This is a genomic window from Thermoactinomyces vulgaris (assembly GCF_003688725.1).
Classification (GTDB): Bacteria; Bacillota; Bacilli; order Thermoactinomycetales; family Thermoactinomycetaceae; genus Thermoactinomyces; species Thermoactinomyces vulgaris.
The window spans coordinates 576929-634599 of sequence record NZ_REFP01000007.1 but is presented as its reverse complement, the minus strand read 5'-3'; the positions used below and the strand labels follow the sequence as shown (position 1 = coordinate 634599).

Here is a 57671-nt window from a genome sequence, read left to right as displayed (position 1 = left end):
CGGTTTTGGTGGCATTGAGATTGGAGAAGCTTTCCACCCATTTCATGGGATGGGACGTGATTTCCGGATACAAAATTTCCAGTCCCAGCCGTCCCAACCGTTCATTGGCCAAAAATTTGATGTACCGGTCAATGAGGTCATTGTTCAATCCCTGAATGTGATTGTTGGTGATATATTGTCCCCAGCGGATTTCATGTTGCACGGCAGTCCGGGTCATTTCCCGCAATTCTTCAATCAATTCCGACGTAAACAGATCCGGGTTTTCCTTACGCAACTCTTTGATCATGTTTTGGAACAACACCACATGGGTCAGTTCATCACGCTGAATGTATTTGATAATCGTTGCCGTGGCGGTCATTTTCCCGTTTCGCGCCAAGGCATAGAAGAAGGAGAATCCGCTGTAGAAGTAGAGAGATTCCAGCAAAAAGTTCGCCATGCAGGTCCGGACAAAGTTTTTGTCATTCCGGTCATCCACAAACTGCTGATATAAATCGGCAATAAATCGGTTCCGTTCCAAAAGCCGCGGATCATTGCGCCATTCATCATAAATGTTTTCCCGTGTTTCCGGCGAACAAACACTGTCCAAAATGTAGCTGTATGACTGGGCGTGAATCTCTTCCTGAAACGCCTGGATATTTAACAAGGAGCAAACTTCCGGCGCCGTCACATACTCATTGATGTTCGGCAGGTTCTCCCCTTGAATCGAGTCCAAAAAGTTGAGAAAGGAAATGGTTTTGTCAAAAGCGCGCCGTTCTTCCGGACTCAATTCCGCGAACATTTTGGCGTCTCCCGCCAACGGAATCTCCTCGGGAATCCAAAAGTTGTTCAGCATGGTCCGGTACAATTTGTGTGCCCAATCGTATTTAATCCGGTTCCACTCTCTCAGGTTGGTGGTGTTTCCGTTAATCATGCGTTGGGTTCCCCGTTGTCCGTGTTCATTAAATATTTTTTTCCGTTGCAGTTTTTCCATTTTCTTCATTTCCCCTTCCCTTTATGATGAACAACTGACGCATTCTTCCACTTCAATGGATTGATTCCGGACATAGTAGATGGTTTTCAGCCCATGCTTCCAGGCATCCATATACAGTGACAAAAATTCTTTTGCCGATGTATCGGGGGTGATATACAGATTAAACGACTGGGATTGGTCGATATGCCACTGTCTTTTCCCCGCAGCCCGGATGCTCCAATGCTGGTCAATCCGATGGGCTTCTTTATAGTACCAAGCCGTTTGGGGCGACAAATTGGGAGCCGTAAGCGGAATGACCGCCCCCCGTTTCTCCTCCACAAAATATTTGGCATAAACCGGATCAATGCCCGCCGTCGATCCGGCAATCAAGGAGGTCGATCCGGTCGGTGCCACGGCGAATAACCACGCATTTCTCAACCCGTGTTTTTGCACGTCCTCGCGCAATTGTTGCCAGCGTGAACTGGTGTAACCGCGCCGCCGGAAATACTCTCCGGTTTGCCATTCGCTTCCCTCAAAGCAAGGATAACTTCCCTTTTCTTTGGCAATTTCCATGGACGCTTTGATCGCTTGATAAGCAATTTCTTCAAAGAGACGGTCCGCTTCTTCCAGATGTTCTTCCGACTCCCAAACAATTTGATGTTGTGCAAGATATTGATGGTATCCGCTCGTTCCCAAGCCGACGGCCCGGTATTTTTTATTGGTCCGTTCCGCTTGTTTGACCGGATAGATATTCAAATCCACCACATTATCCAACATGCGCATTTGAACCGGGATAATCCGCTTGATGTCTTCAAGGGATTGAATCCGACCCAGATTCAGCGATGACAAGTTGCATACGACAAAATCGCCCGGCTTGGTTTTGGTTACGATGACACCGTCTTCCAACTCCTCGCTGATCAATTCCGTCGGGGACATGTTTTGGCAGATTTCGGTACACAGATTGGAAGAATAGATCATCCCTTGATGTTTATTGGGATTGGCCCGGTTGACCGCATCCCGGAAAAACACAAAGGGCGTTCCTGTTTCAAAAGCGCTGACCATGATCCGTTTCATGATCTCAATGGCCGGAACCTTTTGCTTTTTCAAGTCCGGATGGGCTTCACATTCCAAGTAGCGTTTTTCAAACTCGCTTCCCCAGTAATCTTCGATGGAATATCCCATCACTTCCCGGATCTCGTGGGGATCGAACAAATGCCAGTCGCCCCGTTCCTCCACCCGTTTCATAAACAAATCCGGAATGCAAACGCCCGGGAAAATATCATGGGCTTTCAACCGGTCATCCCCGTTATTGGTTTTGAGATTGAGAAAATCAAAAATATCGGCATGCCAGACATCCAAATAAATGGCAAAAGCCCCGCGGCGGACTCCCAACTGGTCGACGGCCACCGCCGTGTTATTGTAATTCCGGATCCAGGGAATCACCCCGCCGGAAGCGCCATGATGCCCGCGGATCTTGGAACCTTTGGCCCGGACTTTCCCCAGATAGATGCCGACCCCGCCGCCGTGCTTGGACACTTGGGCCGTCACCGAATTGGTGTGGTAGATCGACCACAACGAGTCCCCCACCGTGTCGATAAAACAAGAGGACAACTGATGGAGGGGTTTTCCCGCGTTGCTCAACGTCGGGGTGGCAACCGTGATTTCCAATTTGGACAAAACATCATAAAACCGCTTCGCCCACCCCACACGGTCTTCTTCTTTTTGCGCCAGATGCATGGCAATGATCATAAAACGCTCTTGCGGCAATTCCATGATCCGTCCGTCATAATCCTTCACAAGATAACGGTCTTGCAACACTTTTAAACCGATGTAATTAAACAGCAAATCCCGCTCCGGTTTCATGTACGCTTCCAATTCATTAATTTCATTCTCTTCGTATGATTCCAACAAATAAGCACCGTATAACTTTTTCTCCGTCAATGTATGTATCAGTGGATAAAATCCGCCATACTTTCTGGAAGATGGATAACCGCGGTTCTCTGCCGCCTCCATGTACAACTCATGTGCCAACAGATGCGCGGCGACAAATTGCCAATCCGGCTCTTCCGCCGTTGTTTTTTCCACCGTGGTTCGAATAATGGTTTGCAACACTTCTTTGTCCGTCATATTTTCGTGCAATTGCGCTTCCGCTTCCCTCAGCCATTCTTCCCGATCCAAATGCGGAAAGCGCCGGCACGCTTCATTCATCAAATTTCGAAACGGGCTGATCTGATCCAGATTCGTCTTCAACACAACGAACACCTGCCATTCATACTATATATAGTTGCCATCTAAGTATAACCAACACAATATATAGTGCCAAACAGCAAAAAAAAAGCTAACATGACTTCTGTCCGTCCGAGAAGCAAAATTCAACCCGGGATATTCCTTTTTCTCGAAGAAGCTCGGTCCCCCGGGGGTTGACGAAGCCCTGTCCGGATTGATTCCTTGTTTTTCTGCATGTTTTTTTATTTTAATTCATGCAAACACATGAATTTAACATTTATTCATGGCATCCTTCATTTGTTTTGCTTTTTCTTTTTTGAGCACTTTGTTTGTATTGCAAACTGGTTTACGATTTTCGGACCAAAAAAAAGGGCCCGCTTCTCTTCTCGTCCCCCGTTTTCTACACTTTCGTGCAGGAAACTTTGTAGAATTCACATTGCCGGCATTTTGGCAAATAAATGTTCACCCGGGTTTCATTCGTCTGTTCCACTTCCCTCATCTGTTTGATGACGGTCAATAATTGTTCCTTTAATTGCGGAGTCCACTCCACCTCGCACACCCGATTTTGATAGCGGATTTCCCCCCGGATTTTTTTCGCTTGATACGTTTCCTCCACGAGCATGAAATAAGCAGCCAATTGCAACCGGTCGCCGTCATAGGGGCGTGTCCTTTTTAACATTCCTGATTTGTATTCCACCACGAAATAAGTTCCGTCCTTCATTTTCCAGATCTCGTCGGGCTTGCCCCGGATACCCCATTTTCGGTTGACCAGAACTTTCCCCGCACCGGTTGCGTCTGAATACACCAAACTTCTTTTGGATTTTAAGAAAAACCGTAAAAAGATCAACAGGAAAACCAGCAAAACAGAGAGGAACATGGCCATCAAGCATTCATCACCGTCCAAATCACAAACAACAGGATCACGACAAGCAACACCGCCACTGCCCAATCCGTCCCTTTCGTTTTCACCCACACCAAAACGGCTTTCTTCCGGTGGTAACGCTTCCCTTTTTGAAAGAGCCGTTTTTGGGTTTTCAACTTTTGTTCATCGGCTTCGACCAGCCCTTGACGGTGCAATTTGGCCAGCCTCCATTGCTCGGGACAATAACAAAACTGATTAATTTCCTTTGCGGTGATCCACCTCTTTTTCAATCCGGATATCCCCTTCTTTATGCCATTCTTTTTGTTATATTTTACCAAATTTTCTGTATCTTTTAAATAAAAAACACCCCTTCCCCGTCGAAAGTTTCAAGGAAAGGGTAACGAATAAACTTCATTTTTATTTCAGCGACTGGCTCCAGTCTTGTGCGGCATTCCCTTCCAAAAAGCGTTCACAATCAAGTGCTGCCATACAACCGCTTCCGGCCGCCGTGATCGCCTGACGGTAAACCCGGTCCTGCACATCCCCGCAGGCAAAAACGCCGGGGACATTGGTTTGCGTCGTTCCTGGCTTCACTTGGATGTAACCCAACTCATCCAACTCAATTTGCCCTTGAAGGAAGCCGGTGTTGGGTTGGTGCCCGATGGCGACAAAAATTCCGTCTGCTTCCAGAATTTCTTCTTCCCCTGTTTCGTTATTTTTCACTTTTAATCCTTTGACTCCTTGTTCCCCACGGATCACTTCCACCGGTGTCCGGTTCATGGCCCACTTAATCTTGTCGTTTTGCCGTGCCCGGTCCTGCATGATTTTGGATGCCCGCAATTCATTGCGCCGGTGAACAATGGTGACTTCCGATGCAAAACGGGTCAGGAAAGTGGCCTCTTCCATCGCGGAATCGCCGCCGCCTACAACCAGCAATTTTTTGCCGCGGAAGAAGAAGCCGTCGCATGTCGCACAAGTGCTCACGCCCATCCCGATGCTTTCTTTTTCGCCGGGAATTCCCAACAATTTGGCCGTTGCCCCCGTAGAGATAATGAGCGCAGACGTTTCAATCACTTCATCTTCTCCAAGAAACAATTGAAAAGGACGCTTGGACAAGTCGACCTTTTTCACCCAGCCGCGTTTGAAGGTGGCTCCAAAACGTTCGGCCTGCTTTCGCATATTATCCATCAATTCCGGGCCCATGATTCCGTCCGGAAAGCCCGGAAAATTTTCCACTTCCGTCGTGGTCGTCAGTTGTCCGCCCGGTTCAGGCCCTTCAATCACCAACGGTTCCATGTTGGCGCGAGCCAGATAAATGGCTGCGGTCAACCCTGCCGGACCGGTTCCCAATACAATCACTTTTTGCATGTTGTTTACCCCCTGTTCACAATGATGATCTATGTCACATATGTAACCTTCTATGATTACAGCATCCCTTCATCATTGTAACTGAAATTTCGCCATGAAGCCAAACGGATTTCCGGCCTCCTCTTTGAAAACTCTCCTTGTTCAGGATGCTTTCACTTCCTGGAATGCCCGCAAAAAATTATCTTTGGGATGCGCCCCGGCCATGGCCAACCGGCCCTGGATAATAAAAAAAGGAATGCTTTGAATCCCTGAATTCCCGGCCTGTTCCAAATCTTTTTCGACTTCGTGCCGGATGTTCTCGTCCAGAAGCGCCTTCCTCGCCTCATTCGGATCATATCCCACGGATTCAGCGATCCCGGTCAACACATCCATATCACCAATATTATGCCCTTCTTCAAAAAAAGCCTGATACAATTTTTCAGCCATCTGCGTTTTCTTACCGGGATCGGTCCACTTCAGGAGCATATGAGGCGCCATGGTGTTGGGAAGCCACTCAATCCGGTCAAACCTGAATTTCAAACCGACAGGGGCCCCGGCTCTTGAAATCTGTTCCAATGCCTGATAAGCCCTCGACATGTTTCCCATTTTGCGCACCATCATATCCATAAACAAAACGCCACGGGGCGGGATCTCCGGATATAACATATACGAACGGTATTTAATTTCAAACGGTTCGCCGGATTGTTCCGTCCATTCCTGTATGGCATCTTTGAGATTTTTATGGCCGATCCGGCACCAAGGACAGGTCAAATCATGATAAACCTCAATATCCATTTTGTCTCTCCTTTGAAATCACACAACTGCAAACTCCAGTATATCACAAGAAAAAAATATTAGATACGATACCAAAGTAAGCATCAGACTGCATGGAAGCCCTCCCTTGTGCTATTATGTTTTTTGTGAATCAAGAGAAAGAGAGCGTGAATCAGATGAAAAAGAAAAGCCAACGCTTGGATAAAGTCCTGTCCCATGTGGGGATCGGAACCCGCAAAGAAATCAAAAAACTGGTAAAAGCCGGCCGGGTCAGAGTCAATGATGAACCCGCAACCGACCCAGGCATGCATGTGTTCCCCTTTGAAGATCAAATTGAAGTCGATCACCAGCCGATTTTGTACCGGGAACATATCTATTTAATGATGAATAAACCGCAAGGAGTCCTGTCTGCAACCGAAGATGCCTTTCAGGAAGTGGTGACGGATCTGTTGGAACCGGAACACCGCGTTTTCTCGCCGTTTCCGGTCGGACGGTTGGATAAAGACACCGAAGGTTTACTGTTGATGACAAGCGACGGAAAACTGGCACACCAGCTTTTGTCTCCCAAAAAACACATTCCGAAAGTGTACGTTGCTGACATCGAAGGAGAAGTGACAGAAAACGATATCCACGCATTTCAAACGGGAATTACATTGGAAGACGGTTACACAACCATGCCGGGGGATCTTCACATCCTGCATGCCGGCCTCCAATCCACCGTCGAAATCACCATCTATGAAGGAAAATTTCACCAGATCAAAAGAATGTTCCGGGCCCTTGGGAAAAAGGTGCTGAATTTGAAACGAATCCGCATGGGTTCATTGGAACTGGATCCGGATTTGGCTCCCGGAGAATACCGTGAATTAACAACGGGAGAATTGAACAAATTAATCAAATAATAATTGGTCAAAAACAACTTAAGCTTGGTGATCCAATGGATCACCCACCCCCTCGTCAGAAACCCGAGGTCATCGATTCAGTTGAAAACGCTAACAAATTCATTTACAATGTTCTATATCAAACATTCATTATACTAATACAATCATTTATTTCAAGGAGGCAACTTAATGGATAGCAAAAAAAACAATTCAGTCAATGAATTAGAAAGGGGGCTTGGTGACCGGCATATTCAATTGATCGCGATCGGCGGGGCCATCGGTGTCGGGCTTTTCCTCGGTTCAGCCCAGGCGATTCAAACAGCCGGACCTGCAATCATCCTCTCTTATGCACTTGGCGGGCTCATGATCTTTTTGGTAATGAGAGCTTTGGGGGAATTGGCCCTTTTTAAACCTGTTGCCGGATCCTTCAGCACCTACGCGACGGAATTTGTGGGACCCTGGGCCGGATTTGTCACCGGTTGGAATTACTGGTTTATGTGGGTGGTAACAGGAATGGCCGAAATTACCGCGGTGGGTGTTTATTTCCGTTACTGGTTTCCGGAAGTGCCGCAATGGATTCCTGCACTCGGGGCTCTTTTGGCTGTTTATATTGTCAACTTGATTACGGTGAAACTGTTTGGGGAAATCGAATTTTGGTTTGCTTTGATCAAGGTGGCCACCATTGTTGCCCTGATCATCATCGGTTTCATTATGATCACGACCGGTTGGGGCAATGGAGGGGAAGCCGTCGGCTTTTCAAACCTGTGGGCCAATGACGGGTTTATGCCCTTTGGCATCGCAGGTGTCCTGTTGGCCCTGCAAATGGTGATGTTCTCTTTCTTGGGAGTGGAACTGGTCGGAGTGACCGCCGGGGAAGCAAAAAATCCGGAGAAAACCCTTCCAAAAGCCATCAACAGTGTGATCTGGCGGATTTTGATATTCTATATCGGAGCCTTGGCCATCATCTTATCCCTGTATCCTTGGAACCAAATGAGTGGTGAAAACAGTCCTTTTGTGCTGATTTTCACAAAAGTCGGGATTCCCGCTGCCGCCGGCATCATTAACTTTGTTGTCCTCACGGCCGCTCTGTCTTCTTGTAACAGCGGAATCTTCAGCACCGGACGCATGCTTTACACACTGGCAAAAGACAGACATGCCCCACGCGCCTTGGGACAATTGAATTCAAGAAAGGTTCCGGCACGTGGTATCACGTTGTCTGCAGCGATCCTGCTGATCGGGGTACTGTTAAACTATGTCATTCCGGAGAAAGCCTTTTTATATATCACCAGCGTGGCCACTTTCGGTGCGCTTTGGACCTGGGGTATGATTCTTTATGCTCACTTAAAATTCCGTAAAAAAGCAGACCATGCAAAAGTCCATTTCAAAATGCCGGGTTATCCCGTCACCAACTGGATCGCCATTCTCTTCCTGGTCCTTGTGGCTTTCTTACTGTCCTTAAACCCTGAAACCCGGATTGCTTTGATTGTGGGGCCTGTTTGGCTCTTGATCTTGCTCATCAGCTATCAATTTGTGAAAAAAAGTACAGAAAAATAATTATGAATGAGGCTGCCTGTTCAGGCAGTTTTTTTGTCCCTAATTAACATATTTTTCTAAATTATACATCTATTTTTGGTATAATAATAAAGAACAAACGATAAAGGAGTCCCTTTTATGTTGATCGCCTCCCTCCTTTATACCCTTCTTTTTTTGTCTGCAATGTTTTTTTCCCTCATGTCCATTCGGGCAGTGCTTGTAAACCTTCCGGTGATCCCCTGGATTTTGGGCCTTCTGGCGACAGGCAGTCTTTACATGTTCATGGAATCCATCGAGGAGCTTTTTTTTTCGTTTTGACAGGACTGCGACGATCGGGAATCCTTTCTCCGTGCTTTCCATCAAAACGCCGGCGGATTCCCGATTATTCTGTAAATTTTGTCATTCGCCCGCAAACAGAATCCATCGTTCCCCGCTTTCCGGCAAACGTTTTATCCTTCAGGCGGATCACAATTCACTGGCTGACTCTTTTTTCCGGAAGGGAGTCATATTTCCCCAGACCCAACATCCGGATATGCTCTTGAATCATTTCATCGTTGTAACCTTTGGCGCGCAATTCCTTGATTTTATTTTCCCGGCGCCGCAAAATATCTCTCATTTCTTTTTTGTCATATTCCCGGACGAGCTGTAATTGCTCCTCCTCCGTCGGCGGGATAAATTCATATAATTCATCCGGACGAACCCCGAGCAACCGGGCCATATGAAAAATCGTTTCCGGCCTAGGCATCGCCCCGCCCCGGGCCCACAAAGAAACCTGTTGCTTGCGAACCCCCAACGCCCGGGCCAAAGCGGTCTGACTCGGTTTTTTTCCGCAGATCTTCCAACCTTCTTCCCTTCTTCTCATCAACACACTGTCAATGCGGGGAATCAGTTTCATTCATCATCCTCCTCTTCTTGTCAAATCCACTCTTTCCGATCCTTCAACCTTTGAATTTGACCAATATATTCATATTTTTAAGTTTAATATTTCTTGAGAAAATAATCAAAAAACAAACCGTGATTCTCTTGGGAAAATCCTGCACCAAACAGCCCACCAATACAGAAGACGACTGTTTCATTTAAGATTTCGACAAATTGCTGTAAAAAAGGGATATATCATTTTAATATAGAATATATTTCTTTGTATTGTTTTATGAAGGAGGACGCTTTCCATGAACCGGAGATCGATGAATGCCTTGGCACTGACCATCAGCATGGCTTTTTCACCTGCCTGGGCTTATGCCTATCCACAAGTTGCAAAGGCCAGCCAACCGGCCGGCACCTCGGTCCAACAGCTCCAACATTTCAATGAAAAAACGGAGACCGCACAAGTTCTGGGACCTTCATCCCCCCATTACCGGGCCAACCTTTTCTATGACAGCCAAAATCACCACATTCAAGGCAAGCTGTCCGTCACTTTTACCAACCATCTGCAGCAGGAAATGCAAGAGGTGTACTTTCATCTCCGGGGAAATGCCAAAACTTATCAGCAAAAAGGCGGAAAAACAACCATCAACCAAGTCCAAGTCAATGGAAGAAAAGCCGGATTTCAAGTCAAAAACCACACCGCCCTCCATCTCACTGGTTTTCAACTTCCATCCAAACAAAGCGCAACGGTTTCCATGGACTTTGAGGTCAACATTCCTCATGACCAAGGCCGTTTTGGGTGGCATCACACCACAACTTCACTGGAAAATTGGTTGCCGGTGCTGGCTGTTTACGATCATGAGAAATGGAATGTGGACCCGTATTCTTCATATGGAGAAAGTTTTTATAATCTTCCCGGAAACTATGATATTACTCTGACGACCGACAAACATCAAGTGATTGCCGCCACCGGGATCGAAATTGGATCGGCAAAGGTGCAAGGGAACTTGGTGACACACCGTTATCAAGCCAAACATGTCCGTGATTTTTCCATCCATATGGATCCCGGCTTTCAAGTGATTTCGGATCAAGTCCGGCACGTCAGGGTCAATGTATACTATACCAAAAAGCATGAAAAATACGCGGAAACCATGTTAGAAACCGCTGTGAACAATGTGGAATCATACATCAAAAAGCATGGAAACTATCCATGGCCGGAGTTAGATGTTGTCTGTACCGATGGCAGATTTGGAGAATGGGATTCCCCGCAACTGTTGATGGTTTCACAGGTTCACAATAATTCCCGCAAAATATAATCCGTGATCGCCCGTTGAAACGGGCATTCTTGCCCCGTAAAAATTTGGGGCCTTTAAACCGATTATTCCGGTTTCCAATTATGATTTTTCATGGTAATATATTGTACTCATAGGAATGATTTTTTTATCCCAAAAACCAACTATATTAATCGGAAAGGAAGTGATTGGGGATGGCCATGATCTCGACTTCATTGAAATCAACAACCCGTCCGGTCAATCCCTCTCCCTTGCCTTCGGTCCAAACCGGACTGGCATGGGCATCCGGATTGTTGTTTCTTCTTTTGGGATCGGTCATTTTATGGCAACAAGGCTCCCACCAAAGCCTTTTGTATGGAATCGGCTTTTTGTTGGGAATGACCTTGTATCATGCACGATTTGGATTTACTTCGGCATTCCGGCAACTCCTCACCGTCGGGCAAGGGCAAGGAATCCAGGCCCATATGGTGATGCTGTCGGTTGCCAGCATCCTTTTTTCCATCATCTTTGCAACAGGAGTCACTTGGACCGGTGCCGCTCCGCAACCCAACTTGTCTCCCGTCGGCACAGCCATGATTGTCGGCGCCTTTTTGTTCGGAATCGGGATGCAGTTGGGAGGGGCTTGCGCGTCCGGAACCTTATTCCATGTTGCTGGAGGACGATCCTCCTTGTTGCTGACCCTGACCGGATTTATCATCGGATCGGTTTTGGCCGCATGGAATTGGGATTTCTGGCAAGGGCTTCCCAGCTTCGGGGCGTTTTCTTTAGCCACCTCCACCGGTTGGGGATACGGACCGGCGTTGGTGGTCCAGCTGGCGGTTTGTGCGCTGATCTATCTTGCGGTCTCCTGGATTTCGAAAAAGAGAAACGCTCCCTTTCGGAAACCGGTTCCCACCACCCGGGGATGGAAACGGATCATCCGGGGTTCCTGGCCGCTATGGACGGCGGCGGTTCTGTTGGCTGTCTTAAACAGCCTGACTCTTTTCTTCAGCGGAAAACCATGGGGAATCACTTCCGCCTTTGTGCTCTGGGGATCGAAAATTTTGCAAGCAACCGGAATCGATGTGGCTTCATGGAGTTATTGGTCCGGGGCAAACGAACAAGCTTTGAAAGAATCCGTCCTGGCGCACACCACCTCCATCATGGATTTTGGCATTATCTTCGGCGCTTTGTTTTCAGCCGCCATCAGCGGAACCTTTAAACTGCAAAAAATCACCCCCAAAGTGGCGGCCGCTTCTCTGATCGGCGGAATCATCATGGGATATGGCGCCCGTCTGGCATTTGGTTGCAACATTGGCGCTTATTTCAGCGGGATTGCCTCCTTCAGCCTGCACGGCTGGGTTTGGGCTGTCTTTGCATTATTGGGAAGTTATGTCGGCGTCAAATTGCGCCCGCTTTTTACATTAAAAAACCCGAAACCCACCGATCAATTTTGTTGATAAAAAAACGGCTCCCCACTTTTTGCGGGAGCCGTTTTTTCTTCCGGCCGCCCGTTTTTCCGGCGCGGCGATTATTTGGTTTTGCGCAACAGCTTGCGCAAAAAATAATACGGACCGATGATTAAATAAAGCGGATTGGAGAAAAAAGTCGGTTTTTTTCCCTCAAACGCATGACCAATGAACTGAAACATCCATCCCGCCACAAACAACCCCAGTGCCCATTTCCAATGAAAGAAAAACAGGGGCAGCGAAATAATGATCATTGGAATGCCGATCATATGGGTTCCCCGATTGACCGGATGTTGATGATCTCGGCGGTATTTTTCCAACATTTCAGAAACTTTCATCAGTACCTGCCTTCCTTTTTTTCCTGATTACTCTTATTATAACAAAACATCCTGCAATCAATCAGTGATTCTATCGTTTGAGAAAAAGTCATATACATCTTAAAAACAAGAAAGAGGGATTTATATGAAGTGGATCCGTTCCTCACTTTTTCAACCCCTTCTTGCCATGATCGGCATCGCCGCCATGATGACCGGCGGTTTGTGGCTGGGAAAAACTCTCGTCCCGATTGATAAAGCCGTCTCTTCCTCTGCCGAACCCGAAACCGGAAACTTGACCCGGGTTGAATATGTGATGGAAAAAGTGGGATCCAAAAAGGTTGAGGCCGAGCCTGCCCTTTCGGCTCCCACCGGTGCAAACGGTTACTGGATTGTGGAACATTACCGCCAATATGAGTATCATTATGATGCCAACCATCGTTTTCTCTACAAAAACCCCACACAACATGAAACTTATCTGCGCTATTGGCATGCCCGTTAGGAAGAAGCTTTCTTCTTGCGGCCATTTTTTTTCCCTTTCGTGGCATCGATACTGGCTTGCAGCGCTTCCATCAAATCAACCACTTTTTCCGGCCGGCGATGCGGGGATTCGACGATTTCTTCATCGTTTATTTTCTTGTCGATGGCGGATTGGACAGCTGCCCGGAATTCGTCTTTGTATTTTTCGGGATCAAACTTGGTGGTCAATTGTTCAATCAATTGGGTCGCCATTTTTAATTCTTTTTCCGTCACTTTCGCATTGTCGGGCACATACGGGACTTCCTCGATGTTCCGGACTTCATCCGGATAGAAAATGGTCTCCATCACGAGGCAGGACCGGTAAATCCGAATTACGGCCAAGGATTGTTTGGAACGGATCGTCACCTTGGCCACCCCGATTTTCCCGGTTTCTTCCAAGGCTTGCCGAAGCAAGGCATAAGCCTTGTTGTTTTCATCCTGTGCCCCCAAGTAATAGGTTTTGTTAAAATAAATTGGATCAATTTCTTTTAACTCGACAAAATCCAAAATCTCAATGGCCTTGTCCGGATCCGGCGCAATGGCATCCAACTCCTCTTTTTCGAGCATCACAAACTTTCCATCGGCATATTCAAATCCTTTCACCACTTCATCCCAAGGAACCTCCCGCTGGCAATGCGGACAAGTCCGTACGGTTTTGATCGGTGTCCGGCATTCTTTGTGAAGGTAACGGAAACGAATGTCTTTGCTCTCGGTGGCTGCATACATTTTCACCGGAATATTGACAAGACCGAAACTGATCGATCCTTTCCACATGGTATGCATGATTCACACCTCATTTTTTAAGGATAATTGACTCCAGCAATCACGGGTGGCATCCGGATGACCTTCAATCAAATGGCAAATCCCTTCAAAAAACAACGGATCCTTCCAAGATGAAACCAACTTTTGAGCCTGGCGGAAATGTTGAATCGCTTCCTGGAGATCTCTTTTTTCCATCAAAGCCCGTCCTTTGTGATAATGCCCCATCGCCCGAATCGATGAATTCTCTTGTTTTAACAGCTTCTCGGCTAAATCGGCGGCTTCATTCACATTTCCGGTATGAATGGAAAGCCTGGAACGCACCGCCGTCCACACGGGTTCTTCCGCCACCTCATCCGGCAAGGCATTCAACGCTTTTTCCGCCCGGTGATGATCATGGACATCCATACACATCCAAACATAAGCCAACAACAATCCCGAGTGTTTCGGAAACAAGGTCAACCCTTTTTTGATCCAACTGAAAGCCTCATCTGATTTTCCGGTTAAAAAAAGATTCCATGCCATTCCATGATAGGCTCCCGGATGCTTCGGATGTTTCGCGGCCAAACGCCGATACCATTCCAAAGCTTTGTGCGGCAACCCCATTTCTTCATAATCATGAGCAATCGATTCCAACACATGCGGATGTTTGGTTTTTTCATAAGTTGCCAACCGCCAGAAAGAAACACTTCCCCATTCCTTGATCTCACGGTAGCAATGCGAAAGATAATACATGGACTCCCAATCATCCGGATTGGTCGACAAAGCCTGATAAAAACAAGGAATGGCCTCATGGTATTCCTTCAAACGATAGTGGCAAACCCCCATGTTGAACCAAGCGTCGCTGTGGTCCGACATGAGCTCCACCGCTTTTTTAAACTGACGGATTGCCGCGTGGTCATCCCCTTCCTTCACCGCAATACACCCCAGCATGTGGCGGGCAAAACCGGCAAACGCCTCATGCCTTGCCGTGTTGGATACCAATTGGAATTGACGGCTCGCTTCGGTAAACTTTCCTTCATGGAAAAGCGTCAGCCCGTAATAAATCCGGCCCAATAAAAAATCCGGTTCATCATCGATGACCTTTTTAAAAATATTTCCCGCCTCTTGAAACATCGTGAGTCCGTAATATCCCTGTCCCTGGCGAAACTGCCGCACTGCTGATTCGTTTAACCAAAACTCTTCTTCAAACTCCTCGACTGATGACGATAAACCGGGATATTTCTTCGTCAGTTCCGCCAATTGCTCTTCCACTTTTGCCCAAGCTTCCAACATTTCATCGCAAGACCGCTTGATTTCCATGAAACGCCGGCGCCATACCGGCCGCTTGGATGCCGGGCTTTGGGAATAATTTTTTTCAATCTCTTTGATCGCGGACTCCGCCCATTTCAGCCATTGTTGATGAACCATTTTTTCTCCTCCATCCACAACATCGTTTATGTTGTTAGCCTAACTCCGTGCTTCCTTTTCCATACCTTTTTTCACAAAAAAACTCCCGCCTCTTGGGTGCGGGAGTTTCAATTGAAGTTTTTAAAAACGGGATACGGCCCGGTTTACAAAATGACACCGTGAACCTCTTCCCCGATCAATTCCACAATCCGGTTGTTTTCATCCATGATGGCGATTTTCGGCTGATGTTTCCGTGCCTCTTCTTCTTTCAACATCACATAAGACATGATGATCACTTGATCTCCGGGTTGCACTTTGCGGGCAGCCGCTCCGTTTAAACAAATCACTCCGCTGCCTCTTTCTCCAGGAATCACATACGTCTCCAAACGGGCTCCGTTATTGTTGTTGACTACTTGGACTCTTTCATTGGGCAAAATGTCCACTTTCTCCAAAATTTCTTCATCAATCGTGATGCTGCCCACATAATTCAAATTGGCTTCCGTCACCGTGGCGCGGTGAATTTTCCCTTTCATCATGAACCGGAACATGTTTCACTCCCCCTTTCCTTCATACAAAAAGTTATCGATCAAACGCGTTTTTCCAAAGTGAACAGCCACCGCCACCAAGACCGTCGTGCGGTCCAACCGTTCCACCGGTTCCAATTTCGGATAACTCACCGCTTCCACATATTCGATGCGTGCCAGCGGCCGGGTTTCAATTTGTTCCGTAATAAACCGGATGGCATCGCGGGCTTCCACCAGTTTGCCTTTTTCTATCCGCTCTTTGGCTTGCTGTAAGGATTGGGAAATCACCAGCGCTTGTTCTCTTTCCTCCGGAGTCAGATAAACGTTTCGCGAACTCATGGCCAGGCCGTCTTCTTCACGGACGATCGGACAAGGGACAATCGTAACCGGAAAATGGAGATCCCGGACCATTTGTTCGATCACGGCCACTTGCTGGGCATCTTTTAAACCGAAATAAGCACGGTCCGGCTGAATGATATGAAACAGCTTGCTGACCACTGTGGCCACGCCTGCAAAATGACCGGGCCGGCTCTTTCCGCATAACCGTTCCGTAATTTGTTTCACATCCACTTGTGTCAGCGGAGCCTCCGGGTACATTTCCTTGACATCCGGATGAAAGATGAAGTCCACTCCGGCTTTTTCAGCCAGTCCGGCATCCCGGTCAAGATCCCGCGGATACCGGTCATAGTCTTCATTGGGGCCAAACTGCAAAGGGTTGACAAAAATGGACAGGACCACCACATCGTTTTCCTTCCTTGCCCGTTCCACCAGACTGAGATGGCCTTGATGCAAAAAGCCCATGGTCGGCACAAAGCCGATCGTTCCGGTTTGCTTTTTTAATTCCTTTCGCATTTCAGCGACCGTTTGGATGATTTTCATTGGTCTGTTTCTCCTTCACTGGATCCGTATAATTCATGAATCAGTTCATCTTTTAAGTGAGTGACATGGTTCTCCGCCGGGAAGCTTCTCTCTTTCACCTCTTGCACATAGTCTGCAATCCCTTTGCGGATGACTTTCCCGGCATCTTGATAAACCTTGACAAAGGATGGCCGGAAGTCGCCGGCCATGGCCAACAAATCATGATACACCAAAACCTGGCCGTCGCAATGGCGTCCTGCACCGATCCCGATCACGGGAATCCCCACCTTTTTGGTCACCAGTTCCGCCAATTCTTCCGGAACACATTCCAACACGATTGCAAATGCTCCGGCTTCTTCCAACCGTTGCGCCGCATCAAGCAAACGTCTCGCCGCAGGCAAATCTTTTCCCTGGATCAAATACCCGCCCAATTGATTCACGGATTGGGGGGTCAAACCGAGATGCCCCATCACGGGAATCCCTGCCATGGTTAAATTATTGACCTTGTCAACAATTTCGATGCCGCCTTCCATTTTCACCCCGTAAGCCAGTCCTTCCTGCATCAGGCGGGCTGCGCTTTTCAACACTTCCCCTTCCGGCAAATGGGCGGTTGCAAACGGCAAATCAGCAATGACCATTGCTTTTTTGGCTCCCCGGGTCACCGCTTTGGTATGATGCAACATATCATCCAGCGTCACGGGGATGGTCGAATCATAGCCCAAAACGACCATTCCCAAGGAATCGCCCACCAGCAAAATATCGGCTCCCGCTTCCTCCGCCAGACGCGCAGAAGGATAATCATAGGCTGTAATCATGGCGATCGGCTCTTGCTTTTGCTTCATGCCGAGCAACGTTCGTTTGGTCACTTTTTTTCCCGTCATCAAAACTCCCTCCCAAATTTGGGCCCTTGGGCGAGAGAAAAAACGCCTTTTATTCGTCATCCACCCGAGACGAAAAAAGGCGCAGGTATCCGTTACCTTTCTGTCCCCGTCCCAATGGCTCGAAGCAGATTCATAAACTCAAATATTGACCTTTTGAAAAAAAACAGGAAAACGATAGTGCAACTCTTCCACAGATGTTGCCTATCTCTTTTAACGTATCGGATCTTCCTCCTGAATGCAATATTTTCATGAAAAAACCCAGCGAAAAAATCCGCTGGGCAAGGTTTTTCGTTTTAAATAAACAATCCGGTCATTGCCGCCGTCAGGAAGCTGGCCAGGGAGGCGCCGAATAATAATTTCAATCCGAAACCGGCCACCACCGGCATTTGTTTTTCAGAGATCGCTTTAAAGGTTCCGGCAATGATGCCAATGGAACTGAAGTTGGCAAAACTCACCAAATAAGTGGACACCACGGCAACCGTCTTTTCGCTTAATTTGGGAGTCAATTCTTGGAATTGCAACATGGCAACGAATTCGTTCAAAATGATTTTGGTTCCCATCACACCGCCGGCCGTCACCGCTTCAGACACCGGAACACCGGAAATCACGGCAAACGGCATCAGGATATACCCCAAAATGTTTGGCAAGGTCAATCCGGTCAAGTTGGTGGTTACAAAGTTGATTCCTTCCATCAGTGCGATAAATGCGATCAACATCCCGGAGATGATGGCCACCAGCTTTATGCCGTCGGATGCCCCTTCCCCGATCACTTCAAACAACCCGCGGCGCCGGTCGTTGGAAATTTGGATCACATCTTTTTCACTGTCCACCTGCACCGGCATCAATATGCAGGCAATAATCAGCGCACTGAACATATTGAGCGGCAATGCCACCAGTACATAGGTCGGAGGCAAAATGGTCATATACGCTCCGATAATCGTCGAACTGACCGATCCCATCGCAGAGGCACAAAGCATATACAGCCGCTCGCGTTTCAATCCGTCCAGATGAGTGCGGATCGCCAGCAACGCTTCACTTTGTCCAAAAAAGATGGAGCTGACAGCATTAAAACTTTCCAATTTCGGAAGCCCGGTGATTTTGGAAACCACAGCCCCCACAACCCGGATCACCCAGGGCAAAATCCCGATCCAAGTCAGAACGGCCATAAATGCCGAGAAGAAAACAATGGGCAACAACACATCAATGACAAAGACTGTATCCACACCTTCCGGCTTTAATCCGCCCACCACAAAGTCGATCCCGGCATGGGCAAAATCGACCAGCTTTAAAATCCCGGCAGAAACGCCGTTAATGATGATGGCCCCGATCTGAGTGCTCAACATCCCCCAGGTCACAATCACCTGAAGAACCAACATAATACCGATGGCTTTGTAGTTGATTGCTTTTTTGTTTTCTGAAAACAACCATGCCACGCCCATCACGATAAAGATACCTATGATGCCTATATAGTCCATCATCGCGTTCTTCATTCCTTTCGGTTTTATGAAGCCAAAAATAACATTATCATTAAAGCAAATTTAACTAAACAAGTAAACCCTTTCAATAATATTTGAAATGAATGTTTCTTATATAACCATAAAAAAACCCGGATTTTAATAGGAATCCGGGTCCTTTGTGGTTAAAACAACAAACTGATTCCAGTTATTGCAAGATAAATCAGGTTGATGAAAATCAGCCTCCACAACCACTGAATCATCGGACGCTGCCGGATGACAGCATAGATTGCCATCGCTGCACAACCCACGGTTCCCAAAATATCCACCAAATATAGCATACTGAAAAACATGCCGGAAACTCCTTCGTGATCAAGGCAATAAACCAAGCCATGCCAGTTTTTTATTTAATTGATTTAATTCTTGAATCGATTGACGAGTAAGTTTGGATAAGTCCAATAAACTTCGATTCTCACGGTTTGACTGTTCGGAAATGGTTTGGCTCAACTGCTTGATTTCTTTGTTTTGAGAGGAAATTTCCCCTAATCCTTCATATACATTTTTGGTATATTCGTTCAATTCATCCAAGCCGGTGATAATCTTTTGTTCACTGGCATTCACCCGCCCGATTTTCTCATTCATATGATTCAGGCGCTTTTTCGTATCCGACAATTGTTGATTCATCTCTTGCATCACGGCGGCCGTTTGTGAAAGCGGGGCCAAATGCCGGTTTGTCTGTTCTGTCAACGCTCTGGAGCGGGAAATATTTTGGTAAACTTCTTCCATCACCAGGTTCGTATTTTTTTGGTTTACAATTTGTTGATAGGTACCGGCTCCAAATAAGATCAACAATACCACATTAGCGATCAGCCATGGTATCCTCATGTGACTCCCCCCCCTGTCGTCTGACCGGATCCGGAACCACTCAGGCCGATCTTTCTTTTGAGATCATCCAGCCATTCAACAATCCGCCGGATGAAACGCAAATTGTCATACGATTTGTTTAATTCCACCATCAAATCATCCATCAGCGGGTGAAGTTGCTGACTGTTTTTCCCGATGTCTCCGGTGACGGCTGCAACATTGCCCAAATCCCCGATCACTTGCTCCATCTGTCCGGATATTTCGTTTGTTCTTGCGGAAACTTGCCCCGTCAAGGCGGAGGTTTCCTTTTGCCGGATCAAGATTTCCTCCATCTTGTCGCGGGCGGATATATTTCCCTGCAATTGCGATTCAAGCTCCGAACGGATGCCTTGGTTGATCCGGATTTGTTGATCCGCCAATGTCAATTGCCGATCCAACACCCCCAAAGACTGCCCCGCTTGTTTGACCTGATCCTCCAAAGCTTCGGTCTCATCAATCATGCGGTCTGTCAATCCCACCAGATCTTTGGTGATTTGAAAAATGTTATACTTGGATAACGAAGTAAGCAATACATGGTCGCTGAATCCGCTTAAAAACGGCATGCTCAAAAGAACCAACAAAAGTCCGATCAATCCTGTCTTCACATGGTGCCGGTTCCATGATTTTTTCATTGTTCTTTCCCCCTGAGCGGAGGGATGAAATCCGTCTTGTAATTCATTTCTTCCAAATTTTTGTTGATTTCTTTTTGTGTCGATACCATATTGGCAAGTGACTGGCGGATTTTCTGATTGCTTTCTGCCATGGACTGCAAATACCCGGCACTGTTGGCAAGAGATGTCTTGATCCCGTTTAAGCCGGCCGTGGTGGCATTGGTCTCTTTTCCGATCCATTCAACATGATCCGCAATCGACGCCACCACTTGATCTAATTGGATCAACTCCCCCTCCAATTCCCCTGTATTGTTTTGAATTTTCGTGATTTTATGTTGCAACTGATTTGTTTTTTGCTTGATGACAGCAATCGTTTCCAATTGTTTATTCATTTGCTCAGACTTTGCCGCCGATTGATCCAGCGTTTCTTTCAGTTTTTTGGAATCGCTGGCAATGCGATCCTGAAGCCCCAATTGCAGCCAAGTGTTTCCGGCAAGCACAATCAGCAAAACACAAGTTAATGCGGATAAACCCAATGATGATTTACTCATGCTCATTTCACTCCCGGAATTTTCCCGTTTAAGGATTCCGTCGACTCATTCAACCGCTTCATATGCTCCTGATCTTTTTGCGTCGTTTTGGATAATTGGCCCAATAATTGATCCAACTTTTTCAAATGCGGTTCCATCTCTGCCAGCGTTTGATTCACTTTTTCGATCTCTTTGCCGGTGTTGATGGAAGATTGGTAAGTTTGACGGTTCAAATCCAAACTTCCACTGATGTAATGGACCACTTCAGACAAAGAATCTAACGTTTTTCCCGTTTGTTGGATGGTTCCGTTCAAATCACCGTCCAATTGATCCAGCGTTTGAGTCATCCGGGTTAATTCCTCATTCTTTTGAATGATGTTTCCCTGCACCTGATTCAATTGTTGAACCGCTTTCAAATTTTTGTCCAAGCTGCTCTGGATCTTTTTCATCTGTTGGGTCATGGTGACACCGTTGATCAACAAAGCCGTCAGGCACAAGATCCCGAGCACTTGAATAATCCTCAGCATTTTCTCCCTCCTTTAAGGCAGAGAGTTTTTCACTTGTTCGGCCATCTCGGCAGCTTGTCCCAACTTTTTCTCCAATAACTCATTTTGCTGCAAGACTTCATTCAGATTGGCCTCGGTTTGTTCCGTGATTTTCTTCAATTGGCCCGCTTGCGTTGCCTGTTTTCCCCCGCTTTTGGAAATGGTGTCCATCTGCTTGGCCAACCGCTGGCTGAGACTGTGCAAGTTTTGGCTCAACGGGACTTGCTGGCCGGTAACCACCCGGATTTGATTCAGCTGTTCCACCTGGGCGCCGGCCAACTCTCCCACCCGGGCCAACTTTTGATTCACTTCTTTTGTTTTTCCCGATTGCTCTTCCAGCTTTCGGATCCCCTGAATGATCCCTTGATTTACATTGCCGAGTTGCTCTGTTCTTTCATGGATTTTGGCAAGGGTTCCACTTAAATCAAAGTCTTCAAACGATATCTCGGACCACGGGACTTTGATGGCGGCGGCCCAACCTCCCCCGGCAAGGATCACAGCTGCAATCAAGCCGGAAACCACCCGCTTTTTCTGCAACCCTTTTACACCCCCTTTCCCGATTCTTCCCGCAAAATCTTGCTCAGCATTTTTTCCAAAATGGTTGCGATGTGATCCACGTCCGGCTGTTTATCTGACAACAGAGATTGGATCACCACTTGATGAATCGCCCCCACCATGGCATTGGAGATAATCCATTTCTCATTTTCTGTTTTAAGCATCATTAATTCCCTTTGGAAAATACCAGCAAAAAATCGCATCATCTCTTCACGTTTTTCCTGCAACTCCGGGACAAATCCGATGATATCGATCAAAAGCAGCTTGGCCAGCTCCTGATATGTCAGACACATCCCGATATATTCCCTGATCGCCTGATAAGTCCGTTTTGCCGTTGTCGGGGGATAATCACGCAATTTCTTTTCCACGCGCCGGACCACTGCGCCTGAAACCAGATCGAAAAGATGGCTCAACACCGCTTTTTTATTGGGATAATGCTTGTAAAAGGTGGATTTGGATGCATGAGCCAATGCGACAATGTCACTCACCGTCGTGGCAACATAACCCCGTTTCGAAAGCGCTTTCGCAGCTGCCGACAAAATCCGCGCCTGCTGCTCTTTGAGACACACTTCCGTTTGAAAAAAACGGTCAATCGGCGATAATTCCTGCCCTTTGATTTCCGCCAAACGCTCCCCCCTCCAAACAGTACGTTGTCGTACTATTTAGATATATTATAATATAAAGTATATTATTAATAAATATAATAGGCAAACATTATAAAGATTTTATGCCAAAAAATAAAAAACGGACAGACGAGTTTTTTCTCGTCTTGTCCGTTTTTTATTGCCATTCGATCTCCGCGGAATAAACCGGAACAACACCGGAAGAAGTCCGGATCAGCAATGCCCCTTGTTCATTCAAGTGTTCTGCCAAACCGGTGATGGTGCTTTGCGTGGAACGGGCCGTGATCACTTGCCCCAGCATCCCCGCTTTTTCTTCCCATTTTTTTCGAATGGGGGAAAAACCTTGTTGCAAATAAAGGAAATACGTTTGTTCCAGTTCTTTTAACAATGCCGCCACCAAAGAAGCGCGGTGGATTTTGCGACCCGTCTCCATGGCTAGCGACGTTCCGACATTCGCCAGTTCTTCCGGAAAATCTTTGGCTTCTGTGTTGACATTCATTCCAATCCCCATAATGACATAGTGGATCCGGTCGTGTTCCCCCCGGATTTCTGTCAAAATCCCGCACACTTTTTTTCCTTGCACCAAAATATCATTGGGCCATTTTATTTTTGTCGGCAAATTCGTTTCTTTCGAAATGGCCTCCTGAACCCCCACCGACGCCAGCAGGGTTAATTGGGACGCCTCCGCCAACGAAATGGGAGGGCGCAAAATCAGGCTCATCCAGATCCCCGACCTTGGTGGAGAATGCCAGGCTTTTCCCATCCTTCCACGCCCGTTCACCTGTTCCTCCGCGATTACGACGGCCCCTTCGGGAGCCCCGTCTTTTGCCCATTGATGAGCAATGTTTTGCGTGGAAGGCGTGGATTCGACATATCGGATTTCACACCCCAACCGCTCCGTCTGCAAATGGGGATAAATCTCTTCGGGAGCAACCCGGTCGGGGCGGTACCTTAACCGGTAGCCTTGTCGGGGTTTGGCCTCAATTTCATAGCCTTGTTTCCTCAGCTCTTCAATCTGTTTCCAAACGGCTGCGCGACTGCATCCGATCCGGCGGCTCAGTTCTTCACCTGACAAGGATTCGTCCGGATTCTCGACGAATAAGCGAACAATTTCATTTCTGATGGAGCGCTCCAATTTTACACCCTTCCTTCAGCAAAATTTCTTTCTCATTGGGAAGTTTTCCAAGTGCCACTTGTTCCATAAGAACCTGCAGGACTTTACCAATCCACGGGCCTTTTTCCCATCCGCAGTGCCGGACGAAATCCCGGCCGCTTACCTTCAACTCCCGGGCTTGATGAATCTTCAGGCCGTTCCACCACTGTACAAGCTGTGAATCAGAAGGAATCCGCCGTGTGTCGGGGCCGGTCAGTTTGGCCAGATTTGCCGCGTTGGCCACAATCTCCGGCCCTTCTGCCAGCAAGAGACGGCACCAGTCTTCCCGGCTCATGGAATCAACCGGATCTTTCCACTGGGAAGCCAGCGAAAAACAAGCCGATATTTCTTTATTCTCCTTTTTGGAAAGCTTTAACTGGCGGAGCCGTTCCGCCAACTGATCCCGGCGGGTGCCGCATAAATGGAGCAGATACGCCCATCTCACCGTCCGGCTTTTCATCTGATCAATCCGTGGCGTTGCCTTCACCGCCTCATCCGGGAGATCCCACCGGCGAAAAGGAGGGAGGAAATGGATCAGGCGTGTTAGAAACAGAAGACGGAATCCTTGAGACACGGTATCGGCATCAAACATTTTGTTGAGTTCCGAAGTCACCCTTTCGACCGACAAATAGCTTCCCTTGTCCCGGTGCCGGCAGATGCCTTCTTCTGTCGCCGGATCCAAAACAAACCGGAATTGGTTGGCAAAGCGAATCGCCCTCAGCATCCGGAGTGCATCTTCCTGAAAACGTTCCGACGGATCGCCCACCGTGCGTATGATTCCTTCATCCAGATCTTTCCGCCCGCCAAAGTAGTCGATGATGCGGCCGTTTCGGTCCTTGGCCATGGCATTCATCGTAAAGTCCCGGCGTTTCAAATCCTCCTTCAACGATTGCACAAACTCCACTTTTTCCGGTTGCCGGTGATTAGAATATTTTCCATCGGTTCGGAACGTTGTCACCTCAACCGGGACTTTCTGTTCCACCACCATCACCGTTCCATGCCGGATTCCGGTCGGGATCACTTTTTCAAAGATCTCCATCACTTGTTCAGGCCGGGCATCAGTCGTTACATCATAATCTTGGGGAATCTTTCCCAAGCATTCGTCCCTGACGCATCCGCCAACCAAATAAGCTTGATAACCCGCTTGTTCCAGTTTCTCCATCACATGAAGCGCCGCCATTTTTCGATGGTCCATGGAAGATCACCAACTCACCCGTTAATCACCCGACGATAAATTTCTTCATATTGTTCAACGATCTTCATCCCGCTGAACACCGTTCTTGCTCTTTGCAGGCCCGCTTTTGCAAACGAATCATGCATCTCGGGATCCTGCAACAATTGAACGGCATAACCAGCCATTTCATCCACCGCGCCTACCGGGGACAAAAAACCGGTTTTCCCGTGTTCAACAACCTCCGGGATTCCTCCCGCATCAGATGCAACGGCCGGAACCCCGCAAGCCATGGCCTCCAGAATCACCAGACCAAAACTTTCCTTGGCAGAGGGAAGAAGCACCAAATCGGCCAGGGATATCAGCCGGGACACTTCATCCTGTTTTCCCAAAAAGATGACCCTGTCTTCCATCCCCCATTGTTTCACCTGATCAATCACCCGTGGAAGCTCGGGTCCTTCGCCCACCATCAACAACCGGGCCGGCACGGATTCACTCACCTTGCGGAAGATCTCAATCACATCCATCGGCCTTTTGACGGGACGAAAATTGGAGATGTGAAGCAACAGCTTTTCATCCGGATCCACATACTTTTTCCGAAGGTCGGAAACATCCCGCGGATAATACACCCTTGTATCAACAAAGTTGTAAATGCAGTCAATCCTCTTTTCGTAATCCTGACAAAAAAGGGATTTCGTTTGTTTGGCAAGATCCTCCGATACCGCCGTCACCGCATCACTCTGCCGGATTCCGAAACAAATAATGTCCCTCAGCGATGGATCTTCCCCCAACACGGTGATGTCGGTTCCGTGCAGGGTGGTGACGACCTTCAAATTTTCCCCCACCATTTGTTTGGCCAACACGGCGGCTATGGCATGCGGGACGGCATAATGAACATGGAGCAAGTCCAAATCATATGTTTTCGCCACTTGTGCCATCCGGCTGGCGAGCGACAAATCATAGGGCGGATACTTAAAAACCGCATACCGGTTGGCCTCAACCCCGTGATACCGGATATTTTGGTGAAAGTTTCCCAACCGGAAAGGCATGTCATATGTAATAAAGTGAATATCATGCCCTTTTTCGGCCAATAGTTTGCCCAGTTCGGTGGCTACCACGCCAGATCCCCCGTGTGACGGATAACAAGTAATCCCGATTCGCATCCAAATCCTCCTTCATCTTTAAAGAAAATCTTTTTTTACCGGATGAGGACTCACCAATCCTTCCCCATAGCGTGCACCGATTTGTTGCCCCCATAACTGATCCCGGCCTTGAATCATAGCCAAATATGCGGGCTGGTTCAGCGGGGTTTGAACCTGTCCTTCCCCGGGGGAAAACTGGCTGCGGTAGGCAAGCAAGGCTTGCTTTTTTAACTCGTAAACATCCGAAACGTCCACAACCACATCCGCTTCACCCATGTGATTAATAAAATAATAATAAACTTGCTCCACACGATGGGCTCCCTCGCCGCCAGGCGTTTCTTTCTTCCGGATGGCTGCGTCAAACACCGCTTCTGTGACCATTTTGCTGCACTGAACGTGATCCGGATGCCGGTCTTTCCAATAGGGGGCGAGCACCACACGGGGACGGAGCTTGCGGATCACCTGCGTCATTTTTGACAATTGTTCCTTGCTGCCGGTCAGCCCCCGGTCCGGGAAGCCCAGATAAATGCTTTTTTCCACTCCCAGGATCGCCTCGGCTTTCTTCGCTTCTTGTTTGCGAAGCTCCACCGTCCCGTTGGAAGAAAGCTCGGCATCCGTCAAATGACAAAAAGCAACAGAATAGCCGTTTTTTGTATGTTTTGCCACCAAGGCGCCCGCCCCGATTTCAATATCATCAGGATGAGCGCCAAATGCTAAAATATCAACGGTTGTAGTATTCACTTCACACCCTCTTTTCCTGTCTCATTTTTTAAAAGTTCCCTGCTTGGTTTGGTGCTTGAAATCACGCTTCATCCTGTGAAAGGGAAGAAGCGTGGGTAAAGACAGCCGGAGTTCCGCCGGTGTGCCAAAATAACACGTGTTTATCCTTTAACAGCCCCTTCCGGGACCGGTCAATCAATCCCGACAGGGCTTTTCCCGTATAAACCGGATCGGCCATGATGCCTTCCAAACGCGCAAGCAGACGAATGGCTTCATTGCCGTCTTTGGACGGGACCCCGTATTTTTTCCCGATGTATTGATCAAACAATTTCAAAGCATCCATGGAAACCGACTGGTCATGACCCACCCATGACAACAATTGGGAAGTGAAATTCTGAATCTCTTGATATAAAGTCTCTTTCGATTCCCAAACGCTGATTCCCATCAATTTCGTTTTTTGCGGATATAAATGAATCCCGGCCAGCAATCCGGCAATCGTCCCGCCGGAACCGGCTGCCACATAAATTTCATCAAAAGGAGGAAGCTGTTTCTTTTCCCGCTGTTCCTCCAGCTCTCTCCAAGCGCGAAGGTAGCCGTAATCTCCGACCGGAGTCGATCCGCCGACCGGAATGGTGTAAGGTTTTTTCCCTTCTTTTTCGGCTTCGGCCGCTTTCTCTTTCATCGCCTGATACAAATTTTTTGATCCATAAACCCCTGTTGTGAACATGGTCGCTCCCATAATATGATTCAGCAGCAAGTTTCCTTGCCGCATCCCCATATGGCGACCGGCAAAACATAACCAGGTCTCCATGCCGGCCTTATTGGCAACCGCAGCCGTCAGCCGGGCATGATTGGATTGGGGGCTGCCTCCGGTGATCACCAGATCACACCCCTTGGCCAAAGCATCCCCGATCAAATATTCCAATTTCCTGAGTTTATTTCCCCCAAACATCAGTCCCGTCAAATCATCCCGTTTGATCCATAAACTTTTCAACCCCAAGTGCTCTGCGAGACGAGGCAACGGTTCAAGCGGAGTAAAACCATCCAGGATTACAAAATGATTCATCGGATGAGGCACGGTTCCATTCTCCTTTGATCACAACTCCAAGATATTTTCCAAACCGTAGACCAGCTTGTCCAACGTCATCACTTTTTCAATCGCCAATTTCACGCCCGGCATGAACGATTCCCGGTCGAAAGAGTCATGCCTTACCGTCAGCAATTGCCCATCGCCGCCAAACATCACTTCCTGGTGAGCGACCAATCCGGGCAACCGGACACTGTGAATCCGGAAACCGCCGACATAAGCGCCCCGGGCCCCTTCGAGCAACTCTTTTTCTTCCGGATGTCCTTGTTTTAATTCAACCCGGCTTCTCTGAATCATCTCGGCTGTTTTGACCGCCGTTCCCGAGGGGGCGTCCAGTTTCCGGTCATGATGGGATTCCACAATTTCCACATGGGGTAAATATTTCGCCGCTTTTTGCGCAAAAACCATCATCAATACAGCACCAATGGCAAAATTGGGAGCAATGATCGCACCCACCCCGGTTTGTTCACTCATTTCCCGGAGGGATTTTATATCCGATTCAGACAACCCGCTGGTTCCCACCACCGGACGAACGCCCGCCTCCATGGCGAGTTCCATATTTTCTTTCACCACTTCCGGTGTCGTAAAGTCCACCAATACATCCGCCCGGGTTTTACTGATGGCTTCGAGTGTGGAGGAAACAAAGGAGACCCCCAACGGCCCGATTCCAATCACTTCTCCGACATCCTTTCCCGCGTGGGTTCGGGATGTGGCTCCGACCAGTTCCAAGTCTTCGGTTTTTGTTAACATCTTCACAACTTCCCGTCCCATTCTTCCGCTTGCTCCGGCTACGATGACTCGAATCTTCATGGTGTTTCGTCTCCTCTTCTCCCTTGATGTTTTTATTTGTCTTCAATCCGCGTCCAACGGTCGGCATCCCGCGTTTGGTATTTGTCCATCACTTTTTGGTAAGCCTCTTCCAAATCGATGTCCAACGAGTTGGCAAAACAAGTAATGATAAACAAAAGATCCCCCAACTCATTTTCAATCGAATTTTCTTCCTCCTCCGGCTTTTTGGGTTTTTCGCCGTAGCGGTGATTCACTTCCCGCGCCAGCTCCCCCACTTCTTCCGTGAGGCGGGCCAGCATGGATAACGGATGAAAATATCCTTCCTTAAACTGACCGATATATTGATCAACCTCTTTTTGGAGGTCATTGATCGTTTTGCCTGCCATTGCTTCACCCTCCTGCTCCATACTCATGTTAACGTAAAATACTGTACAAACTCAATCTCCTTCATTATACCGATCTTTTTCAAGCATTGAACCTGGAAATCAGGGCATGTATAATATATCGGAAATGATCCTTTGACAAGGAGAATCCAAATGAAAAAAAACAAAATTCTTTTACATATTTCCAAGATCGTGATCCTTTTGACCGGTTCACTGATTTTTGCCATGGGGATCAACTATTTTGCCATCCCCAGCAATTTGGCTGAAGGAGGATTTACCGGGATCAGCCTGCTTCTGTTTTATTTGTTCGGCTTTTCGCCCGGTCTGGTGATCCTGCTTTTAAATATACCTCTTCTCTTTGTCGGATACAAAGTATTTGGAAAACAATCCTTTATTTATACGATCCTTGGGATCGCCTCTTCCTCCTTTTTCTTGGAAATCACCAAAAACATTGTCACATGGTTCGGTCCCCCGCCGGAAGACACCTTATTGTGCACTTTGTATACCGGAGTGTTGGTGGGAATCGGCCTGGGGCTCATTTTCCGGACCGGCGGCACGACCGGCGGCGTGGATATTATCGCCCGGCTTGTAAACAAATTTTACGGCTGGAGCATCGGCCGCACCATGTTGATGTTTGATTTCGGCGTCATTCTCTCATCTGTCTTTATTATCGGGCTGGACATGGCCATGTACACGTTGGTTTCCGTTTTTATCAGCGCACGGGTCATCGACTTTGTCATTGAAGGTTTAAACGCATCCAAAGCCGTCACCATCGTGTCCAACCGCCCTCAGGAATTGGCCGGCACCATTGTCAAAAAGATGGATCGCGGCGTCACCATTTTGACCGGACGCGGCGGATACACCGGGAAAACGCGCGAGGTTTTGTATGTGGTGGTTGGCCGCAACGAACTGCCCAAACTGAAACAAATCGTCCATCAAATCGATCCGCAAGCTTTTGTCGTTGTCGGCGATGCCAGAGATGTTCTGGGCGAAGGATTCAGTTATGAAAAAACCATCGCTTACAGCAATCACCATCGGCCCTGAACCGGAAAGCCCTTGAAACAGGGGTTTTCCGGTTCTTTTTTGTTTTTCCTTTCCCATGCACTCCTGTTTGTCGGTGTTTGGAAGGGTTTGTTTGTTTTACAAACTTGTTTACATTATAATCAACGGGTTTGATCGTTTTCTTTGCCCGCGTCACTAAATCCCATTATCTTGACATCTGTGTTTTTGACAAAAACTGATTGCTTTCTACGAATAAAAATAAGAAGCGCCCAAAACCATGATTCCATTCCCTAAATCAAAAGAGCTGCCCGGTTGGAAGGCAGCTCTTTGATTTACTCAATCGATTTCGATTACCTTTGAAATTTCTAAAATTATTAATAATTTAATTCTCTTACAACCCCAGTAGTCCAAAATAACTCTTTGGAAACTGGATTTTATTTTATTATTGTTAATCTTTTAATTGACCTTGAATATTAATAATACCCCATCTTTCCTTTTCCAATCCATACCCCTCTCGAGGTTAGCAGGTGGGAGCAATCCGCTTCTACCTCTACTTCGTCACTTGCCTTTATTGATAAAAAAGCTGGGAAGTTCCCAGCTTTACGGAAAGAATTATATGATCAGTTAAATTCAAGTTCTTGTTGGACATTTTTTTCTTGATTTTTGGTAGTTGGTTTAATTTGTTTCAGCAGCGTTTCTTTCAGGAGCTCAATAGCACTTTCCTCTCCAGGGTTATTTGTGCCAAGTTCACCACGAAAGGCTTTAAGAAGAATTGATTGTTTTAACTGATTTAATTTCTCTTCTAAACCAATCAACTGCTTGGCTTCATGTTTTTTGTCCAACAGGGATTCGACTCGTCGGACAATTTCTTTTTGTTCTGGGAGAGGTGGTAAAGGAAATGGTAATTTATTTAATTTAGCAACTTGTATCCCTTTTACAGTTGAACCTGTTGACAAAGACTCAATTAATGACATGTTTAAAGTAAAATACATCCATAAGAAGAAAGGCAAAATCTCTATTTTTGGCCTTACTATCTTCAAATCTTGATTTATAGCTGTTTGTATCTGCGTAATGGTACTCTTTCCTGGGGACATTCTCGTGACGAGTAATACTTCACCTGGATTAGCAACTGAAGATGTGCTATTATCTAATCCATCTTTTGTTATAGAATCAAATGTTTTACTTAGATAAATATTTTTTATATCTTTAACAGTTGCCCAAGGAATATTTCCATTCCAAAACCTTTGTTCATTCTTTGATGGTGTACCTCCCCCAATAAAACTAACAACTTTATCCAACCTCACCCACACCCAATTCTCTGGCAATTCATACGGTGGATCAATTAGCGGGAGTTCCTTATCTCTCTTCTTGCCTTTTTTATTTGTTCCCAATTTTTCTCTTTCTTCGCGAATCCGTTCTAACAGTATATCTGCTGGTTCGACATCCGGATTTTCTTCACGCCATTTCTTGGTCAATTCTCCGCGAAAGGCTTTTGCAAGGATAGCAGCCCGCCGATTGGCAAAGGTTTCTTTCGCTTCTTCAATTAACTGCTTGGCTTCATTGATTTTGTCCAACAGGGATTCAACACGTTGGACAATTCTTTTTTGTTCCGGAAGGGGTGGGAGGGGAATAGGATATTCGATAACATCCTTTGATTTAAAAATCTCATCAGCGTATTTACTTGGTTCAATACTTTTTTGACTTAGTTTATTGTCGTTTAAGGATTTCAATCTCACCCACACCCAATTATCCGGCACCGGGTAAGGCTGCTCCTCCTCTGGCACCAACGCTTCCTCCAGCAACTCCTCTAACGTCTTTCCCTTTTTCCCCTGCTTCTTACTCACTTGCATCCCCCCTCGGTCACTTTCAATTCGTGAACGACTTCATTTAAAAGCGCGATGGCCTGTTCCAGCTTGGCGATGGCTTCTTCGGCAGATTCAATGGGATCGGGCAGATTCTCATAGTCGGAAAGAGATTTGTCTGCGATTAAGCCTAAGTCCAGCGTATCTCCTTTGGCGGCGATTTCTTCACGGGTATAGCAGGACCAGCGTGGGTCGTCCACTTGATGGCGGTCTTCGGCGGTGTATGCTTCAATAAAATCTGCAAAATGCTCTTCGGTGAGCGGGTTGCGTTTGCCGAAGCTGGGCATGTTGGTGCGCAAGTCGTAGAACCAGACTTCTTTCGTGTTCCCGTGATCAGTCACACCCCGGGTAAAAAAGAGAACGTTGGTTTTAACACCCTGAGCATAGAAAATCCCCGTAGGCAGACGCAAAATGGTGTGCAGGTTGCATTTGTCCATCAAATCGGCCCGCACTTTGCGGCCATCACCGTCCTGGAAGAGAACATTATCGGGTAAGACGACAGCTGCACGGGCTTTGCCATTGGGTTTTAAGGCCCGGTAAATATGTTGCAAAAAGTTGAGCTGTTTGTTTTTCGTAGGGTAGGTCAGGTCATCCCGGGTGGGGCGCTCCCCCCCTTTTTTGGTTCCGAACGGCGGATTGGACAGGATCACATCCATGTTCATCATTTCTTTTCCCAAGTTGGAAAGGGAGTCCCCCAGTAAAATATTGCTTTTCAGGCCGTGCAACATGGCGTTCATCAAAGCCAGCCGGTGGGTATCCAACACCAGTTCACAACCGCTGAACTGCTCGTTGATGAAAAATTCCGCTTCCTGCTGAGTCATTTCAAACGTGTCTTTAATTTTCTCCACATGTTGGGCAGCAGCGATCATAAAGCCAAAAGTTCCTGCTGCAGGGTCATTGCAACGCTCCATCGGCTGGGGATCGATCAGTTTGACCATTACATTGACCAGCGGTCGAGGGGTAAAGTACTGACCTGCTCCCGATTTTTTCTCGCTGGCGTTTTTCTCTCCTTACCTACTTGACGATCACTTTCGCTAACTCTATTCTCTCCTCGGTATCATAACTTTTTGCCATCTCCTAAAAAAACACTTTTCCATACCCTGTTTTCCCATCAAACCGAAAGTCATAACTGTCAGTATGGCAATCCAAGACAGAAATATCGACCGGAAACTTTTTATGTATCAAAAAGCCAAGAAGCTTAAGACAATCTTAAGCTTCTTCTTTGATCTCATTGATAAAATCAATCCATGAAAAGAAAATATCTGTAATTGAAAGCACATTGATTTTAAAACGTTTTAGTCCGTCACCTTTTGAGTGCGCGGATATCTCCGCCAACTGACATAAGCCAGGACACCGGCAATCAACCCGGAGATCCATCCTCCGATTTTTAATAACACTTCTTTTTCATCCCAAGGGGACACCATGGACAAGACATCTTTTTCGGAACCGAAAAATAACGGGTCCAAAAGCCTTTCCCATTGCCGGATTCCCCGCTCACGTTCGGCCCAATCATTGGTCTTCCGGATCCATGTCATCAATGAGTCCAGTTTTTGTACTGTTGTTTCGCTTTTACTGATCATGACCGCCGGACGGATCAATTGGTAATGCTCATAAAACTGATCAATTTGTTGCTTGTAACCTTTTTCATTTTTCGCTTTGATTTCATTCTTGATCTGCCCGATATCCCGCTTGAACTCGCCGTAATACTGATGCCACATCGGCTGATGGGGATGAGACACAGCATCAAAAGCCATTTGCATGCGAAGCGCGGAACGGTGAATTTCGGCATGATTGGACCGGATTTGGTTCAGATTCCGCTCCACATCCATGATCACCCCCGATAACATATGAATCGCGGGCACCGTTAATTGTTTGTCCACCCAATTGGATTTGGAGAACTTTTGAGACAAGGCGGTCAGTTTTTCCCTTGCTGATAAATAATCTTTCTCCTCAATGCTTTTCATCACTTCATTGGCCAACCCGGACCAGGATTGGCTTTCATCAAAAAAGCCTTCATTGGCTTGTACTCTTTCAATCGGGACGATCCATAACACCATCAACAAAGTCCAGATGATCCATCTCAAAACCACTCCCTCCCGTTCACCACCGATAGTACAAGTTTATTTGCCATCTCATCCGGTTATGTCCACCAAACAAAAAAAGCCGGTATCATTTCCCGGCTGAAAACCAAAGATCATAATTCCATTTTCGGTGAGAACTGTTCAACATGGACAAGGTTGCAAAGAAAAGCAATGTCGTCAAGCTTAACAGCATCGTAAAATAACCGACCAAATGGTCATAAGGCTCCAACGGGGGCGCCAGCCACGGATGGATATCGAGTCCGTAGTCCAGAGCATCATTGAGCAAAGTCCACCCACCGACAATCAAAATTTCCCGGACCCCATATGTATAAAAAGGAGCATACAAAACAGCCTGCAAAGCCATTCCCAGATGAGAGCCGATCAACATCCAATGTTGCCAGGTCAACGCCTCCATAAAAGGACGCGAATCCAACATTCCTCCCAAAATGATCATCACCACGGCCCATATGCCGTATTTCACCAAAGTGATGGAAGCGAATGCCTCCAAAAGCGGGCTTCTGCGATGGCAAAGATAAGAGAGCAGGACCAGGCAGAAAAAAGTACTGGCAGTGGGACTGTCGGGAACAAAAATATTCAGGTATTTCGGCTCTGTCCAAAGGAGTTGATTTTTGTACCAATAAAATCCGTAAATGGATCCCAGCAAATTGATCACAAACAAAACCTGCAAAAAAAACCGTTGTTCCATGATCCACAACCACTTCTGTTTGAGGACAGCAATGCTCATTGATATTCCTCCTTTGAAACAAAAACCTGGTTGCTTTGGCAACCAGGTTTTTTCATCTTATTTTTGCGTCTGTTTTGTCAACCATTCAACCAGTACTTTTTCCTCTGCAGGGCTTCCTTGGAACATTCCGGCAGGCATTGCCCCCCGGCCTTCTTCAACAATTTTGGTGATTTGATCAGCTGATAATTTGTTTCCAACGCCCAGCAAGCTCGGTCCGTTTTTCCCTTCCAGGTTCTCGCCATGGCATTTGATACAAGCATTTTCAGAATAAATTTGATACCCTTGAGAGTCTTTTGCCACGACTTCCGTATTTTCCGGTGCTTCGCCGGGTGCAGACTCCAATTGCTGTTCATGCTCGTATTCCGCTGCCCATGTTAATGCCGAAATCGCAATCAAGGTCGTCACCATAATCCCTGTGGCCACCGGACGTTTCAAAGGGCGGCGATCCTTGCTGCGATCCAGCCACGGGGCAAGCATCAATGCCGTAAAAGCGATCCCCGGCAAGATCACGGTACCCACAACCACAAATTTCCCAGCTGCCCATTTGTACTTCAGCAATTGGTACAAAAACAAGAAGTACCAGTCAGGAACAGGCAAAAAGCTGGTGTTGGTCGGGTCGGCAAGCTCACCGAGCGGGGGTTCTTCCGACATGACCAAGGTCATGAAACCCACCAAAAAGACAACTGCAACCATCCACTCTTTTAAAAGGAAGTCCGGAAAAAAAGCTTCCGTTTTTCCTGGAAACTCAGCGTAGTCCTTCGGATATAACTTCGGACGGTCAGCACGAACGCGTGAGTCTCCCACATAGTGGACTTGTTTGTCGTTTCCTTCTTGATTATGTGCCAAAGTGGATCCCTCCTCACGCGCAGACCTTATAGAGGTCCGGATATGCCCTGACGACGAATCAGGATAAAGTGTGCACCCAACAGCGCAAGCAATGCAGCCGGGAGGAAGAACACATGCAGAGCATAAAAACGTGCAAGAGTCTGAGCACCTACGATGTCTCCCCCTTGCAGGAATGTTGCGATGTAAGGCCCGATCACCGGCACAGAAGCCGCGATTTCAACCCCTACTTTGGTGGCAAAATACGCTTTGTTGTCCCACGGCAACAAATAACCTGTAAATCCAAGGCCCAACATGACAAAAAAGATCAACATTCCGATAATCCAGTTAAATTCACGCGGATGTTTGTAAGATCCTGTGAAAAACACGCGCAGGGTATGTAAAAAAAGCATGACGATCGCCACACTTGCACCCCAGTGATGCATGCCCCGCACAATGACACCCATTGCAACCTCATTTTGCAGATAATCCACGCTCCGGTGAGCGTTTTCAATATCCGGAACATAACTCATTGCCAAAAACATGCCGGATAGGATTTGAATAACGACGACAAAAAAAGTCAATCCACCAAAGCAATAAATAAAAGCAGAAAAGTGGTGAGCCGGGTTCACGTGTTCCGGCACCTCATGGTCCGCAACATCGCGCCACAACGGCGTAATATCCAACCGCTCATCCACCCAATCATAAATGGCGCGCAGCACTTGCTACACCTCCGTTTCAGCAACCATTTACTTCTTGATTAGCGGTCCAATCAATAACTTTCCATCTTGCACTTTCGTTTCATAGCGATCAAGAGGTGCTGATGGGGGGGTACCCGGGACGTTGGTCCCATCCTTCGTGTACCGGCCAAAGTGGCAGGGACAGAAGAACTGGTTTTTAAACTGCGGGTTGCTGTTCCAGTTTACGGTACATCCCAAATGCTTGCAAACAGGGGACAAAGCCACAAATTCACCGTTTAACTTCAGCACCCAAGCAGTCATCTGTTCCCCTTTAGGCGGGTTGTACCAGCCGTCTTTACGGTGAACCGTAAAACGTACTTCCTTTGGTGTATCGGTAATTTCATCCACGCTCAAACCAACGTCGTGGAATTCGCCGCCTTCTCCTTTTCTGAGTAACGGATCAGCAACAAACCGAACCATCGGGAAAAGGACTCCCGAAGCAAGGAAAGCACCGGTCCCACCTAATGTGTACGTTAAAAATTGCCGGCGGGAAACTTTCTTACTCACGTTTTGTCCGACCTCCTTCTATCCGGCTTACCGTCCACTCGGACCGGAATCTATGCTAGGACACTTTCATCTTTTACTAGGACATATACATGATAGCGAAAGCTTTCCATAAAAGTCAAGGAAGGGTTCAGACTTTCAAGGACAATGTTCCCAAAAATCTTGAACATTAAGATTGATGTTGCCAGAGTTCCAACACTTTTTCATAAAGTTTCCGGGTTTCTTCCTCCATTTCTGATTGGGTGGCCTCCGGTGAAAGTTCCATGGCATGGAACAACAAGTTTTGCTCATTTTCCCCGTAACTCTCCTCCACCAACGCTTTCAATCTCCCGTCGTAAACGATGACAAAATAGTTAAAACCAGATTGCCTGATATCTTTTATTATTTCATGAAAATACGATTTAAAAACCTCCGGGTTTTGTCCCGTATATGAAATGGACGGCAAGAGCAACAACCGCCCTGTTAAAGTTTTTTCCAGTTCTTCAGCAAAATATCGAACCATTTTCCCGTTTTTAATATCCAAATCTTTTTCCTTGATCCGGACGGAGGCAACAGGCAGGCACAATGTATCCACAAATGCCGCCACTTCCTTCCAACCGTCCTGATTGATTTGATCCAGTCGCATCTTGTAACCTTCTTTCCAAAAAAAATGCCCAGCTTCTGCTGAGCATTATAACGAATATATCATGTGGACTCCAGTATTTCCTTCCATTGTTTGCTAAGTTGTAAAAATGTTTCAACATCTCGCTTGGCCAAAGCATCATCAATTTGTTCGTACAAACGTTTTTTTTCAAAATCCTTTACCGCCTGATCCAGAAGCATCTCCGCAAACAGACTCAGCAAATGGTCTTGCACCAAGTCATGTTTCTCCATGGAATAAACCTCCAATACCGCGGTAAATTTGGAACACGAGAAACGTTTTTTAAAATACAAACCGATATATAGCTCTTCATGGGGATACGCCCGGATATCGTCTAAAGCCGTCTCCACATTCGTATACACCCGTCTGTTTTTCGTAAAACGAAATGGGACCATTTTACTGCAACGGGTTGATATAATCATGGATTTGGGCAGGTTGCGGACATGATCCACAAAACGGACTTTTTGGAGCAACCGGTCATCGGAAAGCAAATAACCGAGTAACCATGCCGCTTCTTTTTTCTGCAAATCGTAATTTTCCAGGAACCAATGAATGAATGATTTTTTCTTTGCCACAGACACGTTGCTTTTCATATTCCCCCCCACCCCTTGTGCCGTTTGGAAAATTCATTTTATTCCGGCTGCAATCCGGAAACAAGCCGTTTCCGGGTACAACATGTTTTCGGCGCCAAGGACATTGATTCCTGCCTCAGGTCCTTTGGAGGAACCCTTCCTCGATCGCACGCTCCCTGAAGGCCGAAATCCCGTATAACCATTTGACTCCGGATGGTGTAAGGGAAATATATTGTTCCTCTTCTTCCCGGCCGATCTTCAGCACTCCGAGATGCACCATCATTTTCAGCACTTTATGGAAAACGCTTTCTTTTGTTTCGTAATAAAAAGGGTTGAGCCAGGATTCCGTTGCCTGATAAACCGTAACCGTCCGGATCCATCCCGGATAAGCCAACAACGCGATCAAACGAATGACCATCGGCAACTGTGGAACCGCCCGCCGGTAAAGACGTATCCAAAACCGGACCATTTCTTTTCCGTGGTCAATCTGTTGCTTCTCTTGATTATTTAATTTCCCCGAACCTTTCTCCGTTAAACACAAATATCCATCTTTATCCTCTATAAAATATCCTTTGTAATAGGCATAATCATACAATAGTGAAAAACGGTCCGGATACAGATGATAACAACGGCCGAATCCAAACCGGGGGCCTTTTTTGGAAACCGGCTCTTCCGGGACATAAAACGTTTGAAACATTTGCTTTTGTTGATTTTTATAGATCGCTCCGTCCAAGGTCAACCGGACAATTTCCTTTTTTAAGAACAGAAGGAAATGATCCAAGTCGTGAAGCAATTGGTTTTGTTCATCACGATAAACCGCCGGTGGATCCTCCCGGTAACTTCCTTTCAACCGGAAAGGCTTGAGCAAAATCTCACTCACTTTTTTCCGCAAATCGGAAGGAACATGATACAGCGATTGCGTACGATGGGAATAGCCGGGAAAAATCCACCCTCTTTTCAACGACTCCACAATGAACCGGCGCGGCTCGCCTTTCTCTCCGTCCAAGGCTGCCCTCCCTTTGGCCAGAAGTTCTTCCATGGAGTATTGAAGGCTCGGATCCAACATGATCAATTGCAGAAAACGGAATTCATATTTGTCGAGGGAAGCAATTTGCTCCTCCAGCTGGTTTTTTTTGTTCATGCGCTGCAACAACGACCGGATCAGGTCATATTTGGAACTGGAATTTTGATTTTCACACCCGTAGTACCGGTTCATTCGTTTCAGCTGTTCAATGTCCGCATAGGTTAACCATTCTGCCATGTTCACCGTCCATCTTCCTCCTCGAAGACTCGTTATTTTTATTTTGGACGAATCGGGAGAAAGATAGACTCTTTGCCGTCATGGTTTTCAGAGATTCTTCTCATTTAACGGGATGGATGATTTCTGGTTGTCGCGGTGTTCTTCCGTTTTTTCCTCTTTCACCTGAATCCCTCGGCCTGCCAGAAAAAGAATAAAATAGATGATGACCAAATGCCAATCATGAATGGTTTGTTTTGGAAAAAACAAGGCCAATAAATCCCCGATCAAATCTTTCCAATATAAATAAAATTGATCAATCACGGACACCGTTTGAATAAAAAACAAAAGATGAAGCCCCGAAAACACCGCCGTTGCCTGCCACAGCGACAACCCATGGGTTTGCTTTCCGGAAGAGCCCAACCCCAAATAAATAAACATCATCATGACACCAATAATCAGCACGGTCCACTCCATCAAATGATCCGCCACCAACCGGGCTGGAAACCAAAATGAAATCAACAAAGGAAAAAACCAGATTTTCAATGCCATGACCAGTCCGATCACGATTAAAAATTCAAGGCTAAAACGACCGACTCTTGTCCGCATGAAACCACCTCATCCCACTTTTATGTTTACAAGAAAAAAAAAAGAACCGCCCGATCTGATCGGGCGGGTTGCACAGGACGTACATATTGGATAGGAGTGGAGAGAAACCATACTGTAGTTCCCATTATAAGGTCAGAAGTGGACAAGGTCAACAACATTTTTTAATTTTCAGATTTGACTCACTTGCATTTTTTGGATGTAACGGAAAAATCCAGGGAAAGATACATCGATGGATTCCACATCCAATACCTTGACGGTTTCTTTTGAACCCAATCCGGCAACCGCCATCGACATGCCGATTCGATGATCCCCGTGGCTGGTGGTGATGCCGCCGCGCAGGGTCACGGGTCCTTCGATCACCATGCCGTCTTCGGTTTCTTCGATGTTTGCCCCCAACTTCTTCAGTTCGTTGACTGTGGTGGCAATCCGGTTTGATTCCTTCACTTTTAATTCTTTGGCATCTTTGATGACCGTGGTTCCTTTGGCTTGAGTGGCAACAACGGCCAAAACCGGAATTTCATCAATGAGGCGCGGAATCATCTCTCCGCCAATGGTCACTCCATGAAGCTCTCCCGTGCGAACCGTCACTCTGCCGACGGGTTCATTACACCAGCTTCTGGTTTCTTCCACTTCCACTCCGGCTCCCATTTGTTTAAAAGCATCCAGGATTCCGGTCCTTGTCGGGTTTAACCCGACGTCTTCCACCGTCACCTGACTGCCCGGCACCATCAGGGCGGCGGCCAGCAGGAACGCAGCAGAGGAAATATCCCCCGGCACCCGGACTTTGGTTCCTTGCAACGATTGTCCACCTTCTATGGAAACCACATGATCTTTCGCCGTCAATGCGGCTCCAAACGCCGGCAGCATGCGTTCGGTATGGTCACGGGATAGAGAGGGCTCCGCCACCGTGGTGACCCCTTCCGCGCTTAAACCGGCCAGCAAGAGACAAGACTTCACTTGGGCGCTGGCCACCGGGCTGTGATAGGTGATCCCCTGCAAACGGCCTCCTTTTATGGCAAGAGGGGTGTAACGCCCGTTTTCCCGCCCTTCAATGCGTGCTCCCATTTTTCGTAACGGTTGAACCACCCTGTCCATGGGACGGCGGCCGATGGATTCATCACCGATCACCGTTGAAAAAAACGGCGCTCCGGCCAATATTCCCAGCATCAACCGGATGGTCGTGCCGGAGTTTCCCACATCCAGCGGGGCCACCGGCTCTTTTAATCCGTGAATCCCCCGTCCGTGAATCCGCACGGATGTGGGGGACAATCGTTCAATTTCCACTCCCATCTGCTCAAAACATTGCATGGTCCCCAAACAATCCTTTCCGGGCAGAAAGCCCTCGACTTCGGTCACCCCTTCAGCCAATGCCCCCAGCATGATGGAGCGGTGGGAAATCGATTTGTCACCGGGTACTTTGCAAGTCAATTGAAACGGTTTCGACTGCGATATTTCCATCATCCTTTGCTTTCCTCCCAGCTTTCGTCCTCACTGAATACTTCCAAGCCTTCCCTGCGCAAGACAGAGATGGCGGCCAGATAATCTTTTTCTTTTTTAAAGGCAATTTTTAAGACGCCGGGAATCTCTTCCCGGTTTTCCATCACTTCCAAATTGCTGATATTGATGTTTTCGTCTCCCAACAGGGTGGCAATCTTTCCGATCACCCCCGGCTGGTCCGGCACATCCACATGCAATTCATACCGCGGTTCCAGTATCCCCCGGCGCTTTTTATCCGGCAATTGTTGCCTTAACCGGCGGGAACGGCTGAAAAACACTTCAATTTGCTCTTGTTCCCCGTCAGAAATGGCGGAGCGGACTTCTTCCATTTTTTCAATCCAATCATCCATCAACTTTAACAGCGCGTTCCTGTTGGAAAGCAAAATATCCCGCCACATGACCGGGTGACTGGCACCAATGCGGGTCAAATCCCGAAACCCGCCTGCCGCCAAGCGATGAAACCATTCATTTTCTTCATTATAATTGCCGACCACATTCACCAATCCGGCCGCGATGATATGGGGCAAATGGCTGATCGCCCCCACAATCCGGTCATGATGCGCTGCATTCATGATCACCAGCTCGGCCCGGGTCGCCTTGTGCAACAACTGGCTGATCTTTTGCACCTCCCAAAGGGAGGCCTCCGGATCCGGTGTCAAAACATAGTAAGCATTCTCAAACAACAAAGACCGGGCCGCCTGAATGCCTGACTGATGCGATCCGGCCATGGGGTGTCCGCCAATAAACACGATTCCTTTTTCTTTTAATTTGCGGCTTGCTTCCATGATCTCCGATTTGGTGCTCCCCACATCCGTCACAATGCATGACGGCTTCAGGGGAAGTTCGGCCAATGTCTCAATCATTTGCTTGATTTGGCCCACAGGCAAGGCGATGACAACCATGTCGGCATTGCTGACCGCCTGCGGGAGGGAAGTGGTCCAATCATCCACGGCGCCAATCGCCATTGCATACCGCAAGTCTTTTTCCGAACGGTCATATCCGACCACCACGGCATCGGTCCGTTCTTTCAATCCCAGTGCCAATGATCCGCCGATTAATCCAATTCCCAGAATCGCAATTTTTTCAGGCATCGGGAGATTCTATCCTTTCATTTCCAAAAGTTGCTCCAACGCTTTTAAAAACCGGTCATTTTGTTCTTTGTTTCCAACCGTGACACGGATGTAAGTCGGGAAGCCCAGCGCCTCTCCGGACCGGACAATCACCCCTTGACGAAGCAATCCCTGAAACACCTCACCGGCCGGCATGGTGGTATCCATCAAGATAAAGTTTCCATGCGCCGGATAATAATGAAGGTTCCATTCATCCAATTTTTCCGTAATCTGTTTGATTCCCAACCGATTTTGGTTCCGGCAATAAAAAATAAATGTTTCATCCTCCAACGCCGCCAGTGCCGCAGTTTGCGCAAGCCGGTTCAGGTTGAAAGGTTCACGGACCCGGTTTAACTCGCGAACCACATCCGGATGGGCAATCCCGTATCCGGCACGGAAAGCGGCCAAACCAAAGATTTTGGAGAAAGTGCGCAAAACAATGAGTTGCGGATTATAATCCAGCAAAGACAAGGAATCGGGGTAATCCGGATCCGTGACATATTCATAATACGCTTCGTCCAACACCACCAAGACGTGTTCCGGCAGCCGGTCCAAAAACCATGTCAGCTCTTGCCGGGTCACAATCGTTCCGGTCGGATTGTTCGGATTGCAGATCCAGATCACCCTGGTCCGGTCCGTCACCGCCTCCAACATGGCTTCCAAGTCATGCACGCCGTCTTTTAAAGGCACCTTCACCGGCCGGGCTCCTTCAATCCGCACCGCGGTTTCATATCGCGGGAAAGTGAGATCAGCCATCACCGATTCCGTCCCCGGCTCCAGATAAGTGCGGCCGATCATCTGAATCAATTCATCCGATCCGTTTCCGAAGATGATACGCAGCGGGTCGGTTTCCAAGTACTCCGCCAATTTTTCACGCAGTTTCGGAGCATTCCCTTCCGGATAGAGATGGAACTCCCCTTTCATCTCTCCCAAAGCTTCCCAAACCTTCGGGGAACAGCCGAAAGGATTTTCATTCGAAGCCAACTTGACCACATCGTGGATCCCGTACTCCTCTTTTACCTCTGCAAGTGTTTTGCCAGGTTGATAGACTGGTAGTCCTTGAACGGTTGCTTTTGGTTTCATGCCCATTCCCTTTCAATTTTTTATTTCTATCTTACTCCGATTTTAACTGTCTGACAAACACCCTGATGTTCTTCAACCCGTCTTCCCTTTTCCCCTGATCCTTCAACAAGTCCGATTGTTCCTCGATTTTCTTGACCAACGCACTGCCGACCACAACAGCATCGGCATGGTTTAAAAAGTGCCGGACGTGTTCCCGGTTGGAAATGCCAAAACCCACTGCCGTGGGAACCGGGCTGAACTTCCGGACCGTATCCAGAAACTGACTGGTGTGTCCGGCGAATTGATCCCGCATCCCGGTCGTTCCCAGTGAAGAGACGCAGTAAACAAACCCTTGGGCTTCTGAAACGATTTCTTTCACCCGGTCTTGGGATGTCGGCGCCACCAGGGGAATCACGCACAAACCGCGTTTTTTCCCCAAATGGCGTAATTCTTCGCTTTCTTCAAAAGGCAAATCCGGGACGATCAACCCGTCAAATCCGTGAGCGGCTGCTTCATCCACCAGTTTTTCCATGCCAAACCGGTACACGGGATTGGCATACGTAAACAAAATCAGAGGCACTTCACTGCCGTTTTTTCGCATCTTTTTTCCCAATTGAAGCACTTTGGCCAAAGTCACTTGGTTTTTCAAAGCACGCTCCCCCGCGGCCTGAATGACCGGACCGTCGGCCATCGGATCCGAAAAAGGAACCCCCAACTCAATGGCCGATGCCCCTTCCTCTTCCAGCAACCGGATGAGGCTTTCCGACACTTCCATATCCGGATCGCCGCACATGATGAAAGGAATGAAATGGTTCTCTTTTTGAACAAAGGTTTGTTGCAAACGGTTCATCACGATTCACCTCTTAACGCCCGGCGGATCGTTTCCACATCCTTATCCCCGCGGCCTGATAAACAAATCACAATCAAATCCCGAAAATCCCGTTGTTTGGCCAACCGGATCCCTTCCCAAACGGCATGCGCCGACTCCAACGCAGGCAAAATCCCCTCCGTCCGGCAAAGGATTTTCACCGCTTCCAATGCTTCTTGGTCGGTCACCGACGTATAGCGCACCCGGCCGGTCTTGTGCAGGTACGCATGCTCGGGCCCGACCCCGGGGTAATCCAGTCCGGCTGAAATGGAATGGGCCGGCAACACCTGGCCGTTTTCATCCTGCAGGAAATAACTGTACATGCCGTGCAAAACGCCGGTTTCCCCTTTGTTGAGCGAAGCGGCATGCAATCCGGTGGACAATCCTTTTCCCGCGGCTTCCACCCCGTGAAGACGCACCTCTTCCTCATCCAGAAACCCGGAAAACATGCCGATCGCATTGCTTCCTCCCCCGACACAAGCCACGACATCCGTCGGAAGTCGTCCTTCCCGGTTTAATATTTGGATCCGGGTCTCATCGCCGATCACCCGTTGGAACGTTTTGACAATCAGCGGATAAGGATGGGGACCCACGGCCGAACCGATCAGATAGAAGGCATGGTCCACCTCCGCCACCCAACGCCGGAGCGCTTCATTGGTGGCATCCTTTAATGTGCGGGTACCGGAACAAACCGGTTGCACTTTCGCCCCCAAAAGTTCCATCCGAAAAACATTCAACTGTTGCCGCTGGATATCTTCTTCTCCCATAAACACTTCGCATTCCAAGCCCAAAAGTGCGGCAACCGTTGCCGTGGCCACTCCGTGCTGACCGGCTCCGGTTTCGGCAATCAATTTGGTTTTTCCCATCCGCTTGGCCAAAAGCGCCTGCCCCAAGGCGTTGTTGATCTTGTGGGCACCGGTATGGTTCAAATCCTCCCTTTTTAAATAAATTTTGGCCCCACCGGCATATTCGGTGAGTCTTTTTGCATAAGTCAATGCGGTCGGGCGTCCTGAATAATGTTCCAACCAATGGTTTAACTCTTCTTTAAAGGAAGGATCCTTCATTGCCTCTTCAAATCCGGCTTCCAGTTCAATCAGGGCATTCATGGTGGTTTCGGGAACGTAACGTCCCCCGAATTCCCCGAATCTCCAAGACGCGGCTTTTTTATGAAGTAGCGGCATAAGCTCTTTTCACCCTTTCCAAAAAAAGACGCATTTTTACGCCGTCTTTGCGTTGATTGATTTCTATTCCGCCGGACACGTCAATTCCGTCGGGACGATAGCGGGTGATCAACTCCACCACATTGTTTTCGTCCAATCCACCGGCAACCCAACAGGGCAGATTCAACTTGTTGCACGCCTCTTTCCAGGCCGGGATCAAACGCCAATCAAACGGTTTTCCGGTTCCGCCTTTGATGTTTCCGGCGGCGGTGTCGAGCAAAATTGCATCGGCCCACGGCTGATACGCTTTTAGCCTCGCCGGTTCCGGCCAAGCATCTTGCATATGAATCACTTTGGTAAGATGAAGGCCGGGCCGGGCCGATTTGATTTTCCGGAGCAACCCTGCAGGTTCTTCTCCATGCAATTGAATGCCGGACAGGGACGCGGTTTCCAACCAACTTTTCACTTCATCCCAAGAAGGATTTTGTAAAACCCCGATGGCCGCCTGCCCTGCAGACAGATGCCGGATCAATTCCGGCAATCGGCTGCGGGTCACGGACCTTCTCCGGCCGGGAACCAAAATAAATCCCACGGCATCCACCGGCAACCGGCTGACCTTTTGCACATCCCGAACGCTTTGAAAACCGCAAAACTTAATAAACGGCTTTTTCATCGGCTTAAACCCTCTCGCAAATCACGAACGGCCCATTCCGGATTTTCCTGGCGCATCAGGTATTCCCCGACCAGCAATCCTTGCACTCCGGCTTTGTGAATCCGCTTTGCATCTTCCAAAGAGAGAACGCCGCTCTCACCGATCACAGGGCGTCCCGGGGGAATGAGCGGTCTCAGCTTCTCAGTATGGGAGATATCGGTTTGAAAAGTATGCAAATTCCGGTTATTGATTCCGATCACATCCGGATCGCACGAAAGCGCCAGAGGAATTTCGTCTTCTTCATGGATTTCAACCAAAACTTCCATCCCCAGCTCATGGGCCGTCCGGGTGAACCGTTTTAAGCGCTTTTCATCCAATAAAGCGGCAATGAGTAAAATGATGTCGGCTCCCAACAGTTTGCTTTCATACACTTGCAATTCATCGATGATGAAATCTTTGCGAAGCACGGGCAAGCCGACATTTTGTTTCACTTGTGTCAAATATTCCGGTTTACCGTGAAAATAAACGGTATCCGTCAACACCGACACGGCCGCCGCTCCGCCAAGCTCATATCCCTTGGCCACCTTCACCGGATCCACCTTTTCCGAGATCACCCCTTTGGACGGAGAGGCGGATTTCACTTCGGCAATAACGGCGGCCTCCGTCCCCGCAAGCTTCTCTTTTAAAGACAACCCGTTCGGAAGGCGTTTGGCACGCTTGCAGTCATGCGGGGAAATTTGATCGTGAAGGGCTCTGATTTCTTTTGCTTTGGTGTTTGCGATTTTTTCAAGAAACATAGGTTACCTCCTTCGAAGCATGAACCACTTTGTTCAGCTGCTCCCGGGCACGTCCCGATTGAATGATCCGTTTCGCCTGCTCCGTCCCTTCTTTCAATGATCCGGCTTTCCCCGCAAGATAGAGGACCGCCCCGGCATTGATGCTGACGATATCGGCAGGAGCCCCCTCCTTGCCCGCAAAAACTTCTTTCATGATCCGGGCATTTTCTTCTGCGGTTCCGCCCCGAAGACTGGCTGCATGCCAACGGTTCACTCCGAGGGACTCCGGAGTGACCTCGTAAGTTTTCATCTCTCCGTTCTCCAATTCACTGATGCGGGTCGCATCCGTCACCGTCATCTCATCCAAGCCGTCCAGCCCCGACACCACCAGCGCTCTTTTGACGCCCAAGTGATTCAATACATGCGCCACCTTCCCGGTTAAGCCGGCATCATAAACGCCCAACAATTGCACTTTCACCCGCGCCGGATTCAACAGGGGCCCCATCAAATTGAAACAGGTGCGAAACCCAAGCTCTTTCCGGATGGACATCACCTTTTTGACCGCCGGATGGAACAAAGGGGCGAATAAAAAGCAAAGTCCTGTCTTTTCAAGCATTTTTACTGCTTCTTCGGCATTCAAACGGATATTCATCTTTAAGGCCTCCAAGGCATCGGCACTCCCGCTTTTGCCGGATACCGCGCGGTTTCCGTGTTTGATGACGGGCACCCCCGCCGCAGATGCAACGATGGATGCCGCTGTTGAAATGTTAAATGTATTTTGTCCGTCCCCGCCGGTTCCGCAAGTATCCACCGCTTCTTCAAACGGGTTCCGGACGGGAATGGCTTGCGAATGGATGCCTTCGACAAAACCGATCAGTTCTTCCACCGTTTCCCCTTTCATCCGCATCGCTGTCAAAAAACTTGCGATTTGTGTCTGTGGCACGTTTCCGTTGATCATCTCTTCCATCGCTTGTTTTGCTTCACTGCGGCTGAGAGGTTCTCCTTCCACCACTTTTTTCAGAAACGGCTTCATCCTACCGAACTCCCTGCCTTTTCCGGCCGAACCATCGCCAATGCTTTGAGCATTCCCTTTGCTTTATGCCAGGTCTCGAAATATTCCCTTTCCGGATCCGAACCGGCGACAATGCCCGCACCGGATTGAACCTGTGCTTTTCCGTCACGGAACACAATGGTCCGGATGGTAATGCATTTGTCCATATCCCCACTGAAACTGAAATAACCGAGCGCTCCCCCGTAAATGCCCCGGGGAGACGCCTCCAGGTCGGCGATGATTTCCATTGCCCGCACCCTGGGCGCTCCGGACAAGGTTCCCGCCGGGAAACAAGCGAGCAAAGCATCCATGGGTTTCTTTCCTTCTTTCAGTTCCCCTTGGATCCGGGAAACCAGATGCATGACGTGGGAATACTTTTCGATCTTCATATAATCCGGCACTTTCACCGTCCCCACTTTGGCAACGCGCCCGATGTCTTCCCGTCCCAGATCCACCAGCATCACATGTTCGTCGCGTTCTTTTTGGTCTTGCAACAAATCCTCCATCAATGCCTGGTCTTCCAGTTCGTCTTTTCCGCGCGGTCTGGTTCCGGCAATGGGACAAGTTTCAGCGGTGGAACCGGTGACACGCACCAACAATTCCGGCGAAGTCCCGACAACCTTTTCGTCACCAAAGTTCAAATAATACATGTAAGGGGAAGGATTCAAAACCCTTAACGCCCGGTAAACTTCGAAAGACGGAGGTGCCGGATCAACCGTCAGCGAACGGGCAAGAACCACTTGCAAAACTTCGCCGTTTTGAATGTATTCCTTGGTTTGCTTCACCATTTGCATAAATTCGTCTTTGCTGACGTCCGCTTTGACATCCTGTTCGGAAACTTCCCTCTCTTCAAAAGATAATGAAGGAACGGGGCCCGGTTTCTTCAAAAACTCCGATGACCATTTCTCCAGCCGGTCCGCCTCCTGATCATAGGCCTCTTTTATTTCCTGATTGGACATCCCGGGGGAAACCTTCAGGTGGGAAACAAAAATGACTTCTTCTTTCAGATGGTCAAAAACCAGCAATCGGTCCACAAACATGTAATGAAGGTCGTTTTGGTCAGAAGTCCCTTTGGTCACCTTCCGGTCCGGCTCCTTAAACCGGATGGCATCGTAACCGGTATAGCCGACCACCCCTCCCAGAAATGAGGGAAAATCTTTATAAACCGGGGTTTGATACTGTTCAAGCATGGATTGTAAAAAAGCAAACGGGGAAGGAGTCACTGTTTTTTGGCTTTCGCCATTCCGCTTTGTCGTCGTGATTTCGGTCCCTTTTCCTTTTACCGTCAAAAACGGGTCATATCCGATAAAGGAATACCGGGATCGGTGCTCACTCTCTTCGACACTTTCCAACAAAAAGGAATAAGGTTGATCCTTCACCCGCGCATACAAACGGATGGGGGTTTCGGTATCAGCCAGCACTCTTTTGCAAAGCGGAATCAATTGATATTTTTTGCTCAGTGACAACGCAGTTTCTCTTGTGGGGTAAATCAAAAAAATCCCTCCTCAAAAATGGGTTTTGAGAGAAGGGAACAGCGGGGAATGCAGAGGAAAATATAAAAAACCAAAGCAAGCGTTGCTTTGGCTGCTTTTTCATGTATCATTCAGCCTCCACTCTGCTCCGCTATCTCCATTCTCTGCTCAACTCAGCTCATCTGAATAACTATGCTACTCATTCTATGATTATTACTTTATCGAAGAGGCAAAAAATTGTCAACCCGAAATCAGGATTTCATTTCCCGGTCCGGCAACAATTGATGCAAGACCCGTTTGATCTCTTCCTCCGGCACATCCCGTACAATCTCCACTTTGCCGATATCCCGGGCCAGTACAAACACATATTGTCCTTGTTGAGCTTTTTTGTCCCGCTTCATGATCCCGATCAGGGACTCAACCGGCCATGAGTCGGTACAAACAACGGGCAGTCCGAATGATTTCAGAATCCGTCCGGTTTCCCGGACCACCTCCCGGCCCGTCCCCAACAACCGTTCACTTAACTGTGCGGCACCGTTCATTCCAATGGAAATCGCCTCTCCATGGGTGTAAACCTGATATTCGGACACCGCCTCCAAGGCATGGCCAATGGTGTGGCCATAATTCAAAATGGCGCGAAGTCCGGTTTCCCTCTCATCTTGTGACACCACATCCACCTTGACCTGACAACCCCGGTAAACGGATTCCATCATGGCATCATGGTCCCGTGCATCAAGCGACTTGCGATGTTCATCCAACCATTCGACGAAGGAAGCATCCCGGATCAGCCCGTGTTTGATCACTTCTGCCATCCCGGAGCGCCATTCTCTCACCGGCAGTGTCTTTAAACAGGCCACATCAAAGACAACCATCAACGGCTGATGAAAGGCGCCGATATAATTTTTTCCCATGGGATGGTTCACGGCCACTTTGCCGCCGACACTGCTGTCATGGGCCAATAAAGTGGTGGGAATTTGAATGAACGGAATCCCCCGCATGTAACTGGCCGCCAAAAAACCGGCCAGATCGCCTACCACACCTCCTCCCAAGGCCAGAATCACACTGCGGCGATTTAGACCAAACTTCAAACATTCCCCCGTCAAATGTTCCAGCATTTGCAAGCTCTTGCTTTTCTCCCCTGCTTCGACGACAGATATCCCCGCCTGAAATCCGGCTTGCTCCAACGCTTCGCGCAATTTGCCGGCATAAAGCGGAGCCACATGGGTGTCCGTGACAATCATCAGCTTGCAATCTGTTTCAATGTGATGTTGCTTTAAGAACGAAGGCACTTTTTCCAACAAACCGTTTCCGATATAAATCGGGTAAGACCGTTCCTTCCCATGTACCGTTAATGTTTTCATCAGAAACTCAACACTCTTTCCCGATACTGCTTCAGTTGCTGTTTCACCTCATCCATGGTGTCTCCTGAAAATTTGTCCATGAGTGCTTGCGCCACTTCCCATGCCACCACATTTTCCATCACCACGCTGGCCGCCGGAACCGCACAGCTGTCAGAACGTTCGATACTTGCCTGAAATGGTTCTTTTGTCTCAATATCGACACTTTGAAGCGGTTTATACAAGGTGGGAATGGGCTTCATGACGCCTCTTACAATGATGGGCTCGCCAGTGGTCATTCCACCTTCCAATCCTCCCAGCCGGTTGGTCCGGCGGTAAAAGCCGCGTTCCTTTGACCACAAGATTTCGTCATGAACTTCGGATCCCTTCCGCTTGGCGGCCTCAAAACCGATTCCAAACTCGACTCCTTTAAAGGCATTGATGCTGACCACAGCACGCGCAATCTTGGCATCCAGTTTGCGGTCCCAATGAACATGGCTTCCCAGTCCGACCGGAACCCCCTGCACAATGGTCTCCACGACGCCTCCCAGGGAATCTCCCTCTTTTTTCGCTTGATCGATAAGGGCCATCATTTTTTCTTCAGCGTTTTGATCCAGACAACGCACCGGCGACAATTCGGCACGCTCCACCATCTCCTCAAAGGACAAATCCACCGGTTCCGCAACGACATCGCCAATGCGAATCACATGACCGGCAATGCGGATTCCGCATTCTTCGAGAATCAAACGGGCCACCGCTCCTGCAGCGACACGGGCTGCGGTTTCCCTGGCGCTGGAACGTTCCAGAACATCACGCATATCCCGGTGTTGATACTTGATGGCTCCATTTAAATCGGCATGACCCGGTCGCGGTCGGGAAATTTTCCGTTTCTCCGCTTCTTCCGGAATCGGATCCACACTCATCACTTTTTTCCAATGGGTAAAATCCCGGTTTTCAATCACAAGGGTGACAGGAGCTCCCGTTGTCTTCCCGAACCGGACACCGGACAAAATTTTCACCTGATCCTTTTCAATCTGCATGCGACGACCGCGACCATATCCCTTTTGACGACGGGCCAATTCGCGGTCGATTTTCTCTTTATCCAAGGAAAGTTGGCTGGGCAATCCTTCAATGATCACTGTTAATTGTGGACCGTGTGACTCTCCTGCTGTCAGATACCTCATGCTCATCTCCCTCTCATCTCAATGAAAAAATTTGATAGTAATCATAACACAGATCGACCGAACTGGGGAGAGCCAATTCCAAATGAAACCCTTTTTCAAACCCGGTTTGAAATATGGTCCCGGCATTTTCCAATCCACCGGCTCCAGTAAAAAAAATCAAGGCATAGCTTTTTCGCTATGCCTTTTCAAACCGGCTTTCAGATCCAACGATTGATGGTTTTCTCATAATGATTGAAATCTTCCTCATCAAACCACAATGCAATTTCACGCTCGGCGCTTTCCGGCGAATCGGAACCGTGAACGATATTCATCGCCACATTGACGCCGTAATCGCCCCGGATCGTTCCCGGCAACGCTTCGGAAGGATTGGTTTTCCCCATCATTTGGCGGGCTGCCGCAATAATGCCGTTTCCTTGCCAAACCATCGCAAAGACCGGTCCGGAAGTAATGAAGTCCACCAACTCGCCAAAGAAGGGCTTCTCTTTATGCTCGATGTAATGTTGCTCCGCAAGCTCGCGGGATACGGTCATCAACTTGGCACCCACCAGTTGGTAACCTTTCCTCTCAAAACGGGATACGATTTCTCCGATCAATCCGCGTTGCACACCATCCGGCTTTACCATGATAAATGTTTTTTCCATTTGGTTCATCCTCCACCTTTATGTATGAACAAAAAGAAAAAAGCGTCATGAAAAATTTTAACAAGTTTAAATTGTAAACGCAACCATCCCGTCAATAAGAACGTTCAACAATGAATTCTGCAATCAGCCGGAGGGATTCCCGTTCCGTGGAGGCCGGTAATTGCTTTAAACAGTGCATCGCTTTATTCATATAGCGCTTGGACAAATCCAAGGTATATTCGATTCCCCCGCTTTCTCTGACCTGATCCAACACCTGTGAGAGGGCGACCGTTTCCCCTTGCGTGCGCAAATAAGAACGAATAGAGTTGCGCGCATCTTCATCGCCTTGGCATAACGCATAAATCACCGGCAAGGTCACGTTCCCCTGCCGCAAATCATTACCCGCCGGTTTGCCCAATGTCTTTTCATCCCCGATGAAATCCAATACATCATCCTTCAGCTGAAAAGCCATTCCCACGTAATACCCGTATGCTTTCAACCACTGAACATAGCGGGGGGAAGCCTGGCTCACGAGTGCCCCCAATTGACAACTGACCGACATGAGCAAAGCAGTTTTCCGTTTAATCCGGCGTAAATAACGGCGCAACGACAATCTTTCCGAATACAGATCCTCGATCTGGTCCATTTCCCCCAAGCAAACCAAGGTCATCGCTTTGGCCAGAATGGGATGAACCGTCTTGTCCTTCAAACCGGACAACTCCATCAAGGCCCGGGCCAAAATAAAGTCCCCGGTATACATGGCCACTTTATTGTCCCATTCCTTTTTGATGGTCGCTTGCCCCCGTCGTGTATCCGCATCGTCAATCACATCATCATGAACCAGGGTAGCCATGTGTATCAACTCCAGCGCCACGGCTACCCTTTTTAATTCTTCACGCTCATAATGACCAAACCGACCGGACAACAGCACAAACACAGGGCGCATCCGCTTGCCGCCGGCTTTGAGCAAATGTGCGGATGATTCATTGAGCACCGGCTGTCCGGTCTTGATAGCGTTTTGTAATTCTTCTTCAATCCAATCCAGATCCTTTTTGATCACATGGTAAATTTCTTGCAAATTCATCATCTTCACCCTAACACATGCCACCCCGGCAACCGGTTGGCATGCCAATTTCAAAATCCTCAATCCGGCTTTCCTTAACGAACCGGCCATTCGCCTTTACAGCCATACATCCAGAAGCATAAAGGCGAACACAACCACACTCAGAACCCCGTTCATGGTAAAAAACGCAGTGTTTAAACGGGATAAATCGTCTGCAGAAACAATGGCGTGTTCGTAAATCAGAACCCCCAATGCAATGGCTGTTCCGATCCCGAACCAGATGCCCAGGTTGGTCAGCAGCAACAGCGCAATCAATCCGACTGCCGTCCCAACGTGCATCAGTGAAGAGATCACCAATGCTTTTCTGACTCCAAAGCGCGCCGGGATGGAGTGAATTTTTTCTTTCCGGTCAAACTCGACATCCTGGCAGGCGTAAATCACATCAAATCCGCCAATCCACAGCGCCACTGTCGCAAACAAAATCAGGGAGACCCAATCGATTTGAGCGGTGGTGGCCACCCATCCCCCCAACGGGCCCAAGGCGGTGGCGATTCCCAAAAAGAAATGGCATGTCCATGTGAAACGTTTGGTATACGAATAAAACCACAGAAAAAACACGGCCACCGGCAATAAATACACGGCCAGCATATTCAACTGATAAGCCGAGAGAAAGAGCAGCGCAAACGAAACAATGACAAATCCCCATACAAAGGTGGTTGAAACCAAACCGGCCGGAATTGCCCGGTTTTTCGTGCGGGGATTTTTGGCATCGATATGCCGGTCGATCAATCGGTTCAGGGACATCGCCGCACTCCGCGCACCGACCATCGCCAACGTCACCCATCCCATTTCGGCCCAAGAAGGAAACTCCCCTCTTACTTCCAAACTTCCCAAGATTGCCCCGAGATAGGCAAAAGGCAACGCAAATATGCTGTGTTCAAACTTGATCATTTCCAACACGATTTTTAATTTGTTCCATGCATTCATCCAACCATCTTCCTTCTGTTTCTTATCCATTGATTGGTTTTTTTCCGATATGAAGAGCGGTAATGCCGCCGGTCAGCGGGTAAACCCGGATCTCTTCAAGCCCCGCCTCTTCTTTCATCAACTTCGCCAACTCTTTGTAATCGGGAAAAGGAACGAGTGATTCCGGCAGCCAGCGGTATTGCTCATAACGGCCGGCAAACCATTTTCCCAACAGCGGCAAAATCCGTTGAAAATAAAAATAATAAACCGCCCGGAATGGAGGCCACGTCGGCTTGGACAGTTCCAGGGAAACAACTTGTCCTCCCGGCTTGACAACCCGTTTCATCTCTTTTAACACTTGGACAAGATCCGGAACATTCCTCAGTGCAAAACCGATGGTGGCATGATCAAACGTATTGTCCGGAAAAGGCAGATTCATCGCATCCCCGTGCACCAGCCGGATTTGGCCGGACAAAGCTTCCTTTTCCACTTTCTTTTTGCCGACATCCAACATTTTTTCACTGAAATCCAGTCCGACAATTTCCCCGGTCCCGGATGCGCGGGCCAGGGAAATTGTCCAGTCACATGTCCCGCAACAGACGTCAATGGCTGTTTCGCCCGGTTTCACTTTCATTTTTTTCATGGCAAACTTGCGCCAGACTTTATGCATGCGAAAACTCAGCAACGTATTCATCCGGTCATAATCTTTGGCGATATTTTCAAACACCTGATGGACAAACCGGGATTTCGCTTCGCCTTCCCGTGTCAAGATTCATCACTCGCTTTCGATACAGCCGTATCTGTCTCCGGCAGTTGATGGATTAAGAATGTCAAGAAAGGATCCCCGGCTTGGCGGCCTGCCTCCTGAAGAAACTCCACTCTTTGCCGCAGTTCATTCGTCCACACCTCATGTTGATGCAGCCGGGAATCAGCGGTTTGCGTCGTTTCATAAAGAACGACCAACGCTTTTGCAATCTGAACCTTCAAGTTTTCTTCAACATGAAAAAAGTCGGCGAGCGCCGTAACCCATGCTGTTGCAATTTTTTCAAAGTAAAACCAGACTTTTTCCACGTCCGGATCCTTTTTGTCATGAAGCAGAGAATGCAAAGACATTTTCCATTCATTCACCCGGCAAGTCACACCGGCCAGACAACGGATCCCTTCGGTTTCATGCCAGCCGGCCAGATGCCAATAAAACAAGCTGCTGTAATGATCCCCGGCTAAAACCGTCAGCTGCTGTTTTTGCTCGTTTTCGGAATCCGGGGAAGCGACCGCCACGCGTTCATGCATATCCGTTCCCATTTTCACCAATGTGGTTGCCAGAATGTACAAGTCCGCCCTTTTTTTGTCCACAGCCAGATCGCCGAGCAACCACTGTAAAACTTGGACAAAAAAAACTGGGACTTCCGCTTCCCCGATTATTTTGCGTACATATTTGTGATTTGCATCATTTTGAATTTGTGTAATCAACTGATTTAATGATTCATTATGTATGAATGCCATAAACAAAGTTCCCCCATTGAGGTAGTTCAAACACTGCGAATAGTATACCATACTTTTTTGGTGGATAGGCATTCTTCCAAGGTTTTCCCCTCATCACGGGAACGGGAAGAAAACCGGGTCATTTCAAACACACCCTCCAAAATCTCCTGATCCGACAACGCTTTCATCGGTGCTTTCTGCAACGCCGGCAAATCTTCTTTTCCGGCTTCCACAAAGTAACTTTCACCGGGTCTGAAATGCACAAGAACTTCCACCCGGTTGATATTTTCGACTTGCTCCAGCATCGGACAAATCAACCGCACCATCTCATGCTCCATTTCCGGTTTGGTCTGTCTGAAAGCAGTGAGCTCCAAATAAACGTTTTGCTGACGAAGGTCGGCCCGTTGAATCGTCAACTTGATCTGCCGGCTCACCAAATAGTCCACTAAATTTTCGTTGGTCAACCGATGAACTTTTTCCTCTTTAAAAACCGGTTTTGTCGGCGGGTTGTCGGGAAACAACGTCCGGCTGCACATCCAGGAAATCATCAGCGCTAAAACCGTGGACAACAAAACCGCAGCAAACCATCGGACCAGAAAACTTCTCACCCTTGTTTCCCCCTTTGATCTCCCTGATTTTATTTTATAAACAACAAGGGGGAAACATGCCTTGGGCAACAAGACCTCTACTCATCCGTCTCGATTGTTCCGAAACTGGTCATGACCGTTGCCTTTCCGCGAACTTTAATGGCGGAGGTGTTCTCCGTGAATTGTGCAATCATCACTTCGCCCCGGTCCAACTTTTCTGAATGATGAAAACGGGTGTCTCTTCCCCGGGTCAATCCGATTACATTCACCCCGTTCTCTTTGGCTTTGATAATCACATAATCACCTGAAGTTTCCTTCAATGCAAATCCCTCCTTGAGAAAATCAACTTTATTTTACCACGGTTTCATCCTTGCCATGACAATAAAAGAGACTCTCCCATGAGGAAGAGTCTCGTTGTTGGTCGGGCTAGCCAGATTTGAACTGACGACCTCTTGCGCCCCATGCAAGCGCGCTACCAAACTGCGCCATAGCCCGTCATATAATTCATATTGTCTCTCAGTGACAACTAAGATTATATAACGGGTTTTATACAGTGTCAAGAGGTTTTTTTCATTATTTTAAACCAATCAAACTCATGGCTTCGGCACGGGCAGCCGAATCTTCTGCAAACACTCCCCTGACGGCCGAGGTGACGGTTTTGGAACCCGGTTTTTTAACCCCCCGCATGGTCATGCACATATGTTCTGCTTCGATGACGACAATCACACCATACGGATCCAACGACTCCACAATGGAATCGGCCACCGTCGAAGTAATCCGTTCTTGCAATTGGGGTCTTCTGGCTACCGTTTCAACTGCGCGGGCCAACTTGCTGAGCCCGGTCACTCTTCCTCCGCGCGGGATATAACCAATATGGGCTTTCCCGAA

At 48.0% G+C, this 57671-nt stretch carries 63 protein-coding genes, 1 tRNA gene and 1 pseudogene (2 of these 65 running past the window's edge); 6 read left to right on the top strand and 59 right to left on the bottom strand.

What is annotated here, in order from left to right; all coding sequences use genetic code 11:
- The 6 genes from ATH33_RS03585 to ATH33_RS03560 all read right to left on the bottom strand — a co-directional run.
- A protein-coding gene (locus ATH33_RS03585; protein WP_242062444.1) for a ribonucleotide-diphosphate reductase subunit beta crosses the window boundary here: on the bottom strand, window positions 1–979 show its 5' portion. Its footprint begins 65 nt before the window's first position; only the first 979 of its 1044 coding nucleotides appear in the window; its start codon is at window positions 977–979; its stop codon lies beyond the left edge, outside the window.
- Window positions 980–991: 12 nt separating this feature from the next.
- Complete coding sequence (locus ATH33_RS03580) at window positions 992–3157, bottom strand: ribonucleoside-diphosphate reductase subunit alpha (RefSeq protein WP_052186690.1); 2166 nt, start codon at window positions 3155–3157, stop codon at window positions 992–994.
- 418 nt (window positions 3158–3575) lie between these two features.
- The gene (gene cas4, locus ATH33_RS03575; RefSeq protein ID WP_062842985.1) at window positions 3576–4058 is read right to left on the bottom strand and encodes a CRISPR-associated protein Cas4; all 483 of its coding nucleotides are present in this window, start codon (window positions 4056–4058) and stop codon (window positions 3576–3578) included.
- Window positions 4058–4327 (bottom strand): hypothetical protein, encoded by a 270-nt coding sequence (locus tag ATH33_RS03570; RefSeq protein ID WP_062842984.1) that lies wholly within the window; start codon window positions 4325–4327, stop codon window positions 4058–4060. The genes cas4 and ATH33_RS03570 overlap by 1 nt, the downstream gene beginning before the upstream one ends.
- Before the next feature lie 127 nt (window positions 4328–4454).
- On the bottom strand, window positions 4455–5405 hold the full coding sequence (trxB, locus tag ATH33_RS03565; RefSeq protein ID WP_037995428.1) for a thioredoxin-disulfide reductase: 951 nt from the start codon (window positions 5403–5405) through the stop codon (window positions 4455–4457).
- 141 nt (window positions 5406–5546) lie between these two features.
- Entirely contained in the window at window positions 5547–6179 is a 633-nt protein-coding gene (locus ATH33_RS03560; protein WP_121874058.1) for a DsbA family oxidoreductase, read from the bottom strand.
- 155 nt (window positions 6180–6334) lie between these two features.
- Here ATH33_RS03560 and ATH33_RS03555 point away from each other — a divergent pair, with 155 nt between their 5' ends.
- Window positions 6335–7057 (top strand): pseudouridine synthase, encoded by a 723-nt coding sequence (locus tag ATH33_RS03555; RefSeq protein WP_121874130.1) that lies wholly within the window; start codon window positions 6335–6337, stop codon window positions 7055–7057.
- 168 nt (window positions 7058–7225) lie between these two features.
- A complete protein-coding gene (locus ATH33_RS03550) occupies window positions 7226–8590 on the top strand; it encodes an amino acid permease (RefSeq protein WP_037995431.1) in 1365 nt (454 codons plus the stop codon).
- 451 nt (window positions 8591–9041) lie between these two features.
- Here the strand turns inward: ATH33_RS03550 and ATH33_RS03540 are convergent, their stop codons facing one another.
- A complete protein-coding gene (locus tag ATH33_RS03540) occupies window positions 9042–9464 on the bottom strand; it encodes a helix-turn-helix transcriptional regulator (protein WP_037995434.1) in 423 nt (140 codons plus the stop codon).
- A gap of 274 nt (window positions 9465–9738) precedes the next feature.
- Between ATH33_RS03540 and ATH33_RS03535 the strand changes: the two genes are divergently transcribed.
- Together ATH33_RS03535 and ATH33_RS03530 are read left to right on the top strand one after the other, a co-directional pair.
- Complete coding sequence (locus ATH33_RS03535) at window positions 9739–10749, top strand: gluzincin family metallopeptidase (protein ID WP_121874057.1); 1011 nt, start codon at window positions 9739–9741, stop codon at window positions 10747–10749.
- A 170-nt stretch (window positions 10750–10919) separates the two neighbouring features.
- Window positions 10920–12164 (top strand): YeeE/YedE family protein, encoded by a 1245-nt coding sequence (locus ATH33_RS03530; protein WP_121874056.1) that lies wholly within the window; start codon window positions 10920–10922, stop codon window positions 12162–12164.
- Window positions 12165–12235: 71 nt separating this feature from the next.
- On the opposite strand, the gene ATH33_RS03525 is transcribed toward ATH33_RS03530, so the two are convergent.
- Complete coding sequence (locus tag ATH33_RS03525; RefSeq protein WP_037995438.1) at window positions 12236–12511, bottom strand: Mpo1-like protein; 276 nt, start codon at window positions 12509–12511, stop codon at window positions 12236–12238.
- A gap of 124 nt (window positions 12512–12635) precedes the next feature.
- On the opposite strand from ATH33_RS03525, the gene ATH33_RS03520 reads away from it, so the two are divergent.
- A complete protein-coding gene (locus ATH33_RS03520) occupies window positions 12636–12989 on the top strand; it encodes a hypothetical protein (RefSeq protein WP_037995440.1) in 354 nt (117 codons plus the stop codon).
- Here ATH33_RS03520 and ku read toward each other — a convergent pair.
- From ku to ATH33_RS03425, 20 genes are all read right to left on the bottom strand, one after another.
- A complete protein-coding gene (gene ku, locus ATH33_RS03515) occupies window positions 12986–13789 on the bottom strand; it encodes a non-homologous end joining protein Ku (protein ID WP_121874055.1) in 804 nt (267 codons plus the stop codon). The two genes, ATH33_RS03520 and ku, sit on opposite strands and share 4 nt — an antisense overlap.
- A gap of 3 nt (window positions 13790–13792) precedes the next feature.
- On the bottom strand, window positions 13793–15175 hold the full coding sequence (locus ATH33_RS03510) for a tetratricopeptide repeat protein (protein WP_121874054.1): 1383 nt from the start codon (window positions 15173–15175) through the stop codon (window positions 13793–13795).
- A gap of 143 nt (window positions 15176–15318) precedes the next feature.
- Window positions 15319–15702 (bottom strand): aspartate 1-decarboxylase, encoded by a 384-nt coding sequence (gene panD / locus ATH33_RS03505; RefSeq protein WP_037995445.1) that lies wholly within the window; start codon window positions 15700–15702, stop codon window positions 15319–15321.
- 3 nt (window positions 15703–15705) lie between these two features.
- A complete protein-coding gene (panC, locus tag ATH33_RS03500) occupies window positions 15706–16557 on the bottom strand; it encodes a pantoate--beta-alanine ligase (protein WP_121874053.1) in 852 nt (283 codons plus the stop codon).
- Entirely contained in the window at window positions 16554–17417 is an 864-nt protein-coding gene (gene panB, locus ATH33_RS03495; RefSeq protein WP_037995446.1) for a 3-methyl-2-oxobutanoate hydroxymethyltransferase, read from the bottom strand. The genes panC and panB overlap by 4 nt, the downstream gene beginning before the upstream one ends.
- 293 nt (window positions 17418–17710) lie before the next feature.
- Window positions 17711–18895, bottom strand: coding sequence for a NupC/NupG family nucleoside CNT transporter (locus ATH33_RS03490; protein WP_037995447.1), 1185 nt, complete (start codon window positions 18893–18895; stop codon window positions 17711–17713).
- 161 nt (window positions 18896–19056) lie between these two features.
- Window positions 19057–19224, bottom strand: coding sequence for a hypothetical protein (locus ATH33_RS13515; protein WP_156097734.1), 168 nt, complete (start codon window positions 19222–19224; stop codon window positions 19057–19059).
- Window positions 19225–19243: 19 nt separating this feature from the next.
- Window positions 19244–19756 (bottom strand): hypothetical protein, encoded by a 513-nt coding sequence (locus ATH33_RS03485; RefSeq protein ID WP_121874052.1) that lies wholly within the window; start codon window positions 19754–19756, stop codon window positions 19244–19246.
- On the bottom strand, window positions 19753–20406 hold the full coding sequence (locus ATH33_RS03480) for a hypothetical protein (protein WP_121874051.1): 654 nt from the start codon (window positions 20404–20406) through the stop codon (window positions 19753–19755). The genes ATH33_RS03485 and ATH33_RS03480 overlap by 4 nt, the downstream gene beginning before the upstream one ends.
- Window positions 20403–20936, bottom strand: coding sequence for a hypothetical protein (locus ATH33_RS03475; protein ID WP_121874050.1), 534 nt, complete (start codon window positions 20934–20936; stop codon window positions 20403–20405). The genes ATH33_RS03480 and ATH33_RS03475 overlap by 4 nt, the downstream gene beginning before the upstream one ends.
- A gap of 2 nt (window positions 20937–20938) precedes the next feature.
- A complete protein-coding gene (locus ATH33_RS03470; protein WP_037995453.1) occupies window positions 20939–21442 on the bottom strand; it encodes a coiled-coil domain-containing protein in 504 nt (167 codons plus the stop codon).
- A gap of 12 nt (window positions 21443–21454) precedes the next feature.
- Window positions 21455–21997, bottom strand: coding sequence for a hypothetical protein (locus ATH33_RS03465; RefSeq protein ID WP_037995455.1), 543 nt, complete (start codon window positions 21995–21997; stop codon window positions 21455–21457).
- Window positions 21998–22002: 5 nt separating this feature from the next.
- Window positions 22003–22641, bottom strand: a complete 639-nt coding sequence (locus ATH33_RS03460) for a TetR/AcrR family transcriptional regulator (protein WP_062842980.1) — start codon at window positions 22639–22641, stop codon at window positions 22003–22005.
- Between the two features lie 154 nt (window positions 22642–22795).
- On the bottom strand, window positions 22796–23773 hold the full coding sequence (locus ATH33_RS03455; RefSeq protein ID WP_037995459.1) for a biotin--[acetyl-CoA-carboxylase] ligase: 978 nt from the start codon (window positions 23771–23773) through the stop codon (window positions 22796–22798).
- Complete coding sequence (locus ATH33_RS03450; protein ID WP_062842979.1) at window positions 23751–24986, bottom strand: CCA tRNA nucleotidyltransferase; 1236 nt, start codon at window positions 24984–24986, stop codon at window positions 23751–23753. The genes ATH33_RS03455 and ATH33_RS03450 overlap by 23 nt, the downstream gene beginning before the upstream one ends.
- A 14-nt stretch (window positions 24987–25000) precedes the next feature.
- Complete coding sequence (gene bshA, locus ATH33_RS03445) at window positions 25001–26125, bottom strand: N-acetyl-alpha-D-glucosaminyl L-malate synthase BshA (RefSeq protein ID WP_049720012.1); 1125 nt, start codon at window positions 26123–26125, stop codon at window positions 25001–25003.
- Window positions 26126–26143: 18 nt separating this feature from the next.
- On the bottom strand, window positions 26144–26845 hold the full coding sequence (gene bshB1, locus ATH33_RS03440; protein ID WP_037995464.1) for a bacillithiol biosynthesis deacetylase BshB1: 702 nt from the start codon (window positions 26843–26845) through the stop codon (window positions 26144–26146).
- A 61-nt stretch (window positions 26846–26906) separates the two neighbouring features.
- Window positions 26907–27902: a 1-aminocyclopropane-1-carboxylate deaminase/D-cysteine desulfhydrase gene (locus tag ATH33_RS03435; protein WP_062842978.1), complete on the bottom strand. Its 996-nt coding sequence runs from the start codon at window positions 27900–27902 to the stop codon at window positions 26907–26909.
- Between the two features lie 18 nt (window positions 27903–27920).
- On the bottom strand, window positions 27921–28721 hold the full coding sequence (gene dapB, locus ATH33_RS03430) for a 4-hydroxy-tetrahydrodipicolinate reductase (RefSeq protein WP_049720010.1): 801 nt from the start codon (window positions 28719–28721) through the stop codon (window positions 27921–27923).
- A 32-nt stretch (window positions 28722–28753) separates the two neighbouring features.
- A complete protein-coding gene (locus tag ATH33_RS03425; protein WP_037995465.1) occupies window positions 28754–29086 on the bottom strand; it encodes a nucleotide pyrophosphohydrolase in 333 nt (110 codons plus the stop codon).
- 150 nt (window positions 29087–29236) lie between these two features.
- Between ATH33_RS03425 and ATH33_RS03420 the strand changes: the two genes are divergently transcribed.
- Window positions 29237–30127: a YitT family protein gene (locus tag ATH33_RS03420; RefSeq protein WP_037995467.1), complete on the top strand. Its 891-nt coding sequence runs from the start codon at window positions 29237–29239 to the stop codon at window positions 30125–30127.
- Window positions 30128–30705: 578 nt separating this feature from the next.
- On the opposite strand, the gene ATH33_RS03415 is transcribed toward ATH33_RS03420, so the two are convergent.
- From ATH33_RS03415 to folE, 31 genes and pseudogenes are all read right to left on the bottom strand, one after another.
- Complete coding sequence (locus tag ATH33_RS03415; RefSeq protein ID WP_049720008.1) at window positions 30706–31929, bottom strand: restriction endonuclease subunit S; 1224 nt, start codon at window positions 31927–31929, stop codon at window positions 30706–30708.
- Window positions 31926–32954 (bottom strand): annotated as a pseudogene (locus ATH33_RS03410) (HsdM family class I SAM-dependent methyltransferase); the annotation flags it as partial. The gene ATH33_RS03415 and the pseudogene ATH33_RS03410, both read right to left, overlap by 4 nt.
- 288 nt (window positions 32955–33242) lie before the next feature.
- Window positions 33243–34031, bottom strand: coding sequence for a sporulation protein YpjB (locus ATH33_RS03405; protein ID WP_037995225.1), 789 nt, complete (start codon window positions 34029–34031; stop codon window positions 33243–33245).
- Window positions 34032–34116: 85 nt separating this feature from the next.
- A complete protein-coding gene (locus ATH33_RS03400) occupies window positions 34117–34773 on the bottom strand; it encodes a DUF1405 domain-containing protein (RefSeq protein ID WP_181729117.1) in 657 nt (218 codons plus the stop codon).
- A gap of 57 nt (window positions 34774–34830) precedes the next feature.
- On the bottom strand, window positions 34831–35619 hold the full coding sequence (locus ATH33_RS03395; protein WP_037995228.1) for a menaquinol-cytochrome c reductase cytochrome b/c subunit: 789 nt from the start codon (window positions 35617–35619) through the stop codon (window positions 34831–34833).
- 26 nt (window positions 35620–35645) lie between these two features.
- Window positions 35646–36317: a menaquinol-cytochrome c reductase cytochrome b subunit gene (qcrB, locus tag ATH33_RS03390; protein WP_037995230.1), complete on the bottom strand. Its 672-nt coding sequence runs from the start codon at window positions 36315–36317 to the stop codon at window positions 35646–35648.
- 27 nt (window positions 36318–36344) lie between these two features.
- A complete protein-coding gene (locus tag ATH33_RS03385; RefSeq protein WP_037995233.1) occupies window positions 36345–36842 on the bottom strand; it encodes a Rieske (2Fe-2S) protein in 498 nt (165 codons plus the stop codon).
- A gap of 166 nt (window positions 36843–37008) precedes the next feature.
- Entirely contained in the window at window positions 37009–37464 is a 456-nt protein-coding gene (locus ATH33_RS03380) for a DUF2487 family protein (protein WP_062842976.1), read from the bottom strand.
- A gap of 59 nt (window positions 37465–37523) precedes the next feature.
- Window positions 37524–38072, bottom strand: a complete 549-nt coding sequence (locus tag ATH33_RS03375) for a YpiB family protein (protein WP_037995237.1) — start codon at window positions 38070–38072, stop codon at window positions 37524–37526.
- 115 nt (window positions 38073–38187) lie between these two features.
- Entirely contained in the window at window positions 38188–39318 is a 1131-nt protein-coding gene (locus tag ATH33_RS03370; RefSeq protein ID WP_052186685.1) for a hypothetical protein, read from the bottom strand.
- A gap of 81 nt (window positions 39319–39399) precedes the next feature.
- Window positions 39400–39897: a hypothetical protein gene (locus tag ATH33_RS03365; protein ID WP_062842975.1), complete on the bottom strand. Its 498-nt coding sequence runs from the start codon at window positions 39895–39897 to the stop codon at window positions 39400–39402.
- Window positions 39898–40065: 168 nt separating this feature from the next.
- Entirely contained in the window at window positions 40066–41358 is a 1293-nt protein-coding gene (gene aroA, locus ATH33_RS03360) for a 3-phosphoshikimate 1-carboxyvinyltransferase (RefSeq protein ID WP_037995242.1), read from the bottom strand.
- Entirely contained in the window at window positions 41355–42485 is a 1131-nt protein-coding gene (locus ATH33_RS03355; protein ID WP_069201541.1) for a prephenate dehydrogenase, read from the bottom strand. The genes aroA and ATH33_RS03355 overlap by 4 nt, the downstream gene beginning before the upstream one ends.
- A gap of 9 nt (window positions 42486–42494) precedes the next feature.
- Window positions 42495–43586, bottom strand: coding sequence for a histidinol-phosphate transaminase (gene hisC, locus ATH33_RS03350; RefSeq protein WP_037995245.1), 1092 nt, complete (start codon window positions 43584–43586; stop codon window positions 42495–42497).
- A gap of 31 nt (window positions 43587–43617) precedes the next feature.
- The gene (gene trpA / locus ATH33_RS03345) at window positions 43618–44415 is read right to left on the bottom strand and encodes a tryptophan synthase subunit alpha (RefSeq protein ID WP_121874049.1); all 798 of its coding nucleotides are present in this window, start codon (window positions 44413–44415) and stop codon (window positions 43618–43620) included.
- On the bottom strand, window positions 44415–45614 hold the full coding sequence (gene trpB / locus ATH33_RS03340; protein WP_037995250.1) for a tryptophan synthase subunit beta: 1200 nt from the start codon (window positions 45612–45614) through the stop codon (window positions 44415–44417). Before trpB ends, trpA begins: the two co-directional genes overlap by 1 nt.
- Window positions 45598–46266 carry a phosphoribosylanthranilate isomerase gene (locus ATH33_RS03335; RefSeq protein WP_037995253.1) on the bottom strand — a complete coding sequence of 223 codons (669 nt, stop codon included), beginning with the start codon at window positions 46264–46266 and terminating at the stop codon, window positions 45598–45600. The genes trpB and ATH33_RS03335 overlap by 17 nt, the downstream gene beginning before the upstream one ends.
- Complete coding sequence (gene trpC, locus ATH33_RS03330; protein ID WP_037995254.1) at window positions 46263–47042, bottom strand: indole-3-glycerol phosphate synthase TrpC; 780 nt, start codon at window positions 47040–47042, stop codon at window positions 46263–46265. Before trpC ends, ATH33_RS03335 begins: the two co-directional genes overlap by 4 nt.
- The gene (trpD, locus tag ATH33_RS03325; RefSeq protein ID WP_037995256.1) at window positions 47032–48054 is read right to left on the bottom strand and encodes an anthranilate phosphoribosyltransferase; all 1023 of its coding nucleotides are present in this window, start codon (window positions 48052–48054) and stop codon (window positions 47032–47034) included. Before trpD ends, trpC begins: the two co-directional genes overlap by 11 nt.
- Entirely contained in the window at window positions 48051–49565 is a 1515-nt protein-coding gene (gene trpE, locus ATH33_RS03320; protein WP_037995259.1) for an anthranilate synthase component I, read from the bottom strand. Before trpE ends, trpD begins: the two co-directional genes overlap by 4 nt.
- A gap of 230 nt (window positions 49566–49795) precedes the next feature.
- Window positions 49796–50905, bottom strand: a complete 1110-nt coding sequence (gene aroB, locus ATH33_RS03315; protein ID WP_175413184.1) for a 3-dehydroquinate synthase — start codon at window positions 50903–50905, stop codon at window positions 49796–49798.
- Entirely contained in the window at window positions 50905–52065 is a 1161-nt protein-coding gene (gene aroC, locus ATH33_RS03310; protein WP_037995263.1) for a chorismate synthase, read from the bottom strand. Before aroC ends, aroB begins: the two co-directional genes overlap by 1 nt.
- 197 nt (window positions 52066–52262) lie before the next feature.
- Window positions 52263–52706 carry a nucleoside-diphosphate kinase gene (gene ndk, locus ATH33_RS03305; protein WP_037995265.1) on the bottom strand — a complete coding sequence of 148 codons (444 nt, stop codon included), beginning with the start codon at window positions 52704–52706 and terminating at the stop codon, window positions 52263–52265.
- A 91-nt stretch (window positions 52707–52797) separates the two neighbouring features.
- Complete coding sequence (locus ATH33_RS03300; RefSeq protein ID WP_037995321.1) at window positions 52798–53769, bottom strand: polyprenyl synthetase family protein; 972 nt, start codon at window positions 53767–53769, stop codon at window positions 52798–52800.
- Window positions 53770–53865: 96 nt separating this feature from the next.
- Window positions 53866–54735, bottom strand: a complete 870-nt coding sequence (locus ATH33_RS03295) for a UbiA-like polyprenyltransferase (protein WP_037995267.1) — start codon at window positions 54733–54735, stop codon at window positions 53866–53868.
- A gap of 22 nt (window positions 54736–54757) precedes the next feature.
- Window positions 54758–55483 carry a demethylmenaquinone methyltransferase gene (locus ATH33_RS03290; RefSeq protein ID WP_037995270.1) on the bottom strand — a complete coding sequence of 242 codons (726 nt, stop codon included), beginning with the start codon at window positions 55481–55483 and terminating at the stop codon, window positions 54758–54760.
- Window positions 55480–56217 carry a heptaprenyl diphosphate synthase component 1 gene (locus tag ATH33_RS03285; protein ID WP_049719994.1) on the bottom strand — a complete coding sequence of 246 codons (738 nt, stop codon included), beginning with the start codon at window positions 56215–56217 and terminating at the stop codon, window positions 55480–55482. The genes ATH33_RS03290 and ATH33_RS03285 overlap by 4 nt, the downstream gene beginning before the upstream one ends.
- A gap of 26 nt (window positions 56218–56243) precedes the next feature.
- On the bottom strand, window positions 56244–56804 hold the full coding sequence (locus ATH33_RS03280) for a hypothetical protein (RefSeq protein WP_037995273.1): 561 nt from the start codon (window positions 56802–56804) through the stop codon (window positions 56244–56246).
- A gap of 77 nt (window positions 56805–56881) precedes the next feature.
- Window positions 56882–57103 carry a trp RNA-binding attenuation protein MtrB gene (gene mtrB / locus ATH33_RS03275; protein WP_037995275.1) on the bottom strand — a complete coding sequence of 74 codons (222 nt, stop codon included), beginning with the start codon at window positions 57101–57103 and terminating at the stop codon, window positions 56882–56884.
- 98 nt (window positions 57104–57201) lie between these two features.
- Window positions 57202–57278: transfer RNA gene (locus ATH33_RS03270), tRNA-Pro, on the bottom strand.
- Between the two features lie 78 nt (window positions 57279–57356).
- A protein-coding gene (gene folE, locus ATH33_RS03265; RefSeq protein WP_037995277.1) for a GTP cyclohydrolase I FolE crosses the window boundary here: on the bottom strand, window positions 57357–57671 show its 3' portion. 249 nt of this gene lie beyond the right edge of the window; 315 of the gene's 564 nt are visible here — the last part of the coding sequence; its start codon lies beyond the right edge, outside the window — the gene reads right to left on this strand; the stop codon is at window positions 57357–57359.

What these genes read in the sequence shown, in the direction of transcription:
- ATH33_RS03470 (WP_037995453.1), bottom strand. Translation starts at nt 21,442, where the DNA reads ATGCTGAGGATTATTCAAGTGCTCGGGATCTTGTGCCTGACGGCTTTG.
- ATH33_RS03335 (WP_037995253.1), bottom strand. Translation starts at nt 46,266, where the DNA reads ATGAAAAAGCCGTTTATTAAGTTTTGCGGTTTTCAAAGCGTTCGGGAT.
- ATH33_RS03400 (WP_181729117.1), bottom strand. Translation starts at nt 34,773, where the DNA reads ATGAGCATTGCTGTCCTCAAACAGAAGTGGTTGTGGATCATGGAACAA.
- ATH33_RS03285 (WP_049719994.1), bottom strand. Translation starts at nt 56,217, where the DNA reads ATGGCATTCATACATAATGAATCATTAAATCAGTTGATTACACAAATT.
- hisC (WP_037995245.1), bottom strand. Translation starts at nt 43,586, where the DNA reads ATGAAACCAAAAGCAACCGTTCAAGGACTACCAGTCTATCAACCTGGC.
- bshA (WP_049720012.1), bottom strand. Translation starts at nt 26,125, where the DNA reads ATGCGAATCGGGATTACTTGTTATCCGTCACACGGGGGATCTGGCGTG.
- ATH33_RS03365 (WP_062842975.1), bottom strand. Translation starts at nt 39,897, where the DNA reads ATGCGGACAAGAGTCGGTCGTTTTAGCCTTGAATTTTTAATCGTGATC.
- trxB (WP_037995428.1), bottom strand. Translation starts at nt 5,405, where the DNA reads ATGCAAAAAGTGATTGTATTGGGAACCGGTCCGGCAGGGTTGACCGCA.
- trpA (WP_121874049.1), bottom strand. Translation starts at nt 44,415, where the DNA reads ATGAACCGTTTGCAACAAACCTTTGTTCAAAAAGAGAACCATTTCATT.
- panB (WP_037995446.1), bottom strand. Translation starts at nt 17,417, where the DNA reads ATGACGGGAAAAAAAGTGACCAAACGAACGTTGCTCGGCATGAAGCAA.
- ATH33_RS03535 (WP_121874057.1), top strand. Translation starts at nt 9,739, where the DNA reads ATGAACCGGAGATCGATGAATGCCTTGGCACTGACCATCAGCATGGCT.
- trpD (WP_037995256.1), bottom strand. Translation starts at nt 48,054, where the DNA reads ATGAAGCCGTTTCTGAAAAAAGTGGTGGAAGGAGAACCTCTCAGCCGC.
- ATH33_RS03425 (WP_037995465.1), bottom strand. Translation starts at nt 29,086, where the DNA reads ATGGCAGGCAAAACGATCAATGACCTCCAAAAAGAGGTTGATCAATAT.
- ATH33_RS03550 (WP_037995431.1), top strand. Translation starts at nt 7,226, where the DNA reads ATGGATAGCAAAAAAAACAATTCAGTCAATGAATTAGAAAGGGGGCTT.
- aroA (WP_037995242.1), bottom strand. Translation starts at nt 41,358, where the DNA reads ATGATGGAAATATCGCAGTCGAAACCGTTTCAATTGACTTGCAAAGTA.
- ATH33_RS03380 (WP_062842976.1), bottom strand. Translation starts at nt 37,464, where the DNA reads ATGCGACTGGATCAAATCAATCAGGACGGTTGGAAGGAAGTGGCGGCA.
- ATH33_RS03485 (WP_121874052.1), bottom strand. Translation starts at nt 19,756, where the DNA reads ATGAGGATACCATGGCTGATCGCTAATGTGGTATTGTTGATCTTATTT.
- ATH33_RS03560 (WP_121874058.1), bottom strand. Translation starts at nt 6,179, where the DNA reads ATGGATATTGAGGTTTATCATGATTTGACCTGTCCTTGGTGCCGGATC.
- ATH33_RS03490 (WP_037995447.1), bottom strand. Translation starts at nt 18,895, where the DNA reads ATGATGGACTATATAGGCATCATAGGTATCTTTATCGTGATGGGCGTG.
- dapB (WP_049720010.1), bottom strand. Translation starts at nt 28,721, where the DNA reads ATGAAGATTCGAGTCATCGTAGCCGGAGCAAGCGGAAGAATGGGACGG.
- ATH33_RS03475 (WP_121874050.1), bottom strand. Translation starts at nt 20,936, where the DNA reads ATGAGTAAATCATCATTGGGTTTATCCGCATTAACTTGTGTTTTGCTG.
- ATH33_RS03300 (WP_037995321.1), bottom strand. Translation starts at nt 53,769, where the DNA reads ATGAATTTGCAAGAAATTTACCATGTGATCAAAAAGGATCTGGATTGG.
- panD (WP_037995445.1), bottom strand. Translation starts at nt 15,702, where the DNA reads ATGTTCCGGTTCATGATGAAAGGGAAAATTCACCGCGCCACGGTGACG.
- ATH33_RS03525 (WP_037995438.1), bottom strand. Translation starts at nt 12,511, where the DNA reads ATGAAAGTTTCTGAAATGTTGGAAAAATACCGCCGAGATCATCAACAT.
- panC (WP_121874053.1), bottom strand. Translation starts at nt 16,557, where the DNA reads ATGAAAATCATCCAAACGGTCGCTGAAATGCGAAAGGAATTAAAAAAG.
- ndk (WP_037995265.1), bottom strand. Translation starts at nt 52,706, where the DNA reads ATGGAAAAAACATTTATCATGGTAAAGCCGGATGGTGTGCAACGCGGA.
- ATH33_RS03450 (WP_062842979.1), bottom strand. Translation starts at nt 24,986, where the DNA reads ATGGACCATCGAAAAATGGCGGCGCTTCATGTGATGGAGAAACTGGAA.
- ATH33_RS03580 (WP_052186690.1), bottom strand. Translation starts at nt 3,157, where the DNA reads ATGAATGAAGCGTGCCGGCGCTTTCCGCATTTGGATCGGGAAGAATGG.
- ATH33_RS03520 (WP_037995440.1), top strand. Translation starts at nt 12,636, where the DNA reads ATGAAGTGGATCCGTTCCTCACTTTTTCAACCCCTTCTTGCCATGATC.
- ATH33_RS03540 (WP_037995434.1), bottom strand. Translation starts at nt 9,464, where the DNA reads ATGAAACTGATTCCCCGCATTGACAGTGTGTTGATGAGAAGAAGGGAA.
- ATH33_RS03555 (WP_121874130.1), top strand. Translation starts at nt 6,335, where the DNA reads ATGAAAAAGAAAAGCCAACGCTTGGATAAAGTCCTGTCCCATGTGGGG.
- ATH33_RS03355 (WP_069201541.1), bottom strand. Translation starts at nt 42,485, where the DNA reads ATGCCTGAAAAAATTGCGATTCTGGGAATTGGATTAATCGGCGGATCA.
- ATH33_RS03420 (WP_037995467.1), top strand. Translation starts at nt 29,237, where the DNA reads ATGAAAAAAAACAAAATTCTTTTACATATTTCCAAGATCGTGATCCTT.
- ATH33_RS03530 (WP_121874056.1), top strand. Translation starts at nt 10,920, where the DNA reads ATGGCCATGATCTCGACTTCATTGAAATCAACAACCCGTCCGGTCAAT.
- ATH33_RS13515 (WP_156097734.1), bottom strand. Translation starts at nt 19,224, where the DNA reads ATGTTTTTCAGTATGCTATATTTGGTGGATATTTTGGGAACCGTGGGT.
- ATH33_RS03510 (WP_121874054.1), bottom strand. Translation starts at nt 15,175, where the DNA reads ATGGTTCATCAACAATGGCTGAAATGGGCGGAGTCCGCGATCAAAGAG.
- aroC (WP_037995263.1), bottom strand. Translation starts at nt 52,065, where the DNA reads ATGAGGTATCTGACAGCAGGAGAGTCACACGGTCCACAATTAACAGTG.
- trpB (WP_037995250.1), bottom strand. Translation starts at nt 45,614, where the DNA reads ATGCCGCTACTTCATAAAAAAGCCGCGTCTTGGAGATTCGGGGAATTC.
- cas4 (WP_062842985.1), bottom strand. Translation starts at nt 4,058, where the DNA reads ATGGCCATGTTCCTCTCTGTTTTGCTGGTTTTCCTGTTGATCTTTTTA.
- aroB (WP_175413184.1), bottom strand. Translation starts at nt 50,905, where the DNA reads ATGAAAACATTAACGGTACATGGGAAGGAACGGTCTTACCCGATTTAT.
- ATH33_RS03375 (WP_037995237.1), bottom strand. Translation starts at nt 38,072, where the DNA reads ATGAAAAGCAACGTGTCTGTGGCAAAGAAAAAATCATTCATTCATTGG.
- ATH33_RS03480 (WP_121874051.1), bottom strand. Translation starts at nt 20,406, where the DNA reads ATGAAAAAATCATGGAACCGGCACCATGTGAAGACAGGATTGATCGGA.
- trpC (WP_037995254.1), bottom strand. Translation starts at nt 47,042, where the DNA reads ATGTTTCTTGAAAAAATCGCAAACACCAAAGCAAAAGAAATCAGAGCC.
- ATH33_RS03295 (WP_037995267.1), bottom strand. Translation starts at nt 54,735, where the DNA reads ATGAATGCATGGAACAAATTAAAAATCGTGTTGGAAATGATCAAGTTT.
- ku (WP_121874055.1), bottom strand. Translation starts at nt 13,789, where the DNA reads ATGCATACCATGTGGAAAGGATCGATCAGTTTCGGTCTTGTCAATATT.